This window comes from Chitinophaga sp., assembly GCF_019236475.1.
In the GTDB taxonomy this organism is placed as follows: Bacteria; Bacteroidota; Bacteroidia; order Chitinophagales; family Chitinophagaceae; genus Chitinophaga.
The window spans coordinates 403698-461368 of record NZ_JAFAIX010000003.1 but is presented as its reverse complement, the minus strand read 5'-3'; the positions used below and the strand labels follow the sequence as shown (position 1 = coordinate 461368).

Sequence of the window (57671 nt, the reverse complement as noted above, 5' to 3'; positions counted from 1 at the left end):
CCTGCTGATTTTCCATTGCATGTATTTTCCAGCGCTGCTTATCACAGATTTCAGGGAGACAAGCTTCCGCTGCACCTCCGTATTCACTGGCAAGTATATACGAAAGATACAACACTCACCTGGAACCACTACCGCTACAATATTAGTCGCGACAGCAGCCTACAAATACAAGGTCATGTGGATGCGAATGCTATCTGGTATACTTCAAATCGTATAGCCGGTACTGATAGTCGCCCAATGAAGATTGTGATATACACAGATAAATACCCGCAGGACGCTGGTTTCCTCCTCGCTGGCCTACAAGCGGTACAACAATATACTGGCAGCAATATGCAAGTAAATTCTGTTCGCAATGCGGCAGAAATAGATACCACGGCCAATTGGATCTGCTGGCTATCAGATAATCCTGTGCCATCCATTATAACAGGTGCCCATATACTGAAATACGCTACTGGCAGGGAAGTGGCTACTGATGCTGTTTCGGGAGACATCAAACTCTTTAAACACATTCCTTACACCCAGCAAAATGATAGCGTACTGTATTACGATAGCTACGGGTCTCCCATACTGAGTACTAACGGAAAAGTATACACGCTCTATACACATGTACATCCTGAATGGACAGACCTCCCTTGGAACGGGCGTTTCCCGGAACTGCTCTTGCACGCACTGTTTCCTATGCCTGCCATAGGTATACATGATGTACGGGCGGTGGATGGTGCGCAATTACGGGCGGCCGCTCCGCATACTGGCAAATCCACTCAACCGGTTATTACCACCGATCTTATTGACGCCTGCTGGATAATGTTATTCCTCATCTTTGCGCTGGAAAGAGTTCTGGCCCTGCGCACTAAAAAAGCAATGGCCAATGGATAAGCAAGGAAAACAGCGGATTGAAACGATCAGGGGGAGATGGATCACCCTCCGTATCATGGCGATTGAGCTACAATCCGCCGCCGTGGCCTTATTGGGGTATGTCCTCTGGGGGATCCCAGGTATCTGGGCTGGCTTCGCATACATGGTGATATTCGGCGCCTACTTCCTACGGAAACTACCGAAAACAGCCGACGTTACGGTATGGCTGAATCAGCAGTTCCCCGAATTGGAAGACAGTGCAGGTATATTTCTGAAAGATGCCAATGCCATGAACCTGCTGGAGCAGTTACAAACAGCGAAAATCTCCCCGCGATTACAACTACTGAAACTGCCGCTGTCATTTTATAAATCTATCTGGAATACCTTATTGTTCGCTACCATAGCGATTATCCTCTGTGTCATCATCCAAATTCGTAGAGGTGGTACCATCACTCGTGAACTATCGGAAGCTCCCCACACGATGGTGGAAAAAGTGATCCCAGGTATTCAACGAGTAGCCATTACAATCACACCACCGGCATATACGGGAATGCCTACACGTAGTCAGGTGTCCTATCATATTACAGCAGAAGATAGCGCAGCCGTCCATTGGGAAATACATACGCATGCGGTGCCGAACAACATTTCGCTGTTATTCAGTGATAGCACGGTTTTACGCATGATCCCTGATAGCTCCGGCACTACCTGGCAGGCTACAAAATGCATCACCCATACCGGATTCTACCAGGTGAAAATGGATAGTGTATTGTCTGGCTTTTATCAACTCCAGTTGATCCCAGATCAGCCGCCATTGATTAAAGTGACCAGTCCCGCACCTAATACCACCATTGATTTTGGCCGGATGCCATTGGTGAATATCCATGCCCAGCTCTCAGACGACTATGGCCTGAAATTCGCTACTATTATAGCCACCATTGCCAGTGGGAGCGGAGAAGCCGTGAAATTCCGGGAGCAACAATTTGCTTTTGATCAAGGGCTATCCATTAAACCCAAACAACTAAATGCGACCAGGGCCTTGAACCTGGCGGGATTGGGCATGAAGCCCGGAGATGAACTATATTTTCATATAGCCGTTACCGATACCCGTCAGCAACAAACCCTCTCGGATGTATATATCGTCACATTGCCAGATACAACGGCCTTATTCAGCCTGGATGGAATGGTCAATGCGGTGAATATCAAACCGGAATATTTCCGTAGCCAACGCCAGATCATCCTGGAAACAGAAGCCTTGATACACGACAAGGATAGCCTTGGTATCACCCGTTTCAATAGCAAAAGCAATGAACTGGGTACAGATCAGAAACTACTCCGTTTACGCTATGGCAAATTCCTCGGCGAAGAGTCGGAGTCCAATGTAGGCGACCCTAGGGTAGAAGACCACGATCACGACCATGGAGATCATGAGCATCACACGGATAGTCCTGCTTTCGGCGATGCCGCCAAAATCCTGGATGAGTTTACAGACAAACACGACAACGCGGAAGATGCTACCTTCTTCGATCCCGAAATAAAGAAACAACTGAAAGCGACCCTCACAGAAATGTGGAAGGCGGAATTACAGCTTCGTTTATACAAGCCACAAGAAGCGCTCCCATACGAGTATAAGGCATTGCGCTTGCTAAAAGACCTGCAACAGAAATCCAGGGCCTTTGTGCCTAAAACAGGCACCAAAACGACCCCGCTGAAACCGGAGAAAAGACTAACCGGAGAGCAGGATAAAATCAGTCCTGCTGTCATGAAACAAATAAAGGATTATAACGATCCTGATGCGGTGCTGCGTGTAGCCATTGCCGTGTTAGATGGACACGTGTCTCCCGAACAACTAACCACCGGCAATAATGCAATCGTTTTACGTCAATCATTGGCAAAACTCACCTCTGCTGCTTCTCGTGAACCAGGGAAATATCTAGCTGCCATGGCTGCGTTGCAACGTATCGTGCAAGGACAGTCTAAAAATGCAGACCCAGCTATTGCCCAACAAGGCTTATGGAAACTATTGACGCCAGCAGTAATTCCGCAACCAGCCCAACAACAACCAAGTCAACTGAAAGAATTTTATTTTAGGAATATTAAAAAGACAGCCAACCCATGAGTCAATACCGTACATACATCATTGCCGCTGTAGGCGCTTTGCTGCTACTATGGTTACTCTGGCAGGAATATCGCCGTCCTAACAAGGGCTATCTCATAGGCCGACTGCTAGCGAGTGTACTGGCAGTTGTTAGCCTGGTGATGTTGGGTATTGAGCTGCATCCATCGCAAAGAGAAAAACCACCCGCTACCACAATTCCTAACGCAAACACAACACAAAAACCTGTATTCCTGGCCTGCAACTGGGAACGACACCTAGCTTATTTACAACCGGTCCATATCAGCGGCCGTTACCATAATACAACGGCATCGCCTATACGCCTTGCCCTCACCTTTGCAGGCGAAACGCTGGACAGCACTACTATAGCTGCGAATAAGGATACTACTTTTCATATGCAAACGGTTCCACCATTTTTAGGAGCCGGTTTATTGAAGCTAATAACAACCACTGGTAAAGATACCCTCGCTACCGCTCCTGTCCCGCTAGAAGTGGCCGCTGTACAGCCTTTGCGCATACTCTTTGTGGCAGCTAGTCCTGATGTAGAAAATAGGTTTCTGGCCGACTGGCTCTCTACACAAGGCATGGCCGTGGCAATGCGTAGCCAAGTGGCCGCAAAGCAATACAGTACCCGTTTTGATAACATGAATTCCGTTTCCCTGGATGCGGTAACAGCTCCTTTGCTGGATAAGTTTGACGTGGTAATCGCTGAAAAACAAGCACTGACAGCCACGGAGAAGAATGTGTTGACGGAATATATGCAACACCATGATATCGGAGTGTTATTACAACCGGATAGCAATACCACGGTGAATAAAATCGCGGGAGAAATATTGCTGAAAGATAGTCTGGGTAAGCCTTCAGCGGTCTTATATCACCGTAGCATGGGGAAAGTGCTGGAATGGGGGATTAGTAATACTTACACCTGGCAGCTCAGCGGCGATTCCATGCGTTATCGCCGCTTCTGGAGTACCTTGCTCAGTGCCGCTTCCAGAAGCAAGGAACCTAAAGCGACTATTGCTATTTCACCCGCTTTTGCGGCAGTGAATAATGAGGTCACGCTTATCTTACGCAATACAGGGCCACTGTTGGATTCATTTCTGTTGGCCGGGGAGACACGCTTGCCGCTGGCCCAACATCCTTTACTGCCAGCCGAATGGCGCAGTACCTGGTGGCCTGTGAAAAATGGATGGCATCAACTGAAATATCAAAATATAACAATTAATGAATATATATTCGGGCCCGATGAATGGCCTGAATTACAACGGAAACCTACTGTAGTAGCGGGAAAGAGTCCGGAACAGGAATTAGCCAGTCCAACTGTATGGTGGTGGCTGCTGCCCTTTCTAGCAGCCTGTATTTTTCTCTGGCTGGAAAAGAAATTGTGACCAACGGTTATAAAAAACAGCAAAAAAAAATTAGCTTAGGCGACGATAGAAATATATAGGTTTTTGTATTGCATGAGAATCACACAGATGTACTGATGTGGATGCTACAGATCTGACAACCAACGAAATCTAAATCTAACCAAATCAACAGAACCGCTTGAAACGTAAAGACTTTATCCAGCTCTCTGCCATGGGACTGGGTGCCCTCGCCCTGCCGAAGTTCGCTTTCGGCAATCCTGTTGATCCATCCCGTTTTTTAAACGATGGCATCGATGTAAAAGTTAAGAAACAACTGGCCGATGTAGCGCTAAATGCAGCCAAAGCGAAAGGCGCTACCTATGCGGATGTACGCATAGGCCGCTACCTCAACCAGTTTGTCACTACCCGCGAAACACGCGTGCAGAACATCGCTAACACAGAGTCATTCGGTGTAGGGATACGCGTGATCGCCAACGGTTGCTGGGGTTTTGCAGCTACCAACAACGTGACCAAGGAAGAAGTGGCAAAAGCGGCAGAACGTGCCGTGGCTGTAGCAAAAGCCAATAGTAAGGTAAAAGCAGATCCAGTACAACTCGCTCCCCAACAGGGTTACGGCGAAGTAAGCTGGAAAACGCCTATTGAAATCAATACCTTTACCGTGCCGGTAAAAGATAAGGTAGACCTGCTGCTCTCTGTCAATGATGCTGCCCTCAAAGGAGGCGTGAACTTCGTGAACTCCGCCATACTGGCCATCAATGAACAGAAATACTTCGCATCTACAGATGGTTCCTATATCGATCAAGATATACACCGCCTGTTCCCTACTTTCAATGTGACTAAAATTGATCGCACTAGCGGCAAATTTGAAACCCGTAAATCACTCGGTAATCCTGTTGGAATGGGGTACGAATACCTCTCCGCAAGGCCGGAAGATAAAGTAACGGGCATCATTACACGCTACCGCGATAGATATGATATGCTGGAAGATGTGAGAAATGCAGCGATCGATGTAGAACAAAAACTGAAAGCACCCTCCGTGCAACCAGGTAAATACGATCTGATCCTCGATCCATCTCACCTCTGGCTCACCATCCACGAGTCAGTGGCACACCCTACAGAACTGGACCGCGTACTAGGCTACGAAGCCAACTATGCAGGTACCAGCTTCCTCACGCTGGATAAATGGAAATCCGGCAAATTCAATTTCGGCAGTAAACTGGTCAATGTAGTGGCAGATAAACTGCAACCCGGCTCCCTCGGCGCTGTAGGCTATGACGATGAAGGCGTGCAATGTGGCCAATGGGATCTCATTAAAGATGGTATCCTGGTGAATTATCAGGCGATCCGCGATCAAGCGCATATCATCGGTCTCAAACATTCCCAAGGTTGCTGCTACGCGCAAAGCTGGGCAGATGTTCAGTTCCAGCGTATGCCAAACGTTTCCCTCCAACCAGGAAAAGATCCCCTGAGCGTGGATGATATGATCAAAAATGTAGAAAAAGGTATCTACATCATCGGCGACGGCTCCTTCAGTATCGACCAGCAGCGTTATAACTTCCAGTTCGGCGGACAAGTATTCTACGAAATCAAAAACGGTAAAATTGCCGGTATGCTCAAAGATGTGGCCTACCAAGCAAATACCCAGGAATTCTGGAATAGCTGTAGCGCTATCGCGGATAAACGCGATTACCGACTAGGCGGCGCTTTCAACGATGGTAAAGGACAACCCGGACAATCCAATGCGGTGTCTCATGGTAGTTCTACCACCCGCTTCAATGGCGTAAATGTTATTAACACTGCACGAAAAATCTAACGGACAACAATGGCAATTTTAAATAAAGAAGCAGCGAAAGCACTATTGCAAAAAGTGCTCTCTTTCTCAAAAGCGGATGAATGCGAAGTGAGTCTCCGCGGGGCTGAAGGCGGTAATATCCGCTATGCCCGTAATGCAATTTCAACAGCGGGAGATATCAGTACGCTCACACTCAGCGTTACTTCTTCCTTCGGCAAACGCTCCGGTACCGCTACTATCAACGAGTTCACAGACGAAGCGCTGAAACGCGTTGTACAGCGTGCGGAAGAACTGGCAAAGCTAGCGCCTGAAAACCCAGAATACATGCCGCTGTTAGGCCCATCTGCGTTTAAAGATGCGCCTACTTTCGTAGAGGCAACGGCTAAGATTACGCCAGATGATCGCGCTGATGCGGTGGCGAAAAGTATCAATGTGGCCAAAGAAGCGAAACTGGAAGCAGCAGGATTCATCGAGAACAATACCGGCTTCAACGCGATGATGAATTCTAAAGGTTTGTTTGCGTACGATACGGATACAAATGTGATATTTACCATCACTACCCGTACCGCAAATGGCACAGGCTCTGGTTTTGCGGCGAGAGGCTTCAATGACGTACGCAAACTGGATACCCATGAGGCTACCCGTATTGCTGCCATGAAAGCGAATAGCAGTGCAGAAGCCAAAGCAATAGAACCCGGTAAGTATACTGTTATCCTGGAGCCAGTGGCAGCTACGTATATGCTGGAAAATATGTTCCGCGGACTAGATGCGCGTAATGCGGATGAAGGTCGTAGCTTCATGAGCAAACCCGGTGGTGGCAACCGTATTGGTGAACAATTGATGGATGAGAAAGTAACGATTTATACCGACCCGTATCATCCAGATCTCCCAGCATCCACCTGGAGCCGCGAAGGACTGCCCATCAATAAAACTACTTGGATTGATAAAGGCGTGGTGAAAAACCTGGCCTACTCTCAATATTGGGCGCAGAAAAAAGGCGTGCAGCCAGTGCCAATGCCTACCAATATTATCATGGAAGGCGGCAACGCTTCCCTCGAAGAATTGATTAAATCCACTGAAAAAGGAATCCTCGTTTCCCGCCTCTGGTATATCCGACTGGTAGATGCACAAACCCTGTTGCTCACCGGCCTCACCCGCGACGGAACTTTCTATATCGAAAACGGTAAAATAAAACATCCAATTAAGAATCTACGTTTTAATGAAAGCCCGGTTATCATGCTGAATAATGTGGAAGCATTGGGTAAGACGGAAAGAAGCATCAGTATTGAATCCTACCGGAGTTACCTCATTCCGCCAATGAAGATTCGTGACTTCACCTTCACGTCTTTGTCGGATGCTGTGTAGAAGATGATCGCGCATTCATCGTCATTCACATAAATGTTTACCCATGAAAAGAAGAGATTTTCTACATCTCACAGGCATGGGGATAGGAGCGGGACTGTTATCCCAAATACCCCTCATCGGGAAGGCTATCCCCCTTGAAACCCCCTGGTATTCGGTAGATGTGGCCAAAAAGAAAGAAATGGCCGACATCGCCCTCAATGCCGCGCGCAGTAAAGGCGCCACCTATACGGATGTTCGTATAGGCAGATATCTGAATCAATATGTAATCACCCGGGAAGATAAGGTGGAGAACGTAGTCAATACGGAATCCTACGGTATCGGTATCCGTGTACTGGCCAATGGCTGCTGGGGCTTCTCTAGCACCGATAACCTCACCAGGGATGGGATTGCCCAAGCCGCAGCCCTGGCAGTAGCCATCGCAAAGGAGAATTCCCGTATCATGACTACCCCAGTAGAACTGGCTCCCCAAAAGGGCTACGGGGAAGTAAGCTGGAAAGCGCCCATCCAACGCAATGCGTTCGACGTGCCGCTCAAAGAAAAAGCAGACCTGTTGCTCTCTGTGAATGATGCTGCCATAAAAGGAGGCGCTAACTACGTTGGCTCTTACCTCTTCGTGGTGAATGAACAGAAGTATTTCGCGAGCTCCGACGGTTCTTATATCGATCAAGATATTCACCGTATCTGGCCTACTTTCCGCATTACAAAAATCGATGCCGCCACCGGCAAATTCGAAACCAGAGCGGCCCTCAGCGCGCCAAGAGGTATGGGGTATGAATACCTAATGCCTGATGAGTCTGAGAAAATCCATGGCGTCACTACGTTGTATCGTAACCGTTATGATATGTTGGAAGACGCCCGTCAGGGTGCTGCACAGGTACAACAGAAAATGAAGGCGAAATCCGTTGAGCCAGGAAAATACGACCTGGTACTGGATCCTTCGCATCTCTGGCTCACTATCCACGAATCTGTAGGGCACCCTACTGAACTGGATCGCGTGTTGGGATATGAAGCCAACTTCGCAGGTACCAGCTTCCTGACGCTGGATAAATGGGAATCAAAGAAATTCAATTTCGGCAGCCCTATCGTCAATATCAAAGCAGATAAAAAACAACCGGGCTCCCTCGGCGCGGTTGGTTACGACGATGAAGGAGTAGGCACCCAAGAATGGGACCTCATCAAAGATGGTACACTGGTGAATTACCAGGCTATCCGCGATCAGGCGCATATCATCGGGCTGGATCACTCCCAAGGATGCTGCTACTCTCAAAGCTGGAAGGACGTGCAGTTCCAGCGTATGCCAAATGTTTCCCTGCAGCCAGGCAAACAAAAACTGACGCCTGCAGAGATCATTAAAAACGTGGAAAAAGGCATCTTCATCGTAGGAGATGGCTCATTCTCCATCGATCAGCAACGGTATAATTTCCAGTTTGGTGGCCAAATGTTTTATGAGATTAAGAACGGGCAGATAGTAGGTATGCTGAAAGATGTGGCCTATCAGAGCAATACACAGGAGTTCTGGAATTCCTGCAAAGCCATTGCCGATCAGCGCGACTACCGCCTGGGTGGTTCCTTCTTCGATGGAAAAGGACAACCAGAACAGGTGAGCGCCGTTTCACACGGTTCTGCTACCGCTCGTTTTAATGGAGTAAACGTTATTAACACAGCTAGAAAAATTTAATTATGCCTATTCTTACAAGAGAAGAAGCGCAGGCATTATTGAAAAAAGTGCTTGCCTACTCAAAAGCTGATCAATGCGAAGTAAGTATTTACGGCAGCGATAACGGTAATATCCGCTATGCCCGTAATGCTGTTTCCACTAGTGGAGGTAATACCTTCAGCCAGATGGCGGTAGCTTCGGCCTACGGGAAACGCCAAGGAATTGCTACTATCAATGAATATGATGATGCTTCCTTAGAAAAGGTAGTACGTCGTTCTGAAGAACTAGCGAAACTTGCCCCGGAAAACCCGGAATTCATGCCTTATTTGGGCCCGCAGCAATACGGTCCTTCCGGTACAGGCTTCGTGCAGGAAACGGCCGCTATTGACCCTAAAAAGCGTACAGACATGGTAGCTGCCAGTCTGGATATTTCCCGCCGCAACGACCTCATCGCTGCTGGATTCCTGGAAAATACCACGGCCTACAGCGCAATGATGAATTCCAACGGCCTCTTTGCTTATAATAACAGTACCGGTGGTAAATTCAACGTTACCCTCCGTACGCAAGATGGTACCGGTTCTGGATATGTTAGCAAAGGATTCACGGATGTATCCAAACTGGATGTAAGCGCTGCTACTACCATCGCTGCTAAAAAAGCGGCTGGCTCCAAATCAGCGAAAGCGCTGGAACCGGGAAAATATACGGTGATCCTAGAACCGGCTGCTGCTGCGGTACTGGTGGAGCAAATCTTCTTCAATATGGACGCCCGTAGCGCGGATGAAGGCCGTAGTTTCCTCAGCAAACCCGGTGGTAAAACCAAAGTGGGAGAGAAGCTGGTGGATGACCGTGTGACCATCTACTCTGATCCATGGAATCCTGAACTGCCTACTTCTCCTTATAACGGCGATGGCAGACCACAGGAGAAAATTACCTGGATCGATAAAGGGGTGATCCAAAACGTATATAATACCCGCTATTGGGCAGAAAAACAGAAAGTGAAATCGGTGCCTTCCCCAGACGGCGCTATCATGATCGGTGGCACCAAATCCCTGGAGGAACTGATTAAATCTACAGAAAAAGGTATCCTTGTCACCCGACTCTGGTATATCCGCGAAGTAGATCCACAAACACTCTTGTTTACCGGCCTTACCCGTGACGGAACTTTCTATATCGAAAACGGTGAAATCAAATACCCCATTAAAAACTTCCGCTTTAATGAGAGCCCCATCATCATGCTCAATAACCTGGAAGAAATGGGTATCTCTGAACGTACCGTCAGTGGCGAATCTGGAATCGAATTGCTCCTGCCGCCAATGAAAATTCGAGACTTTACTTTTACCTCCCTTTCAGACGCAGTATAACCGTGTCTCACTAAAAAAGACAAAACGCTAAAAATCTGTTGGCCCTGCCCATCGGGCAGGGCCAACAAAAAAAAGAAAAATAGGGGCGAGACGTCGCAGACGTCTCGCCCCTATTTTTCAAATTCGCTTGCGCAGCAAAAACTATTCTGCCATCATCTCCTCTTCCTCCTTATGCCTCGGCAGATAATACAAATAATAATAAGCTAGTATCAAAATCCCCGATACAAAAGGAATCAAGGCCAAATGCTTAAATGTCATCTCCCCATAAATCACCATAGCATCAAAATGGAAAAACTCACTAATCATCCAGTACGAGTTAGCGCTTATCCATAAGCTGATGGCCACATTATGACATAACTCCGCCACATACTGGCGCGTACGCCAGGCAATCACCAGCGAAATAATCAATGTAGGAAATATCATGGCAATACCCAACGGCTTCCATATCATACACCAGGCAACATCTTTCAACAGCCAGAAAACAATATGCAGGTTTTCCATTTTCCGATAGCGCAGCGGAATGGTATACACAGGAACGGCAGTCCTCTCTTTGATCATGTTGGTTGAATTACAGATTTTAGGCTTAAAGATATTGTTTATCTTCGTTTTTCTGCCAGATCTTATTGCTCATTTCCAATTGATAGTCCTATGACGGCAAACGATTTCTACTGGTCTACCCGCAATACCCGCTTCCATGGCATACAATGGGTGCCTACCACTTTTTCGTATGTCATGATCATCGTACATGGCATCGGCGAACACGTGGGCCGATACGATCATGTGGCTACTTACTTTGCTGAGAAAGGCTATGCGGTCATTGGGATCGATCACTACGGCCATGGCGGCAGCGACGGCCAACGTGGGGCTACCCGTGGTATGGAATTCTGCTTCGACTACCTAGCGGATTTCCTCCAGCATGTACAGACTACTTTCCGTAAGCCTATTGTGATGTATGGACATAGTATGGGAGGAGGCATATTAACTGGATTTTTGTTAAGGAGACAGCCAGATATCGAGGCGGCAGTGATCTCTGCACCGGCGCTGATCGTGGCTCGCAGGCCAGGCGCACTCCTCCGGGGTATCCTGTATCTGGGAGCAGCCCTGTTCCCGGATCTGCGCGTGAGCCAAGGGGTAGATATCCATAAAATATCCCATGATCCAGCACAAGTGGAAAAGTTTAAAGCAGATCCGCTGCGTCATGATAGGATGAGCCTGCGCTTAGCGGCGGATATGGTGCGCAATGGCCGCTGGTGCCTGCGTCATGCGAAAGAACTGAAAGTGCCTGCATTACTGATCCATGGCAGCGCAGATGCATTAACCGCCGTAGAAGGCTCCCGCAAATTCGCGGATAGCGCGCCTCCATCGCTGATTACCTACAAGGAGTGGACGGGCGGCTATCATGAACTTCACAACGAACCCAACAACAAAGACGTCTTGTTTTTTATCAATAAATGGCTCACCCATCATACGGAAATAACAACGGTTGGTTAGCATTGCTAACCAACCGTTAGTTGAAAGCGGTAGAAAATGTTTATGGATTAGTAGACCACATGCCGGCGGACTTAATTACCACTCTACGGTTCAGTTTCAACTGCGATACTACAAATTCTGCCAGATCTTCCGGCTGCATAACCTTTTCAGGATTGCCATCTGTCAATTGCAGTTCCTTCGCCATATCGGTAGCAATGGTGCTAGGCGTTAAGGCACTCACGCGAATATTGTGTTTGCGTACTTCCAGCATCAAGGACTCTGTCATACCTAACAGTCCGAATTTAGATGCGCTGTAAGCGCTGGTCAGCGGTGCGCCCCGTTGTCCGGCAGTGGAAGAAATATTAATGATATCACCGGTTTTTCTTTCAATCATGGAAGGTAAAACGGTGCGGGTAACATAGTACACGCCCATGAGATTCACTTGTATAATCTGTTCCCACTGTGCAGGACTCAAATCCATAAACCCGCCAAATGCAGCAATACCGGCATTGTTGATCAGTATCTCAATGGGGCCTAATTCGGAAGTCAGGCTAGCGATGGCATTTTCCACCTCTTCCAAATTGGCAACATCCGCAGTAGCAGTAGCCGCTTTCACACCAAGATGACGCGCAGCTATGGCTACCTCCTGCAAAGTAGCTTCCGTACGACCCATCAACGCAACGTCTACGCCTTCTGCCGCCAATGCCAATGCTATTGCTCGTCCTATTCCCTTGCCAGCGCCTGTTATCAGGGCTTTCTTTCCTTTTAATGACTCCATAATTGCTAAAATTTAACTGTTTCAGATTTCTCTGGAATGATTGCAATTTACAGATTATCTTCGCTCCAAAACATTAAATTACTGTGTCATGATACGGCTTTCCAATGAAAAACTCACCGTTGATATTGCAGAAAAAGGCGCAGAACTGCAAAGTATCCTACGGAATGATAATAGCCTGGATTATATGTGGAGCGGCGATCCCGCTTTCTGGGGCAAGAAAAGTCCCGTACTGTTCCCAATAGTAGGCGGACTAAAAAACAATACCTATCATTATAACGGCAAAGAATATACGCTAGGTCGCCACGGATTCGCCAGGGATATGTATTTTACTGTGGTGGAACAAGGCCCGGATAGTGTCCTGCTTTCTCTGGTGGCAAATGATGATACCCTGAAAGTATATCCCTTTCATTTTATTTTCAGTATCCGATATGTATTGACAGACACGAAACTCTCTGTTAGCTACCATGTCAAAAATACCGGTGATGAAATCATGTATTTCTCCGTAGGCGCACATCCCGCTTTCAAAGTGCCGATAGCAGAAGGTTCTGCCTTCACTGATTACTACCTTCATTTCAATCAAACGGAAAACGCAGGCAAATTCCCACTCTCCGAGAATGGCCAGATAGAAATGGACCCTGTACCATTTTTGAATAATATACAACGATTGCCATTGGAGAAATCTTTGTTTTATGAAGACGCGCTGGTCTTTAAACACCTCGCCTCCAATCAGATCAGCATTAAGAGCGATCGCACGGGCTACAGCGTTACCGTTCAATTCGACGGTTTTCCTTATATGGGCATCTGGTCCGCAAAAGATGCCGATTTCGTTTGTATAGAGCCATGGTGCGGTATTGCCGACAACATATGCACTACCGGAGAACTCGCAGCAAAAGAAGGCATCAATGCCCTCCATCCAGGCCAATTATTCGATAGATCTTGGTCTGTTACCGTACAATAATGACTACACGAACTTTCCTGGTTGTCGTCCCTGCCCAGCGGGCAGGGACGACGAAAAAGCAAAAACCGGATTTGACCTCGCAGACGTCAAATCCGGTTTTTGATACAGCTTCTTTTTTTATACAAGAAAAAAATTAGAAATTATATCCTGCTTTCAGACCCCAGAAACCATGCGTACCATCCTTAAACCAGGCTTCATATTTCGCTTCCACATCCAAGCCCAGTAAACGGATACCAATACCCGGAGCTACCAGCGCACCTACACCACTGTTGTAATCACCGGTGAAATGTGCGGTACCACCTTCTACTTTCGCATACAACATAGAGAACAACTTGTAACGCAACCCCAATCGAATAGGAATCACATTAGCGGCTGGTACATCCTGCGTAGAACCAGGTGTGGGGCCACTGATCGTCTTACCACCGAAATGCATGAAACTTACAGATCCTACTGCGGTAAGACCCGCCACCAACTTGACATCTGCACCAAGACCAAGACCATAACCAGTATTGTGCGTGTTGCTGAAATCACCAGTTGGAAACCCCGCTTCTACAAAAGGACCAATGCTAAAACGCTTTAACTGAGCCTGCGACGATTGCGTACTTACGCATAATACCAGCAGAATGGCAACCAGTGCCTGAAAGACTTTTTTCATAAGATCTAATTTTCAAAGGATTTGGTTACTATAAATGTAAGGATTCCTTTGAAATTCACAATAATTATGCCTCTTCCAACTCTGCTATTTCCTCCGTATATACTTCACCGAAAGTAGGCTCCGGACCTTGAATCTTCGGTGGAATCAGCTTGTACACCACTGGCGTCACAATCCTCGACAATAAAGTAGAACTGATTAGGCCTCCGATCAATACAATGGCTAATGGAGAGATCAACGGATTGGTGGAAATGGCAATCGGTATTAATCCACCAATCGCGGTGAGAGAGGTGAGTACAATTGGTAAGAATCTTACCTCTCCAGCCTCTCTGATGGCGTCTTCCAGGCTATGCCCCTGCATACGCAACTGGTTGGTGAAATCTACCAACAAAATGGTATTCTTCACTTCAATCCCTGCCAACGCAATCAGTCCTATAATGGCCACGAATGATAAGGAATTCCCTGTTATCCAGAGGGCAATGGCGGCGCCCACAATCCCCAATGGGATGACAGAAAGCACTATCAGCGTGCTTTTGAAGGTTTTGAACTCCAATATCAATACTGCCACAAAGAGAAATACGGTCACAATAATGATAGTCATAAATCCACCGAAGGAATCTTTCCGACTTTCCACTTCTCCACCCATTTCATAGCTGTAGCCAACTGGCAAATGTTGCGCATCCATCTGTTTAATCACGTCATTGATGACTTTATCTGCGAGATAACCCTTCTGCACAAACGCAGTTACTGCTACCATTCTATTCTTCTCTTGGTGGCGAATAGTGAGCGGCCCTGTTTCCATCTCCAGCGAAGCTAACTGCGATAACGGAATCGCAGCACCCTGCGCATTATTGACAAAAAGGTCCCGGAATACATCCAGTGTAGGCTTGCCCGTTTTCTGGCGTGTTAACAGGATATCATAATCGTTATCATTTACGTCATTGTACTTACCCAGGTTGATGCCGCTTACCGCTAATCTGACCGCCCTGTCTATGTTTACCGTTGGAATACCTAACTGTTGGGCTTTCTCCCGGTCTATCTTCACCCGGATATCGGTTTTTAGATTACTCACGGGGTTCTTGATGTAAATGGTGCCAGGCGTTTTCTCCAGCAGCTTTTCTGCATTGGCGGCCAATGTACGTAAGGTATCCAGGTTGTCCCCGAAGATGCGTATTTCTACAGGTGCGGCTACTGGCGGGCCTTGTTCGAAGTTCTTTACTTCAATCTTCGCGCCGGGATAGGGTGTCCACTGTTGACGCAGTTTTTCTATCAGTGCCAACTTTGCAGCAGGACTGGTATGTGGATCCAGTTGCACGAATAATTGGGCATAGTCGCTGTGCTCATTTTCAGGAATCTCATTGTAATAGATACGTGGATTGCCTTTCCCAATATTGCTGGCAACGTATTTCACCGCTTTCTCTTTTTGCAATACCGCTTCCAACTGACGGGCAATACTATCGGTATACGTGAGGTTACTCTGTGGCGGCGCAATTACATTCACTAGGAATTGCGGCTTTTCAGAAGCAGGGAATAAACTGAAACCAATTGCTTTAAATACCACCAAAGAGCCCCCGAAAATCAACAAGGATACAATGATCGTGAGCACAGGGCGATGTAGCGCTTTGTCTAGCAAACGAGCATAGCTGCCATGAATCATACGTTTCAGTGCACGCATGAAAATATTGCCTTCTGGATTTTGATGGTCCTTCAGCAGTTTGCTAGCGAGGAAAGGAATGATAGTGAGAGACACGGCCATGGAAGCCAATACGCTGAAAATTACAGCCAGTGGGAGTCCGCGTATGAAATCGCCTGCGCCTTCCGGCATGAATACAATCGGCATAAATGCTATAATCAAGGTAGCCGTACAGCCTATTACTGCTAACCCTATTTGAGAAGTGGCTTTCAAGGTGGCTTCCATTCTGCTATGTCCGTCTAGCATCCATCGTTCAATGTTTTCAATCACCACAATGCTGTCGTCTACCAGCAATCCCAATGCTACCACCAATCCTACAATACTGAGCTGGTTCAGGTTATATCCAAAGAGTTGTAATAACACAATGCCGATGGATAAAGACAGCGGGATGGAAATCATTACAATAATAGCGGGGCGTTGTCCCAATGGCAGCAAGGTGATGGCCACCAGTAGGATTGCAATCAGAAAATCTTTACCGAGTCCTGCCAGCCTGGAGTTAACCGCATCGGCTTGGTTGAAATACAGTGCCAGATCAATATTAGCAGGTAATGTTTTGCGGAAAGCCTCCACCACAGGTTGAAATGCAAGTTCCGTTTTACTGATATTCTCTCCAGGCTTTTGCGCAGCAGATACCACTACACAGCGATTACCATTAAGTCGCACGAAATATTTCTCATCATCAAATCCATAGTACACATTCGCAATATCTTTCAGGAAGACATTTTTCCCATTGGCGGCAGCAACAATCGTATTACCGATGCCTGCCAGGTCCTGGTAATTGCCGCTGGTTTTGATGTTGAACGCTTTTTCTCCTGCATCAATGCTACCGCCGGGAATATTGGCCATCTCACTTTGAACTGCCTGCATCACTATCCCGATGGGGATATGCAACTGGGCCATCTTATCTAATTGCAATTCTACACGCACCTGTTGGTCGGGCAATCCGTGAATTTTTACATTCTTCAGTGCAGGTACTTTTTCCAGGCTTTCTTGGAATTTTTCTGCGTAGAAACGAAGCTGGTCGCGGGAAGCATTCTCGGAGATCAATGCTGCTTGGAGAACATTTACATCGGAGGGTTCGCTTTTCAATACTTCAATACTGAAGATATCCGCAGGGAGGTCTTTCTTTTTGTTATTGACTTCTCTAACCAGCTCCTGGTACTTTTGCTCCACGTTTGAATTGTACTTGTATTCTACACGAATGGTGGCTACACCGTCGCTGATATTGGTACGTAAGCGTTTGATATTTTCAAGGCTGTATATTTCTTTCTCTAGTGGATTGATCACGAGATCTTCCATATCTTTCGGACTAGTTCCTGGGTAAACCACTACCACAGTGTATTGTGGCGCTTTCATCTCGGGGTCTTCCGAGCGCGGCATATTCATGATAGTACTGATACCCAGCACGATGATCATGATGAATATTACCAGGGTGAACTGGTAATTCTTGACGGCATAATTGGATATTTTCATGAGTGCAGCAATTTATTGGATGATGCGGATAGGAGATTGATCTTTCAGATAGGCGCTACCGGAAACAATCAGTTTGGCTGCATTCCCAATGCCGCCACTGATCAGCACCTGGTCTTTTTCCATACCTGCGATGGTTACCGGCACTTTCTGTGCAGTTTTGTTATCGTTGGTAACAAATACAAACCCACTGCTGCCGTTGCCATCCAGTAAAGCGCCATATGGGATGCGCCAGATACCGGAGGTATCGGCAGCAGCAGTTTGAATAGTACAGCGGCCGAACATCCCTGCAGCAATGGCTGCTGGCTTATTTCCGCTAAGCTGTACATCTAGGATGAAAGTGCCGCTTTGTGGATCTATACCTTCTGATTTGCGTGTAACCGTTCCCGGTAATTGGAGCGATTGCACTTCAATATTTGCTTTATTGCCGGTTTTTACACTGGCCCATTCTTTATCGCTGACGCCTATACGTAAGATCCAATGTGCATTGCGAGCGCCATTGGTTTGCAGCACAGGTGCGCCCGCATTGATGAGCTGTCCTGTATTGGCGAGTTTGTGCAATACATAGCCATCTTGTGTAGCATGAATGGTAGAGTAGGTGAGATTGAAACGGGCGGAAGATAATTGCTGTGCTGCTAGTTCCTGTGCGGTTTTGCTGTTCTGCAATTGTTCCAGTGTAGCCACGCTATCGTTGTACAAATTCTGTGTACGATGGAAATCCCGCTGTGCCTTCTCATAGGCCAGGGTGGCCTGTTGTACCTGTGCATTGATTTCTGTCAGGTTCAAAGTAGCGAGCAGTTGACCTTTATGTACAGCATCGCCTTCTTTTACATAAATATTATTGATGATGCCACCTGTTTTGAAAGAGAGATATACCTCATCATCCGTGGTAAATTGTCCGGATGCATGGATGGTTTGTGCGCCCTGATGTTGTTCCAGCGTGATGGTTTTTACGGGGATGATGCCAGTACTGTCTGTTTTAGCAGGCTGCTTTTTGCTACCACAGGAGGCTAATACAACAGTGAAAGCTATGAAGATGGGAAGACGTTTCATGGTAATCAGATTTTATTTGTTGATATCAATGTTGTAAGATGCCTGTGCTCTTTCTACGGCTGCAAAAGCTGTTTGAACGCCGGCTTGTGTCACCGCAATCTGCAGCCTGGCTTGTGTCAACTGGTTCTGCGCATCCAGTAGTTCGAGGTAAAGGAGCTGTCCTTCCTTGTAAACCTTCAGTTGATCGCGATAATAGCGCTCTGCAAAATCAAGTTGTGTGGTAGCAGCGTTGAAATTGCGTATAGCCGTGGCGTAATTGTTACGCGCTTGCTGTAATTGGAGCTGCAGTTGATCTACCGTCTGTGACGCGGCCATCCGGATGGCTGCTACATTGGTTTCTGCCTGTCGGATGCGATACTTGCTTTTATGAAAAGTAAAGAGGCTCCATTCTAAGTTTACCCCGAACATATAATAGCGAGAGCTATTATCGAACGTGATGGGAGCGCCCTGAGAGCCAAGATCCAGGAATGTGCTCAGTTTAGGAATAATGTAGGCACGCTGTAGTTTTGTGTTCAACTCATATGCGCTGATAGCATGCTTGTATTGTTGTAATTCTTCCCGACTATTAACATCGCCATATGCGAGGGCGCCGGCGGCAGGCTGGGAGAGCAACCCGCTGTCAAGTGTAATGCTGTCTCTCAAATCCCTATTCAACAAAAAATTGAAATAGGCTTTTGCATTCTCCCGGGCATTTTCTGCCTGATTGATAGACGCATCTGTTTTTTCTTTCTCCGTTTTGGAGCGGTACAGCGCTGTATTGTTGCGCACCCCATTGCGGACCATACTCTCGTTGATGCGGATGTTTTCATTGATGAGTGCTAATGCGCTGTTGTATATAGCCACTGCCTGAACCGTCTGATAATACTGGAAATAAGCGGTTTTTATATCCTGCACCAACTGCCGTTTGTAGACATTCACTGCTGCCTGTTGTTGACTAATCTGTTCCTTTTTGATTTGCTGATTGTAATAGATTTCCGCATTAATCAATGGCATACTGGTTCGCACTTTCGTATCCAGGAAATTATCAGGGTTAAGCTGGAATTTCGCATTTTCCATCATGGGAAAATGACTGCCAGTAAGCTGGTTCAAAGAGCCATAAACAGGATTTAGGATATCCCCCAATGGAAAATCGATGGTACGCCCACCTTGGGATTTTACATAGCTGGCGAGAAAGGTAACATCTGGACCAAATAGGCTTTTAGCTTCTTTCAATGCATAGAGGGCTTTGTCCAGTTGAATATGCTGCTCTTGCAGGCCTTTGTTGCTGTTGAATGCCTGCTGGATGTAATCATCGAGCACGGTCTGTTGGGCGGATGCCGCTATGCTACTCGCTATCAGCCCAATTAACAATGCTCCTTTTGTGAAGAATGTGAACATAATAAACAGTGTTTATTACTAGTGTTAAAAAAAATAGCGCATGGCTATTACTATTATCGATGTTGATATACTGAACGATGTTCAATTCGCCTGTTAAAAAAAAGCCCGAAGGCTTTTTACTATGATTTAGGCTTTGATAGTTTCTACATAATGTTTAACACAGGATCGTACAAATGCAGGCAATGCTAAAACGTCCAGTTGCGCGATTTTAATACGACAGCGGAGATTCAGACTAATGAACCCATGTATAAAGGCCCATATGCTCAAAGTAGCTGTCATCGGGTCAGGAAAACGAACCAGCTTTTTCTCTACACATTCGGTCATGATATCTCTCAGATAACTGAAGGCTTCCAGACCATTCTTCCACTCTTCATCTTCTTCCACGGTATTCATGGGCGCCTTAATGATGAACATCAGGTCATACAGCTCTTGATATTCCTGTGAAAAGTCGAAATAGGCCAAAGCCAGTTGCTCCAAGCGTTCTAGTACGTCCGCAGCAGTGACTTTCGCTTTGAAATACGCAGCCAGTTTGCCAAAAGCCTCCGCCTGTACATCATAAAGCAATTCATCCTTATCTTTGTAGTAAAGGTAAATCGTAGCGGGACTGTATTCTATCTTGTCAGCAATATTCCGGATGGAGACTTTCTCATATCCCTCCGCAACAAACATGTCAATTGCTGCATCTACAATACGACGCCGCATCTCTGCCTTCTCTCTCTCTTTACGTTCTGTAATGCCCATTGAAAAAGTTTACACTGCAAAGATAATGAACGGTGTTTATTTATTCCAAATAAATTTTCAGAAATTTTTGAAAACGTTGAATTTCAGGGAGATGCGATCTGCTCTGCCCGCAATGTCTTAAATGGCAAAGGCGCAATGGGGAATGTTTTATATCCCATTGCGCCTTTGTTATGATAGCTTTTAAAGTCTATTCTACAACAATTTCATCACAGCAAATAGCTGGTAATTTATTCCCCGCTTCCCTCCAGGAAGGAATAGCTGGCAGGGATTGCCCAGTAACGCGTATATACCTGGCCGTACCACTCACCGGAAACTGGTAATGCATAATCTGAGCGGTATAATCCTCCTGCGGAGTAGGAATCGCTTTTACGCCCACTTCTTTATAGCTACTACCATCTGTAGATACTTCAATATGGATCTTCGCTGGCAAGTACACATTATGCCGGGGATCTTGTAGGAAGTTCAAACTGATTTGTTTGATAGCTTTGCTACTGCCCATATCCACCGTTGCTACCAAGTCTTTGCCATACGTGAATAACCAGTTATAACTGAAATCAGTATTGCCGAAAAGTCCGTCTGTCAGTGTTTTTTCTTTCATGGGACTGTATTCTGGCGTATAAGGATTAGCCAGTTTTACAGGCGCTCTAAATGCGAGTCCGCCGATCCATTTCCTATTAAACTCCTTATTCCATTCCTGTAGATATTCATCCGGCGTCTGACCTCCTTCTGAGAGCTCTTTCGCAACGGCCATCTTACAAAGATTGGTAAATCGTTGCACACGAGCAGGCCATTTCGGATTTACCGAGTAGTCGTTGCCGTTAGCCACCAAATAACCATATTTCTCTGTGCCAAATGCCCGCGATTGCTGTAATACAGTATACTCCATTGGCAACCTCGCTTTCATCACTCTACGCAGCAATACAGAGTCATTCTCTGCGGCAGCTTCGGCTTTGTCCAGCAAGGCGGAATATTGATCTATCAGGGCAGGAGAGAGGTAGTCTTTTGCACTGTAGATAGGATTGCCGTAAATATCCAGTACTGCATGTGTTTGCGCCACAGCGGTAGCCAACGCTTTTACATACTGTTGCATATAAGGCGCGGCGCCCTTGTAATAGCTCTTCATGAAATCTTCTGTCACTGCTGCTGCATCTGCATGCGGATTCCAAAGCAGTGCAGCTTGCAGATAACTGTTGTATTCTGCTGCATCGCCGAAGGTATCGCCACTGCCTTGTGCAAAGACGCCTTTTACATGATGTGCCGCGAAATAACGCATATTGGCGGCTACATTACTATAATCGGGAAATGGACAGAGATAATTGGTAAACTGTGTGGTATAATCCCAGATAAATAAATTACTGGTACTATGTTCCCAGTCTTGTAAATTTTTCCGGAACGCTGCTGCGGAAGGTGCTGTTTCCAAAGGTGTCTGTCGATAGGCGTCGATGGTACTGAGCATCACGTATACATTACCCGCAGGTTTTGTTTTGGTAGGCGCCTTACTCGTATGGGCGTACGCGAGCGTGGTAAAACGCTGGTCCGGAAACTGTGCGGCCACTCTGTTTACAAAGCGAACCAAGGTACCGGCAGGACTTCCTTCTTCTTCATCCACCTTCTTACACTGCGGACAAGTACATGCACCCGGACCATCCATGGGAGAGATCGACCAGTACATAGCATCCGGGTTATCTGCAATCGCTTTTTTGAAATAGGCAACCGTGAGTTTGAAAACATCTTCATTCGTTAAACATAACTGCATTGGTTGCCTACTGCCACTCACCATAGAATAGTATTCCGGGTGACTGGCAAAATAGGTTTTAGGAGGAATAATCTTGAAGAAGGAATGCCCCCATAATCCCCACAAATCCTCGAAATGATGTAATCCATGCCAGTCCAGGTATTCCGGGTCTGTAGAAGCCGGATAAAAGCTTTCCCGATAAATAAATACTGGCTCCTGCAAATCCTTCATGTTTCCAGGAATGCGGATATTCTTGCTGGAAGGGATAAATTTCTGTAAACCAGACATTTTCCGGCAGTGCAGGTAAGTATCCAGGAAGTGATAAGCACCATAGACTACCCCTTTCCCGTATCCACCCCGCACATACACTGAATTATCAGCAGTGCCAGTAAAGAAACCGTCGTCCTTAATTTTTTCCGGACCAGTAGTAGCATTCGTATTTCCTACATAGATGGCCAGTTTGCCTTTATAACCGGTTTCGGTCATGATGGGCAGCCGGGCGCCAGAAATCTGTTGGATATAATCCTGTAAGATACTGGCTGCTTTACTTTCCGCTTTGGTAGGTGTTGCCGGCGTTACAATGGTATACTGACTTCGGCCTCCGGAAACGAGTGAAATATCACCGTCTGTATGGCTACAACCGGTGCCTACCCACATCAGTATGCTGAGCAATATACTATTCATTGTTCTGGTCATTGTTTGGTCTGTTAAAATTTACGCATCAGCACGAAGTACAAATCATACTGGTTGTAGTAAGTCTGATCTGTTACTTTTGAATTGATCCAGGTACCGTATAATCCCAATGTGGTGCGATATTTCAATACCGTTTGGTAGCCCACTGCTACACTGCGGGTGAGTAAACCTGCCAACTGAGGATAATTGATCAATCGGCTTTTATCATCCGGAGATGTTCCCAATCCGCCAATCAGCGATAAGAAATTCTGATGGTTCCGATCGGTATAATATCTAGTAGTCAGGTTAAAGGCTGTCCAGGTATGTGGTTCATCCCGAATAACATACCCACGCAGGTTCACCCAGAAATCTCCGAATGGTTTAGCGATGGATGCAACTGCTGAATAGTTATTGGTACTATCTACTTTCAAATATCGCGCACCAATTTCTGCTTCAATCGCATGCGGGAAGGTGTAGAACAAGGAATAAGCAGCCCTGAATTTAGGAAATACATTATCGCTAGCGAAGGTTACCAGGCCATAGCTATAGGCCTTCTTGGTGTGAACCCAATATACCTCCGCTTCTCCCTGTAAACCATTCCCATTCTGGCGTCCGGCGTAATCCGCCCTCAATGCATACGAACCACCTCTCTTCAAAAACCGACGATATTCCACTGTAGCAATGTTATACCTGTTGGAAGTGTAATCAAAGGTGGAATTCAGGTAGTACAATCCAAACTGATTACGCATTGTTTTGCTGTTCAGCAGATCGTAATAATCCTTATTAGCAGGAGTAGGATACTTTTTCGCCAGCGTATCAGCCGCGGCTGCCGCTGCGGTGTAATCCTTTTTGTTTTCCAGTGTTACGGCACGCTTCAGCAGGAAATTCTCATTTTCTGGATACGTATATAATGCCTGGTTAGTATAATACAGGGCACTATCATATCGCTGCTGGCCATTCAGCAGGTTAATGATATTTTGTAATGCCAGTGAATCTTTACCATTCACCTCCAGCACTTGCTGGAATGCAGTAATGGCGCTATCTGGCTGCTGTCTGCGCTGGAAATCGCTTCCCGCCGACATGAGGGCTGTCGTATAGGCGTTACGGTATTTTACCGTGTATGGATAACGTGCCATCAACGCAGCACTAACATCTGCAGCTTCGCGGTAACGACCTGCATCCTGCAATGCGCCTGCTCTTTTAAGCAGCAAGTCTTTATCTGCTGGATAGTACGCAAGTGCTTTATCTGTGTAATAAAGGGCGCTGTCTGGTCGGCCAGTACCACTCTGCATATTGATCATATAATCTAATGCCTCGCGGTTATCGGGCTGTACTGCCAGCACTTCTTGCAAATGTTCTTTTGCCTGATCAAACTCTTCCGCCTTCATGAGATTGCGAGCGGCGCTCAGTTGAAGATCTACCAGGGAACCTTTCAGGCTTTCATTTTTTGGATGATTGGCGGTAAGAGTAGCCAGTATTTTCGCAGCTCCTGCATAGTTACCCATGGATTCCAGAATAGTGGCTTTCTTCAGCAGAAAGTTCTGATTGGATGGATAGTAGGAGAGGGCTTCGTCTGCCACTTTTAAAGCGGCCCTGTTATCTTTAATTTTAATATAAGTGTTGATGGCGAGTCCTAGTAAAGTCGTGTCTCTCGGACTAATCTGCAAACCCTGATGGAAAGACGCCAAAGCCAAGTCATACTGTTCATCTTGGGCATATTGTCTGCCAGCACCGGCTTCCAGGTTCACCAGTCTTTCACGCAGATCTGCGGTAGGCGCACGTTGCAGGAGCAGTTCTCCGATTGCAGCGGCTGCGCTGTATTTATGATCTGCTTCCAGGATATCCATTTTCAGACGCAGTAAGCGAATGTCATTAGGAGAGGATCGCAGGCCGCGATTGATCCATGCCAGCGCTTCTTGATAGGCGCCTCTGGCCATGCTGTAACCGATTACTTTATCCTGTGCTTCTTTGTTACCTGGATTTTTTTCTAACACGGAAACATAGAGCGAATAAGGATCCGTTTTAGTATAGTAGGCCGCAGCTTCCATACGCAGGGAGGTTTCCAGGCTACGGGCTTTGGCATCGTTAGGATATTTACGGTAGATCTCTTGCAGTACGCTTAAGGCATCTGCATATTGATGCATTTCCTGGAGAATGCCCATTTTACGCATTAGCAGGTCGTAGTTGCCAGGCTGGCTTGCCAACCCTGTGTTGACAGACTCCAGTGCAGAAGCCAGGTTGCCGCTTTGTAATTGTGCACCTACGCTTGCTTCACGGGCTTCTTTGTTTTTTGGGTCGACAACCAGTACTTTAGCGAAGCTCTTGCGCGCCATTTCATGGTTGCCATTCTTCTGCTGATAATAACCAGTATAAATATAGTGATCTATATAAGCCTGACGGGTGGCGGAATCTTCTGGGAATTTGTCCATTACATTCTCTGCGAGCGCATCACCGCGGTATTGCTTGTGCTGTGCATCTAGAATAGACAGTTTCTTCAGAAGAAATTCCTTGCTGTTAGGGAAATTTATCAGCGCGTCATCTACATAGCATTCTGCTTCATCATACTTTCCTGCGCTCATTTCCGTATTGATGCCATAGTAATAAGCATCCTTGTATTTTGGATTCTTCTGCAACACCCGCTTGGTATATTTCCTGGAAAGGTCATACTGTTTGGTGAGCATATAAAGGCGCGCCAGCAGCAGTTCCGAGTCGATATAGTCCGATTGTGCATCAAGGGCCTTATAGGCGAGTTCAATCGCCTTATCATAATGTTGCAGGTTAGTTTCCTTTACTGCTTCCGTGTAATACGTTTCCGCATTACTTTTCCGCTGTTTCAATATCTGTCCCTGTGCTTCCATCGCAAAGCATAACAGCACTACTGGAATTACATATTTATAAGACATTGTCATTAAATTCGTTGTTTTAAGTTGTTTTTTTCGGCATGAAGCCCTGGCGTTGCATATTCCCCCATGTTGTTTTCTTTCCAATCAGGAAGTAGAAATATCCCCGCAGCGCAAAGAATACAATGAGAGGATGATATAATATCGGTTCTACCAAAGCCATCAATGCAAGTCCTATTACTTCCTTAGCAGTTCTGTAATAGGGGTAGGTCAACTGATCCCAAGTGATTGCCAGCGTGGTAATCATGATGGAATAGATATAGATGAATACCAGCAATATCCTGGCATATTCCCAGTTTACCTGATCGGTAATGATGAGATATATGTAAAAGATAATGCCTATTGCTTCAATGATTGGCGCCAGGAATTCGAAGAGCAAATTGTATGGGAGTACAATCATGCCCAGGCGTTTATATCTGGGGTTGAATATTTGTTTGCGATGTAGGGTCATAATCTCTGCCAGACCGCGTCCCCAGCGGGTGCGTTGTCTGCTGAAGACTCTCATATTCGGAGGTCCTTCTGTCCAGCATTGGGTGGTAGGAATATAACGGATAGAATATTTCAGATTATTATCCAGCATATAACCACACATACGGGTAACGATATCCATATCTTCCGCAAAGGATTGATGATCGTACCCACCGGCTTTGATGGCTACTTCCTTATCGAATAATCCTAATCCGCCGGAAACGTTTGGAACAGCATTGATCATACTCCAGCCCATTTTCCCCAATACATAGGAACGGATATACTCCATTTCCTGGAACCTGGGAAGGTAGCGGGATGGCGGTCTTTCCCGCACCATCACTCCTTCGTCCACTTCGCTGGAGTTCACAATACGCAAGGTGGCGCCAGAGGCGATTACACGCATACTGTCTTCCTCCACATGGATGTAGCCGCATTCCGGACAAGGGTCGCCTACTTCTTTGATTTGCTTTAGTTGTTCGGTCATGAAAGGATGTATCATACGGAGGAGGGTATCCTTTTCCAGGATACAGTCTACGTCTGTACAGAGGAAGTAAGGGAAGGCAGCCGCATTGATCCCGGCATTGGAGGCATCCGCCTTACTTTTACCATTGACCTTATCGATGACCAACAGCTTGTCATAGGCGATGTTGGTAGATTTCAAGATCCTTTTCACCGGGCGGGTGATAATTCTCTCATTATATGCGAAGTCTATTTCAATCAGTTCAAACTCATTGATCAGCTTTTCCAAGGTATCATCCGTACTACCATCGTTGATGATGATCACCTCAAACTTGGTATAGTTGAGGGTTAGCAGGGAACGGACATTGGATATGATAGTTACGCCTTCATTATAGGCGGGTGCGATCACGGATATCCCTGGTGTTAAGGGAGAATCCAGCAGCAAAGAGTAGTCGGTGAAGCGGCTGCGCTTCTTGAACAGCCGTACGCCGATATTACTCAGGATCGCAAGTGCTGCGTACACGAGTATCATGGCAAGGCCATATACGAAAACGATATTTTGAAAAATTACTCCGACCATTGTTTAATATTTGGTAATTAGGCCTTGGCGGCTGCCTTCTGGAAGCCCTGACGTTGCATATTTCCCCAAGTACTACGTTTCCCAGTTAAGAAATAGAAATATCCTTTTAAGGAAAAAATAGTAATCAGTGGATGATAGAACAGGAACTCCAGGAACGGCATCATACACAAGGACAATACTTCTCTGACTGTTTTATAATAACGGAAACTCAACTGATCCCATAATATTGCCATGGTAGAGATCATCACTGCATAAGTATATACGAATATGAGCAGCATGATCGCGTAAGGCCAGTTGATATATCCGGATACTGCCAGGATAATATAGACGATGATCCCTGAGAGTTCTATTAAAGGAGCCAGTACCTCAAAGAAGAAATTATAGGGAAATACAACCATACCGAAACGGCCATAGCGGGGGCGCAGAAACACATGGAAATGTGCCTTGATAAGCTGTGCCAATCCACGGGCCCAACGGGTGCGCTGCCTACCAAAGATCTGCAAAGTAGCAGGTCCTTCTGTCCAGCAGAGCGTACGGGGAATATAGCGTACAGCATAATCTATTCTATTGTCTTTACAGAAGATGCACATCCTCGTCAGTAACTCCATATCTTCCCCAAATGAGCTGTGGTCATAGCCGCCACTTTTAATGGCGATCTCTTTATCAAACAATCCGAGTCCACCGGATACATTTGGAACACAATTCAAATAGGTCCATCCCATTTTACCCAGTACGAAGGAGCGGATATATTCCACTTCCTGGAAACGGGGCAGAAATTTTCTAGGAGGACGCATGCGGGTCATTACGCCTTCATCAAATTCACTAGAGTTAGCAATACGAAGGGTGGCGCCAATGGCGATCAATCTTCTCTTTCCTTCTTGGAGTACAGGTTTGATCAGTTCCAACAAGGTATCCTTGTGGAGTACACAATCCACGTCTGTACAAAGGAAATAATTGAAGGAAGCGATGTTGATACCTGCATTGGTAGCATCCGCCTTACTCTTGCCATTTACTTTGTCGATCACCACAAGATTGGAGTAGGCCAGATCTCGGGATTTAAATATCTGTCGGACTGGTTGCGTCCTGATTTTTTCATTATAAGCAAAATCCACTGCCACCATATCAAACTCCTGGATCAGTTGTTCCAGGGTATTATCCGTGCTACCATCGTTGATGATAACAATTTCGAAGCGCGGATAATTGACGGTTAAGAGGGATCTTACGTTGGCGATAATTGTCAGACCTTCATTATAAGCGGGTGCCAGGATGGTAATACCTGGCGCCATAGGAGAACCAGCCAATACATCCAGTTGTTTCTGGGTGGTACGACTCAGGTATCTCCGGATGGCCACCAGTGAAAGGATGGCCAACAAGGCGTATACGAGGATTAAAGTTAACCCATATACGAAAATAGCAGACTCATAGAACCGAAGTATGACGTCGGTGATGGTATCCATTAATACTTAATTAGGGGGTTCATACAGTGTTTTAAAATCAACAGGTCCTGGCCGCTGGTAGTTGCGAGCAGTTCCTCCAGTACTTCACGGGCTTTTCCGCTGTTTCTTGCGATGGAGCGGGCCGCCGCTTTACGTAAATCGAATTCTGTAGCATGCAGGAATTCATTGCGTAAGAAGTCCACATATTTTCCGCTGTTGATACGGCCAAGGGCTTTCAGAATTTCTACCTGGCAAAACAGTGGTTGTGTGGTATATAGTTGCGCAAATTTATCTTCCGCTTCTTTAATTCTCAGTTTACCCAAAGCATTGATCGCATCGCCACGGAGATAGTGATCTCTGTTGTCCAGCAGTTTGATGATAGCTGGAACAGCGGCAATTTGGTTGTAATGTACTACCAGCTTCAAACAGAAAGAGACCACACTCTTATTGGAAGAATAGGTGATCCACCTGGCGAAGTTAGGAATGGAGATATCCTCTGTAGTGGTAATGATACGGAAGAGTTCCACCTGGTCCCAAGGGAGTAGGGGATCTGTTACCGAATCAAAGAATTTAAAAGGCTCGTTTTTACTGAGTTTGATGTAGGCTTGTCTGGCGGCAGCTCTCAACTCACGGTTACGACTATTGGCCAATGGTAGCAAGGTAACGTCTGAAATAGGCAGTTCAAGACTGACATACTCCGAAAGGGCGCGTACCTTGTGATCCCATCTTGGGGATTTCAACTTGCGTGCTGCATCTTTGTCCAAATCCAGTTGTAAGTAAAGGTTGCGGAGTAAAGCGCCGGAATTACCTTTTACATTGCTGCGGAAGTGAATAATGCGTTCTGTGAGCGCCGTTCTTGCCCAGCGTTTCTGCAAGGGCAATTGTTCAAATGCCATAGTGGGGATGTCAATCTTAGACGGATGTACATCTTGGGGAATATCAGGATTAGCCAATATTTCATTGATCAATAGATCATCTATCTTGGGCATTAGCTTCTGCAACTGTTTGGCCCTTCTGTGCGAACGGTATCGAGAACGTAAGATAACCAGGTAGGCAGTCACTGTAGCAGAAACTGCAATTACAATAAACACCATGGCTATCTGAATAGCCAATGGCGCATTTGTATAAAAATACCTGATCTCTTGCCAGATATCGGAAATAGTTGTGTTCAATTTTCTGAATTTACTTCTTCATTAATAAGCGCTTTACGCGAATTATCAGTTCTGCAGGAATGATCGGCTTTTTAAGGAAGTCGTCCACCCCCAGTTTAAAGCCCTCCATAATCATATCCTCATTCCCTGCATTGGATACAATGATTACAGGAATGGGATTTTCTCTGTCATGGCTTTTCACCTTGCTTAGAATCTCAAAACCGTTTGCGTAGGGCATCATGATGTCTGTAATGATCAGATCATACTGGTAATTGTTCTCCTCCAGCATTTGCATAGCTTCTTTACCGTTCACGGCAATATCTACCTGATATTCCGGTTCAGGCAAGATGCGAGCAATAATCTTTGGCATTACTTCATCATCCTCTACTAACAATATTTTACTCATTGTGGCTTTTTTAACCGGAGATAACAAAAGATATATATCCTTGTTCACTTCCGGTAGTTCAGAATTGGATTACTATTCGGTAGGCTCCTTCAGGGGATAGTGAATGGTTAAAATTGGTTTTCTAACAAAAATGACTAAACAGGGTCTTCACAATAAAGAAAATGATAAAACTTATTATTTATATATACGTTAATATATACGATCAAGAGCTGACTATTGTTTCACTGACAAACCGCCTATTTCTCAGGGGGAGTTAAACACACATGGTATATCCGTTGAATATGAGCAACTTTTGATATTTTTTTCAAAATTATAGAATAATCCTGAATTGCCTATCTTTCTACCCAGAAATTATTCATTTTATATAGCGAAGATTGTTAATATGAAGATCTCACTGGTAAACAGATTATACATCGGTTTCGTACTGGTAGTGGTTTTGGTAGTACTCGGCGGATATCTCACCCTGAGATCATTCCAGCAACAAAAAGCGGAATCCCGCTGGGTACAACATACCTACAAAGTGCTCAACCAAGTGGAACGCGTGAACCGCCTTGTGCTGGACATGGCCGCCTCTCGCCGTGGCTTCAGAAGTACCTTCGAGAAAAGATTTCTTTCGCCCTACGAGGTTGACCTCCCTAAAATTGGCCCCGCGATAACTGTACTTCGTACGCTCGTTTCCGATAGTCCGACGGAAGAGCGAATGATCGATACCCTGGAAAACAATATCAACGAAGTGCTTAGTTTCTGGAATGCCAATGATCATCGCATCTGGAAACAGACCTTCGAAGAAAATGCCCAGATAACAGATCAGGAAGTAAACCTCCTGAATGATATCCGGTCTATCATCATCGTCATACGAAATGAAGAACAAAGACTACTCATCTCCCGCGAAGCGGAAAATGAAAGCTCCGCCACCAAGTCAAAGAGCATCCTCATTTTAAATAACATTTTTATCCTCGCTGTCGGATTCGTATTAATCAGGATCACTTACCGGGAGTTTAAAAGAAGACAACTAGTACAGCAATCACTGAATCACAAATTACAGGAGGTCGTTGAACTCAATAATCAGGCCAATCAGCGAAACTGGAAGCTCGTAGGGTTGGATCAACTCAATACCAACCTACAAGGAATCATAGATGTAAAGCAGCTAGCAGAGAAGTGTTTGAAGGAATTAGTCACCTACGGTCAGTTTGCCGCTGGAGCATTTTATACACTGGATGAGAAAAATCATCAACTACGTTTAGCCGCTGCCGTTGCCATGCCTTCGAATACGCCCAACAGCCTCTCCATAGGAGAAGGCCTACTGGGACAAACTGCCCTGGAAAAGGAAATCCGTGTCTATTCTGATTTGCCGGAAGACTACTGGAAGATCCAATCTGCTTCGGGTTCAGGGAATCCGAAACAGCTTTTGTTGATCCCGCTTCGTATGGATAGCGAACTAACAGGTATCATTGAACTGGCTTCTTTCAAGGAAGTTGCCACGGTACAGTTAGAACTCCTGCAAACCCAAGCCAGCGATATCGCGGTGGCACTCAATGCTGCGATGAGCAGGGAAAAAGTATTGGAACTGCTCCAACAGGTGCAGGAACAAAGAGAAGTACTGTTAAATCAACAAGAAGAATTACGCCAGTCCAATGATGAGTTGAGTCGCCAATCAGAGGTGCTCCAGGCTTCCGAAGAGGAATTACGCGTGCAGGAAGAGGAACTCCGACAGGTGAACGCGGAAATGTTGGTGAAAAATAAAGCCCTGGAAGTGGCCAGGGAAGCCCTTGCGGCAAAAGCCACAGAACTGGAAGCCAGCAGCCGATATAAATCTGATTTCCTCGCGAATATGTCGCACGAACTGAGAACTCCCTTGAACAGTGTGCTCATTCTCGCAAAAATGCTGGAGGAAAATAAAGACCAGAACCTCACCCGCCGCCAAATAGAATACGCTGGTATCATTCATAAATCGGGCTCCGATCTCTTGCGCCTCATCAATGATATCTTGGACCTTTCCAAAATTGAGGCGGGAAAAGTAGACTTACATATTGAAGACGCGCCAGTAGCTGGTATTCAGCAGGATGTATTCGATTTATTCAATTATGTAGCGCAACAGAAAAATATCCGCTTCATCGAGAAAATAGGACTGGATGTACCAACGGTCATACGGACGGATCGTCAACGACTGGAACAAGTGATTCGTAATCTACTCTCCAATGCGTTTAAATTCACGCCGGAGAAAGGTACGGTTAGTATCATATGGGAAATGGAAGGCGAAAATATTCGTGTAACCGTTACCGATACTGGTATGGGTATTCCGGAAGATAAACAACAACTGATCTTCGAAGCATTCCAACAAGCGGATGGCTCTACCAGTCGTAGATTCGGCGGTACGGGCCTGGGATTGTCTATCTCCCGCCAGATTATGTTGTTACTACAAGGCCAAATCCACCTAGACACCAGTACGGAAGAAGGCAGCAGTTTCTCCATTACCTTCCCACCTAATATTGATATTTCCCTGCCTGCCAGGAAAGCTATTCGTACGTTCACCCCTTCTACGGCTCCGGTAATGCCGGCTGTAATGCCAGAAGATGATCGGGGGAATATTGCGCATAATGATAAGCTGATCCTGATTATTGAAGATGAAGCCTGGTTTGCGGATACACTCCGCGATGTGGCCCGCAGGAAGGGATTCAAGACTATTCTCGCCCATAATGGCCAGGATGGACTCATACTGGCAAGGCAGTATAAACCGGTAGCTATCATATTGGATATGAATCTCCCAGTGATTGATGGCGAAAGCATCCTCAAAATTATTCGTAGCACGGAGGAACTCAATGATACCCTGGTACATGTTGTCTCCGCGGCTGAAATTTCTGCCAATACCGCTAGTAACATCAACGGATATACGCAGAAACCACTACAACAACCTGACCTAGACCAGATATTCCTGGATATCAGCCAGCAATTACACTCCCGACTGAAAAAAGTATTGCTCATAGCGGAAGGGAAGCTGGCACAAGACCCAGATATCCGATTCAAAACAGAGCAACGCAATATGGAAACCTGGTACGACCAGGTGGCTTCTGTGGAAGATGCCAAAGAATACCTGGCTGCCAGCAAATATGATGGCGTTATCATAGAACTAGGCCATGATATGGAACATTCCATGGTGGGCCTGCAACAGCTTGCTGAATTAACCGCCCACAGTGCCACACCGGTCATTGCCTACCTGGATAAAGATATCAGCATGGCGGAAGAAGCCCAGTTGAAAAAATATGCCGCGGCTATCGTGAGAAGCTCGGCACTGGCCACAGACCGACTCCTAGATGAATTGGAACTGTTCCTCTATAAACTGGAAAAAGTAGAACCAGGGAAATTGGAAACCATGAAGGGTATCCAGGATATGGAAAATATCATGGACGGAAAAATTATCCTGCTGGTAGATGACGATATGCGCAATGTATTCTCCATCAGTGCGTTGCTGGAAAGCCAGGGCGTACACGTATTAGCGGCCGCAGACGGTCAGGAAGCGATAGATATGCTCGATGAACATCCTGATACCGATCTTGTTTTAATGGATATTATGATGCCCGGCATGAACGGTTATGATGCGATGATTAATATTCGTAAGGACAAACGTTTTTCCCAATTGCCTATCATTGCGCTGACAGCCAAAGCGATGGCGGAAGACAGACAAAAAACAATAGAGGCGGGCGCTTCTGATTATATCACCAAACCGGTAGACGGGATCAAACTGCTTTCATTAATCCGCGTATGGTTGTCTTAACAATTTTATGGTAGAAGAGATCAGTAATACAGAACTCCAGGAGTTAATATTCATTATCCAGCACCAGTACGGCTACGATTTCAGCGATTATGCGCAAGCTTCCCTGAAACGCCGCTTTATCCGGTTCATGGGGCATGCTCAGTTGGAAAAACTGGCAGAACTGAAATTGCAGTTGCAGACAGATCCAGATTTTTTTAAAAAAATGGTGGAATATATCACCGTAAACGTAACAGAAATGTTCCGTGACCCGCAGTTTTATCAACTGCTACGAGATGATGTGTTACCCCGATTAGCCACCTATCCCATCATTAAAATATGGCATGCCGGATGCGCAACGGGAGAAGAGGTCTACTCCATGGCAATTATGTTACAAGAAGCCGGTTTGCTGGAAAGAAGTCGTATATACGCCACCGATATGAATGCAGCCAACTTAGAGAAGGCCAATACTGGGATTGTTCCGCTACGATGGATGAAAGACTATACCCATAATTATATCCAATCAGGAGGGCTCCACGATTTTTCCGACTATTACACCGCACGATACGATAGTGCTATCATCAACCCGGCATTACGTCGGAATATCATTTTCTTTCAACATAATCTGGTCACAGATCACGTATTTAATGAGTTTCAGCTTATCTGCTGCAGGAATGTATTTATTTACTTCAACCGGACACTACAGGAAAGAGTTGTAACACTTTTTTATGATAGCTTGGCCCCAAGAGGATATCTTGCACTTGGTATGAAAGAATCATTGTTATTTAGCAAAGAGAGAAAGAAATTTGAGGTAGTAAACGGTCCGAATAAAATTTTTAGACGTAAATATTAGTTCTTGCATTCATCAACCAGATTTGATATTATCGCAATTGGCGGATCTGCTGGAAGCTTGTCCGTAGTAGCGCGACTGCTGAAAGCATTGCCTGGGGAGATGGACACCCCGGTGGTGCTCATCATGCACCGACTGAAGAACGTCAGTAGTGAGTTAAATCGGTTACTGGCTTTTGGCCGGCCCATCCAGGAGCCGGAAGATAAGGAACGGATGAAGGCAGGACATATTTACTTGGCGCCTCAGAACTATCACCTGCTCTTGGAAGCGGATGGCACTTTTTCGTTGGATTATTCAGAGCTCGTGCATTATAGTAGACCGGCCATTGATGAAAGCTTTTACAGTATTGCAGATGCATACGGAAAACGGGCCTTGGGAATATTACTGAGTGGCGCCAATGCTGATGGCGCAGAAGGACTGGCACGAATTGTGAAGAATGGCGGCGCCGGAATCGTGCAAGACCCAATGGAAGCGGAGTTTAGAATAATGCCGCAGGCAGCCATAGACATGTCTGCCGATATCAAAATCATGAAAACGGATGAAATCATTAGTTTCATCAAAGATCAATACCATACCAAGTAAATCGAGAATGAAATGACGGAACCTTCCAAAAAAATTACCATCTTACTCGTGGATGATAAGCAGGAAAACCTGCTGTCGCTGGAAGACATGCTACAAGCCCCCGACAGGATATTCCTCAAAGCCTCATCCGGAAATGAGGCGCTGAAAATGGCCCTGAAACACAACGATATCGGTCTTATTATGCTGGATGTTCAAATGGGAGATATGGATGGCTATGAAGTGGCGCGTCTCCTTAAAACAAATCCCCGTACTAAGGACATTTCCATCATCTTTGTGACGGCTATCAACAAAGAGGAGCAGTACGTTTTGAAAGGCTTTAAAGAGGGAGCGGTGGACTATCTATCCAAACCCCTGGACGTGGATATTACCCGCGCCAAAGTGAATGTATTTGAAAAGTTATACTGCTATCAGAATGAACTGAAAGTAGCCCTCCAGGAAAAAGAGAAAATCAACAAACAGTTGGAACGCTTCATGTACGTGGTGGCCCACGACCTGAAGTCCCCGCTCAACGGGGCAATCGGCCTATTGACGCTCATCAGCGAAGATGAAAGAATCAAAAAAGAGCCAGACCTGAATGAGTACATGGACATTGTTCTGAATGCCACGAATCACCTTACGGGTATGATTACCAGCGTGCTAGACTATACCCTGAAAAATGATGAGGCTGCTCCTAAAGAAATAGTAGATGTACAACAGTTGCTACAACAATTAACGCTTTTGCTGTTCCTGCCTAAAAATGTGCAAGTCCAATATGATACAGCACTACCTACGCTGTTTACCAATAAATTAAAGCTGCAACAGGTATTTCAGAACTTGATCGCCAATGCTATCAAACACAACGATAAGGAAAAGGTGGTCATTAATATTGGTGGTCAGGACTCTTCAGCCAGGGAAGACTTCTACGAATTTTATGTGGAGGACAACGGACCTGGGATTGCCTCTCGTGATACAGATAGGATTTTCAAACTGTTTGAGAAAGGGGATGGCGGTACAGGCAGTGGGATCGGCCTGAATATTTTTAAAATGTTGGTAGAAGAGCAGGGCGGAAAGGTTTGGGTAGACTCGAAACCCGGTGAGGGCAGCCGTTTCTACTTTCAATGGAGTAGGAACTAACCCTACTTTTTCTCAAAAATCCATAATCTACCACTTACTTGTTGGTTCAACACCGGCAGGCAGGTGACGTAATAGGTCATCTCTTCCGGTGATGCAAATCTCCATTCCCAGAAGGTAATGCTATTTTGTTGGGAAGAAAACAGTCGCATAGCTTCCTGGTATATTTCTGCCGCATTGGTGGTTTTGCTGCGTAGTTGCATCATGGCATCTGATAAGATGGCTGGCAACTGTTCGCCAGGGCCGGAAAGGTGCAGCAACTCGGCGGCAGGTTGGTTTACCCAGCCGGAAAAGCCGTCGTTGTTGATGAAAATAAGTGCATGCGGGATGGTATGCATGATGGCAGAATACCTAGAGGCCACTTTCTGAAAATGGCTATGCTGCAAGGAATAGGTAAGGATTTCCTTTAAGCGGAGCCGGATGGTTTCCACGCATTCTTGGAAAGAATGATTAAAGATCATGGGTTCACTCCAGCCCATTAAAATCACACTGGTAGTAGGTTCTGTTGCCAGTGGGATGATAATGGCGGAGGAGAAGGCCTGCAATATATCTTTCAGCGCATGATCTGCAGTAGGAATAGATTGCCAGTAAATTGTCTTGAAACCGTTGCTGTACAGTAGTTTCTTGATAGGTTCCGGATCGAGTATCATGTCGTCCAGGTAAACAGGAGAGGCATTCTTCACCCTGGCGGTAGATTCGTCTTCAAATTCTACTTGCAGCGTAATATTCGTTTGAAATAATGTTTTCAGCAGGTTAATGCTGAAGGTCAGAAAGGAGGAAATATGTTTGTCCTTGTCCCATCTGCTTGTCTGATTAATAAAACTGAGCGCTTTACTTTCCCAACTAGTCACACTTATAGGTTGAAGGATGAAAAAATCTATAAAAAAGAGTGCATGCCGCTGATAACTTCCTCTGGTGCGCTTATTTGCGGGAAATGCCCGGTAGCGTTCACTTTAACCCTTGTGCTGTAAGGGATATTGCTTTCCAGGTATTCGCTGACTACTGCCGGAACGGCAATATCTTCAGCGGTTTGTAGTATCAGTACGGGAATATTTACATCTTTTAATACTTGTCTGTGATCCAGTTGGAATATAGACCTAGCCACTGCTACGGCGATATCCGCACGGATGGTTTGCAATGAGGCGGCAAAAGCGGCGGATAATTCCGGCCGGTTCGGCTGGTTCATTACAAGGGTGGAAAATCCGGCTGCCCATGCATGGAAATTACTCTCCATCGCATCGTACAGGCCATTCAGCGCTGGCTGATCGAACCCGCCGATATAATTTTTCGATGGGTCGTCCAGGTAACGGGGACTGGAACCAATCATCACCAGGCGTTCAAAAATACCTGGATGACGTAGGCTGGTCAGTAAGCCGATCATCCCAGTCACACTATGCCCTACATAGGTGATACCTTTCAAATCCAGTGCGGCAATCATTTCTGCCAGATCTGTCACATAGCCGTCTATGGTGGCATAACGATGGAAACTGAAAGCATTGATATCTGACTTTCCTCCGCCCACATTATCATACAAAACGATTTTGTAATCGTTTGCAAAAGCAGGGATAATATGTTGGAAGGAGGTCTGATCAAGACCAAATCCATGACCAAAAATCAGTGTCTGTGGGGATTCTAGGTTTCCAACGATATGTATATTATGCTTCTGGAAAATATCCATCATGATTATTTTACAGGGTATCGGTTTTTCTCAAAAATCAAATATAAATAATAAACACTTACCTTGCGCCCGAAAAAAAACCGCGCCTGTTGCAGCAGACACGGTCAAATGGACCATACAATTTCTTGTATGCATTTAGTTAACACTAAAATCAGTCTAATATACATTTTTTTATTGTAGAACGAAACCGTTGAACAGAAAGATGGCATTTATTTTCGACATGAACGGTACCATGATCAACGACATGGAGTATCACCTGGAGGGGTGGTATAATAAGCTAAATGAACTGGGAGCCGGCCTCAGTAGGGAAGAAGTAAGGTCACATATGTATGGTAAAAATGAGGAACTACTGGAGAGAATCTTCGGGAAAGGCCATTTTACCGCGGAACAAATGGCTACCTATGCCCGTCAAAAAGAAGAAATTTACCAGGCGGCTTTCCGGCCACACCTGCAACTGATAGCTGGGTTGCCGGTATTCCTGGAAAAAGCTGCTGTTAACCACATTCCCATGGCACTCGGTACGGCTGCGGATAAATTCAATGTGGACTATGTACTGGATAACCTGAACATCCGTCATTATTTCCCGGTTATTATCGGCGCGGAAGATGTAAGTTCCAGTAAGCCTAACCCGGAAGTATTCCTGAAAGCAGCAACAGCACTGGGCGTAGCACCGGAAACCTGCATTGTGTTTGAAGATGCGCCTAAAGGGGTAGAAGCGGCCGCCAATGCGGGTATGAAGGCAGTGGTGATCACTACCATGCATACCCGTAGCGAATTTGATCAATATGATAATATTATTGCATTCATCGAGGATTATAATGATCCGGTGCTGCCATCACTTTTTAAATAATTAGCCGAGGCTGTATCAAAAAGTAAGCAAAGGGATTGACGTCGCAGACGTCAATCCCTTTGCAAATGTGAAAAACAAGACGCTTTTATTTTCGGGATATCCGGAAACATTCCAAAATTTTACTGAAGATCTCCGTATTTTCATATACTCCTCTGAAAAGCTGAGAATTGGGCCCGTATGCGAATACCATAACGGGAATGCCTGTATGATCATTGGTGGCGAAATGTCCGCGCAACCAGCCCTGGCTGATATCTCCATCCATTAAGGCCAGTCCGCTAGTTTCGTGATCAGCAGTGACGATAATAGTGGTTTGTTTGTCTTTATCTGCAAAAGCCATGGCTTCTCCAATTGCATCATCAAAATCTAGCATTTCCCGCACCAGGTAATCTAGGTTGTTGAAATGGCCGCCATGGTCGATGCGAGAGCCTTCTACCATCAAGAAAAAGCCTTTGCCGCTGGCGTTCAGTTGCTGTAATGCCTTTTTCAAAGATTGCTTCAGGTAATCTCCACGGCCCTGTTGCATGGAGTTCACTACTTTATTGCTCAATATCACCAAGGTACGGTTGCCAGTAGTAGGGTTCCACTTCGCGGCATCGGTGATGAGAATACCTTGGGTAGCCAGTGTGTCTCGCCATCTCGCAGTGGTTTCCTGTTCTAACTCTTCTTTTCCTCCGCCAATTGCCAGCGATAGCTTGCTGTCGGCCAGTTGATGAAACAGGGTGCGACTACTATCTCTATCCGCGGTATGTCCGTAAAAAGCGGCAGGCGTAGCGCCTGTAATCTCTTCGGTTACCAGCACGCCGCTCCGAATGCCAGCAGGAGCCAGGATTTCCGGCAGTACAGGAATGGAAACATATGTATTGTCCATGCCTATTTCCCGGTTATTTGTTTTTTTGCCGCTGCCCATGGCAGTACCACCAGCGGCGCTGTCGGTATGGTAGTTATCGGAGGATTGGGTTTTGGAAAGTCCCAGTTGTTTCATCCGAAATATATTCAGATCCCCTTTGTTGGCGGTATAGCCGGCATACATCTGTGCCAACCCCGTACCATCGCCGATGAAGAGGATGACATTTTTCGATTTGATATTGGTCGCATCGCTGGCATAAGTGGGCGTGTAAACAGGATGTATAGGGAGACTGCCAGTCGTCGTGGCGGAAACATTCCTTATAACATCGGAGAAGGCAGCCGGGTGATCGGTACCAATCATATCTACTCCCAGATCCATCAGTTTGTACCAGGCGCTCCTGGTATCTGGCGCGCCCCAGAAGCGGAAAGCGAAGCCCCTGGCGTGTGTACTATCGATAATCTGTTTTACGGCTTTTAAATCCTCTGGTGTGAGGGTGCCTTTCCCATTCCATTTGGAATACTTTTCGAAATCCGTGCTGAGCATGGCTATACGAGCACGCATCTCTGCGGGATAGGTACTATCCGGACGCCCGTCGAAGAAGAACATAGGATCGTATTGCTGCCATTCGCTTACGGGTGGCAGGTTGCCGGAAAGCACAATGCGAACGGCTTTCGGATTAACAGACCGGTCAAAATACTGGCGGTAAGGCAGTAATTGCTGCTGCAAAGCCTTGAGGGTAGGGGCGGCGGCAGTTTTAACATCTATCAATAATTGCAAAGGCGTACCGTCCGTATAGGCCTGACCGTTATTCAGTTCAAACTGGCGTAAAACCGGTTGCAGGTACATGCTGCGAAAGGTGCGGACCGTTTGAATATCCTTGGTATCATGGGCTACATACAATTCTCCGTCTTTCAAATGAATATCTGCTTCGATAGAGCCGAATTGGAGAGACGCGGCTGCGTAGAACGGCGTACTGCGTTCGTAGTCGTTGTGAGAATGTGCTTGCGCCATCGTATAAGTTTTCGTTTGTGCATATACGTTAGCTGCTAGTAGGAAGGCGGGTAGGAAGAAAAGTCGTTTCAATGGAAATGATTGTTAAAGAAAGACCCCTTACCGAAGACTGGCAAGGGGTCCGGTTTAGAAATACAAATCAGTTGTTACCAGCCTTGGTTCTGTTGGATTTTACCGCCACTCGCATCGATTTCGCGTTGTGGTACAGGCCAAACGTTGTGAACAGCCGGATTGAAATTACGAGCAGGCCAAATTACTTTGGTAGGATCGTAACCATGTAAAGGTTTAGCATAAGCAGCTTGCGCATCGCCCCATCTTACCAGGTCGCGGTGACGGTCGGCCCATTCGCCAGCCAGTTCCATTCTTCTTTCATGTTTCAGATTGGTCATGGTAGCGCCAGTGATAGGCGCCAGTCCTGCACGTTGGCGGATCAAATTGATCTCTGCATCTGCGTTCTTACCTTGCATCAGTTTCGCTTCTGCTTTGATCAAAATCACTTCTGCATAACGTAACAGTGGTGGATTTAAAGCTGTCGTAGGGTGGTCACCGTTAGGGCTCAGGTAAGTACCCACTGGATTGGCATAACCAAATGGTTCCATGTACTTACGGAACTGGTAGCCACTGTTACTGTTGGTAGAACTATAAGTTCTGGTATCGCCGAAATATTTGAACTGATCGCCTGGTTGCAGGATAGTAGCGGCTTTGCGAAGGTCGCCTGGTTCGTATTCGTCCACCAGCTCTCTCGTAGGCATGTAATAGCCCCAGCCATTGTATTTACCCCAACCTGTCAGTTCCAGCATTACGCCTGGGAGGATACTTCCCCAGCCGCTGGTACCAGCAGCAGTGCTGTATGCAGACCAGATATATTCAGATGTCCAGTTATTGGCGATGGTGAATACATCCGCGAAATTAGGCAACAGCGCATGTTTGCCACTTAAAATTACAGAATCAGCGTAGCTTTCTGCATTCGCATAATCTTTTTTGTAGAGATATGTTTTTGCCAGATAAGCCAGTGCCGCGGTTCTGTGCGCGTGGCCATAATCTGCCGGTTTATAAGTATCAAAGTTCGGCAGCAGGGAGGCAGCACGTTTCAGATCAGTAATAATGGAATCGTAATTGACGTTCACATTAGCCGCTCTTGGTACTACCGCACCTGGCGTTGGGCTGTATTTGCTGACAATAGGAACACCCGCTTGATCATTTCCATAGTTATATGCCAGTTGATAATACATCAATCCGCTCAGGAAGTAAGCTTCTCCAAGATAGCGTCTTTTCAGATCATCGTTCATCTTGATATTAGGAACGTTCCGCAGTACGTCGTTGGCACGTTTGATAACGATGTAACGCAGCGACCACTGGCCATCCGTATAACTACCACCAATAAACGAAGAGTTAAAGTTTTTGATGTTTTCCGCTTCCGGTTTACCACGACCTACCACCATATCATCGCTGGCGTCAATGAACCAGAAACAGCCACGTCCATAGAAGTTTTCATCATCAAATTGTTCGTACATGGCATTTACGCCACTGGTAGCATCCTGTGAAGTCTGCCAGAAGTTTCCGAGCGACGGAGAACCTTCCGGTACTACGTCCAGCTTTTTGTTGCAGGCAGTGAAGCTAAGTCCTGCCAGTATGGAGAAAGCGTATATTGTCTTTTTCATAAAAATGTCCGGTTAGTATTAGAAATTCAGGTTCAGACCAGCGATAAATCCTCTTGCTTGTGGATAACGGCCCAGGTCAATACCGTAGGTATCCGTACCAACTTCTGGATCCATACCCGTGTATTTGGTAATAGTGAGCAAGTTGTTACCGGTAACGAATACACGTAATTTGTTGATATGGTAACGTCCTGTCAGTTTATCAGGCAGGGTGTAACCCAGTGTAACGTTCTTTACGCGCATGTAGGAACCATCTTCCAGGTACCAATCGGAGGTAGTTCCGAAGTTACCGTTAGGATCAGAGATAGATACTCTTGGAATGTTGGTATTAGTGTTGGTTGGTGTCCAGGCGTTTTTAACATCTGCCAGCAGGTTATAACCCTGACCAGTCACCAATGGTGCTAGGCCAGTGTATTTAAGCGCGTTGAAGATTTTGTTGCCATGAACGCCTTGTACGAAGATGTTGATATCAAAACCTTTGTAGCTACCGTTGAAGGAGAAGCCATAGGTGAATTTAGGGAATGGCGTACCCATGAACTGGCGATCAGAGTTGTTGATTTTACCATCATTGTTGGCGTCAATGAACTTCAGATCTCCTGGTTTTGCATTCGGCTGAATTTTAGTAGTAACGCCGGTTTTAGGATCTGTCCAGGTATAGTTATCAATTTCTTGTTGTGACTGGAAGATGCCTGCTGTTTTCACCAGGTAGTAGGAATACAGTGGTTGTCCTTCTTCGATGCGAATAGGCGTGATGGAGCTACGGATATTGATATTGGAAGTATTGAGTACTCTATCTCCGAGGCCCAGGCTTACCAGTTTATTGTTGACAGTAGCGAGGTTTGCGCTTATGCTGTACTGGAATTCGCTGCCTTGTTTGCTGTTGAAAGTAAGACCCAGTTCGATACCCTTGTCGCGTACATCACCCACGTTCATCCAAGTACCGTTTGGAACGCCATCTGTACTTAATGGTGGTTTCTGACGCAGCATTTTGATGGTATTCTTGATGTAGTAATCTGCTACGAGGTAAATCCTGTTGTCCAGTAAGCCCAGATCCAGACCGAGATTGGTTTGTTTGGACTCAGCCCAGGTAAGATTGGGGTTTGCCAGTGCGGTTTCAGCATATCCATTTCCAACAGTTGGCGTAGCGCCACCATAGGTAGTAGTTTTACCTAATAACGGATTTACCGCACCTGCAGGCAATGAAGCGAGGTTACCAAGTAAACCATTGCTGGCTCTAAGTTTCAGGTAAGAAAGGATTTTATCAGAGATATTATCCTTGATGAAATTTTCGTTGGTCAGTACCCATCCTGCGGAAACAGAATAGTAGTTCTGGTAACGGTTCTGCGGAGCTACCAAGCTGGAACCATCACGTCTGCCCACTAAAGAGAACAGGTATTTCGCTTTATAGTCATAGTTCAGACGAGCAAAGAAAGACTCGAGTGCTGATTTATCTTTTCCACCTAGGAAGCCATTAGGATCAACCGCGGCACCATTTTGTGGGTAACGGTAAGCTGGCCTTTCATCGTTGAAGTTATTGACCAACAGGCTGAAGTAATCGCGACGGTATTGCTGGAAGCTATAACCACCTACCACATTGACATGATGTCCTTGCAGTTGTTTATCATAGGTAAGCGTTTGCTCTGCCAGTACATCGTTAGAATTGCTGTTGGAGAGATAGAGATTGTTGAAGTCAAAAATCTTACCTATTTCCAGGATACGGGAGTTAAAGGTTTTGGTATTATCAAACACCTTATTGATAGCCAGGTTGGATCTGAAAGTCAGGTTAGCAGGGAGCTTTACTTCCACGTAAGGGTTGATCAGGAGGAAGCTCTTTGGATTTTTGCTATCCAGACGTTGCAGATAAGCCACTGGGTTGATTACGTCGCCGTAAGCGCCTGCAAATTTCACAGGAAGGCCGCTGAAGGAGCCATCAGGCTGATAAGGGCTTACGCTTGGCGTATAGTATAAAGCGGTGAGAATAGCGCCAGTATAAGCACTGGTGGTATTAGCGCCGTTACCATTGGAAAATGCATAGGAGAGGTTTTCACCTACTTTCAGCCATGGAGCAACCTGGTGCTCAGTGTTCAGGCGGAAATTATATCTTTCATTGAAAGTGTTTAACAGGATACCTTCCTGTTTGCGATAACCAAAGCCCATGAAGTATTTGGATTTATCGTTACCTCCATTCAGATCAACATTGTATTCCTGCAATTGAGCGGTACGGGTGATTGCATCCATCCAGTCAGTGCGGGTGATATTACCATCGGGATTTTGGGTTGGATCGTAGGCCGGGTTGCGCGTTTTACCAGCGTTATCATACGCTTGGTTCATTACATTGTTGAACTCTGCTGCATTCAGGACTTTCATGGTTTTGTAAACCTTTTGTACCCCGAATTTGGCATCTGCGTTCACGCTCATTCTGCCGGATTTACCTTTCTTGGTAGTAATCAGGATAACACCTCCGGAAGCTCTAGCACCATAGATAGCGGCGGACGCATCTTTCAGTACGGTAATAGACTCGATATCTGCCGGGTTGATTAAACCATTATAGATAGAACCATCTACTACATACAGTGGGTTTTCACCGTTGATACCGCCTGTACCGCGGATATATACTTTAGGAGGAGAGGTGGGGTCGCCGCCTTGGTTCTGTACTACTACGCCTGGTGCTTTACCTTGCATGGCTTCTTCCACACTATTTACAGAGCGGGAGTTCAGTTTGTCCAGTTTTACATCGGTGATAGCAGAGGATATTTTAGTACGACTCTGAGAACCATAACCAACTACGAGTACCTGTCCGAGTTCGCGGCTGTTGGTAGCCATTACAACTTGGAGTGGAGCGCCGTTGTAGGCTACTTCTGTTGTTTTATAACCCACCATGCTCACTGTCAGGATTACTTCTCCCGCTGTGGTAGCATTGATAGCGAAACGTCCGGTAGCGTCAGTGATGGCGCCTTTGCTGGTACCTTTCACCAATACTACAGCGCCTGGCAGCGGACCGTTGGCGTCAGTAACCGTACCAGTTATCTTTTTCTCCTGTTGCAGGGAGTTGTCGGCACTAGCTTGTCCGGCAGGAAAGATAACAATCGTCTGCTGACGCTCTTCATATTTCAGACCAGTGCTATTCAGTAGGTCTGCGAGAATAGCGGCTACCGTTTCATTCTTCCAGGAATGTGGTGCTACCTGAACAGTGGATAAAGCGCGTTGGTCATAAGAAATCCTGACACCCGCCTTCTTTTCCAAAGAGGCAATAGCTTGTGTAAGCGTGCCGTTTTTCACTTCCATACCTGGCACTACATGCTGTAATGCCTGGCTGAATGCCGAAAAGCTTTCTGTGAAAGGGATGGCGGCCAGCAATAGCATTAGCACAGGCTTTACCCTTTTGGGATGTTTGAGGTGGTGACGCAATGATGGTTGCATAGTGTTTGTATTAAAATATGAATTGTCTGTTCGTTATTGAATCGTATAATTTTTATGATCTGTAGTATGGAAATGCAGTTTTGGTGAGATGCTGATTTTGGAGATGATATCCAATTTGTCCTGCAGCGTCATCGCTTTGCTGAAATTGATGTTTAGGCGACAGCGGGATATATCTGTCTGGCTATGAAACTGAATACCATAGTAGTTTTCCAGTTCCCATAACACCTGTTGCAGGGACACGTCGCTGAGAATAATTTCTCCGGTGGTCCAACTGCTGATGCTAGTACTATCTGTTTTACTAAAGATGGCTTTCTCTGGTGTGATAATCAGTTGTTCCGTAGCATGGAGCACGCCCAATACTTGTTTGTTTTCAGATACTTGTACTTTACCGGTAGCCACGGCCACTCTAGCTGGCTGCCCAGCTATACTGGTAATAGAGAAGGCAGTACCGAGTACGTCTACACGTAGTTGGCCCGCTTCCACGAGGAAAGGACGGCGACTATCCTGGTGTACATCGAAATAGGCTTGTCCGTGTACTTTCACAGAGCGGTTTTGGTGATTGAAGCTGCTAGCATATTCCAGGGTACTGGCAGCGTTTAGCCATACCTGTGATCCATCGGGGAGTTGTACTTTTTTTACTTCTTTTAATCCGGTGCTGATTTTTGTCCAGGCTACCACACCTGTTTTGCGGGATGCTTGCTGATACCACCAGCAGGAGAAGGCCAGTACGGGCAGTACTACCGCTGCTGCTGCCCAGCGTTTCCATTTATATAATGGTTTTACATTACCGGTATGAATATGTTTCAGCAATGCCTGTTTAACAGATTCCTGCATCTCTGGTGGAAGTGCTGCTGCTGGCGCGGCGGCGTGCATCTTATCCATCCAGGCCATGAGTAATACTACTTCTTCCACGCTGCATTTGCCGGCTCTATATTTGGCGATTAGCTGATATATTGCATTTCTTTCCAATGATAAATCGATTTAGCTTCTCTCTTTAAAATGCTTGTTATACTGATATGTCACACGACACGAAGCGGATAACTATTGCGACTGTCGGCTTAACAATTTGGTAATACTGGGATAGGGAAGGATAGGACAAAAAGGTATCCGGCTCTTACCGGTGGGTAAGGGCATTGGCAATGTGCAGTGGCTGTCTCCCTACAACAGGAAAGAGGCGATAGAGCCTTTCAACATCACTTTCAATCTTTTGTTAGCGGTATTTAATTGGTTACGTACCGTTTGCTCAGAGGCGCCTAGGGCAGCCGCAATTTCCGCGACACTACGGTATTCGAATTTGCTCATATAAAATACTTGCCGAATCTTTGGCGGTAGTTGGTTCAGATGTTGCATCAGTTCTTCATACATCTGTTTATAATACAGTTGGTCAGTACTATTGGAGGTATGCTCTTGCAGCAATTGGGCAAAGCTGTGTTCATGTCTGCTACGAATATCTTCTTTGCGTAAAGCATTCAGGATACGGAGGCGCAAGAGAAATAACAAGAAGGCTTTGATTTCTTGTGGTACTGGTAATGCTTCCCTTTTCTCCCATAGTTCGAGGAAGAAGTTCTGCAATACATCCTTAGCCATAGCATCGTCGTGCAGGATGCTACAGGCATAATGCATCAACATATTCCAGTGTTCCTGAAAAATATGCTCAAATGCAATGGTATCGCCCTTCTGAAATCGTTCCCACATCAGTGTTTCTGGCATACTGTCCTTAAAAGGTGATAATAAATACAATAAGTTGGATGTGCAGGGCCAAAGGTAACATGTCTCTTATCTTGTGAGGGATGTCACTGGTTTATCTTTGTGTTAATTGTTCCTGGAATCAGCAGTCCACCGTTTAGCTCCTGTAGTAAATGCAAGCCTGCTGGCCATTCTCCAAGTCCTGAATTAGCATTGATATGACCTGCTGCTCCCAGATTGACAAAGCGGCTACCCCAGGAGGCGGCGAAATAAGTGGCCCTGTCTAGTGAACAATATTCATCGTTCGTACTTCCCACCAAAATACTTTTAAAAGGTAATCTCGTATGGGGAACTGGTTCAAAGCCGGCGGCGGTTTTAGGGAAATGGGGGCCATTGGGGTCCGCTGGAGCTACTAGCAAGGCGCCTGCAATACTCCGCTTGGTTTGCTGTGCCCAATGGGCTACTGCCAGGCAAGCAAGACTGTGCGCCGCAATGACAACACCAGGACCAGCAGCGGCTACCTCCCGTTCTATATGCATGACCCAAGCGGTACACACGGGCGAGTCCCAGGAGGCTTGCTCTATTCTCTTAGTGCCGGGAATAAACTGTTCCCACAATGTTTGCCAGTGGCTAGGACCGGAACTACCCAGGCCTGGCGCGGTCAGGACCTTAATCTCCATAGTCAGATATGCTGGTTTGTTATGAAAGATAATAAAAAACACAATCAATTTTATTCCGAAATGTCCCTATGCGCCGTTTTCGTGTTTTCAACAAAATATAGTCAATTTCCTTCCGAAATGTCCCTATGCGCCGTTTTCGTGTTTTCAACAAAATATAATCAATTTCCTTCCGAAATGTCCCAATACGCCGTTTTCGTGTTTTCAACAAAATATAATCAATTTCCTTCCGAAATGTCCCTATGCGCCGACAGGCGCATAGGGACTAAGAAGAATCTCCACTATTAAAGTAAATGTCTTTAAAAAAGAAACCTGCCCATTACTAGGGCAGGTTCACGTGGTGGAATTTTAAAATGAAAAAGAGTTTAAAGAAATTGATCTGGGTCAGAAGGCCCTGATCGTTTTTGCTATTCCATTATATGTTATTAGTTCATTAGTTATTGGCAAATCCGGCGAGGACGGATGTTGTGGATCTATGAAAATGATCCTGAAATACCGTTGCTCCAACATACCTGGGAAACTGCCTTCCCTGGCGCCGATCCGCAAGGTTTTACTGGCTTCCTCCCATTTAAATCCAATCCTGCTGTAAGCCTCACGCTCATAACCATAGTTAATATTTTCATCTTCATACAAGTCAAAAGATGCATCCTGACCAGTGTATACGTAAATGTTCAATGTATCCGGTTTCTTCTCTGAGGTATACTGCAATACGGGCCCCATAGGCAGAATACTACCTGCCTTTACATAGAGTGGCATCCGCGATAGGGGAGCGGTAGCGGTGATATATCCAGCCTGCTGATACTTCCCTGTATAGAAGTCATACCAGCCATTTCCTTTGGGCAGGTATAAACGCCTATTCCTGGCTTTGTAGACAGTAACAGGATTCACGAGCAAGGCGTCTCCAAACATAAACTGGTCGCTGATTTTGAAAACCGTACTATCGTCCCCGTAATCCATTGGTAAACCGCGCATGATGGTATAATCCCGATGATATACATTGCCTGCAAGGGAATAGATATAAGGCAACAGGCGATAACGCAATCGATCATAATACAACATGGAATTATATTCCTCACTGCCTTCTGGCGCTATATTAAATAGCTCTCGATATGGATACTGTCCGTGTGAACGGAAGAGCGGACAAAAAGCCCCATATTGGAACCAGCGGGTATTCAGCTCCCTCCATTCTTGTAAAGCCGTCCCCACAGGATGCGGGCGATCATATTTATCTTCCACGAAAAATCCGCCGATATCTGTGGTCCAATAAGGTAGTCCAGACATGCTATAGTTCAGTCCGGCCGGTATCTGCCGGGCCATTTCATCGAAGGTGGCAGCTATATCTCCACTCCAAGAAGCGGCCGCATATCGCTGAATGCCTGCATAGGCGGAGCGGGAAAGGATGAATACACGTTGATCGGGTTTCACACTGCGTTGGCCTTCATATACGCCACGGGCATGCTCCAATGAATAGGCATTGAAATACTGCGCTGCAGGCCCAATAGCAGTTGGGTCCATCAGTTTTTTGCGGGTATCCATATTAGCATTGCTGAGGATGTCTGGCTCTGTGGCATCTAACCACCACGCATCTACGCCTTTGCTGAATAACTGCTCATTCATTAACTGCCAGAAGCGTTTGCGGGCATCGGGATTAAAAGCGTCGTAGAAAGTGGATACATAGCCTTTCCCAATCCAATCGCGCTGACGATGGCGGATATTCTGTTGGTATAACCAGTGATACTGATCGAATAATTGGTAGGTAGGAATGCCTTCGTAAAACTTAGGCCATACGGAGATCATGAACTGTGTATGATAATCGTCGTGCAAACGTTGTATCATACCTGCTGCATCTGGAAATCGTTTCGTATCAAATTCCTGACTTCCCCATGCATTTTCTTTCCAGTAGCTCCAGTCCAGGACAATATTATCCAGTGGAATCTGTTTTTGGCGAAAAGCGGCCACTGTAGAGATGATCTCTGCTTGTGTTTTATATCTTTCCCGGCTCTGCCAGAAGCCTAATGCCCATTGCGGCAGCATAGTAGCTTTACCAGTAACTTGACGGTATCCACTAATTACTTCGTCCATGCTATTGCCAACTATGAAATAATAATCTAGTTTTTCTCCTGCCTCAGCGGTAAATATGGCTTTGTTGTTATAGGCTGCAGGGGTAGGAGAGAGCAGGTGAATAGATAAAAAGGATTGCGCGGTTTCCGGGATCCATTCCACTTTAACGGGGACGGCTATATCCTTTTTCATGGGCAGCTTAAACTGCGAGGGGCCTGGATTCCAGCTTTCCCGCCATTTATCCAATATTAGTTTGCCATTCATCCAGATTTTCAAATACCCGGACGACTGTACGAAAAATTTATAGTCGCCATTTTGGTCGCCGCTCATGGTGCCCTCCCAGGTAATTTTCCCTTTAGCGAGGGGAAACTGTGGAGGCAACTGAGGTAGATCTTCCAGGAACGCATAGTTAATGGTGCTGTCTATCTTTCTCAACAGCACTTTGCCGCTGGATCTATCCGCATAGGTGGCGCTTAATCCGCCTGCATGGCCATCGGCAGAAACGAGATGCAAAGCATTCAGGTCTTGTTTGGTCCTGGGATCGCCGAATTTGGTAATAGAATAGTTATCCCAGAGGATACCGTATTTATCGGTAGATAGCAGAAATGGAATAGCTGCAATGGAATTATATTGGGTGAGATCAACGTCTTCCCCGTAATAGTTCATCAATCCGGTTTGATGTTGGCCCAGGCCATAGAGTCCGGCCTGTGGATTGACCTGGAAGATCTGCTGAATATTATACAACTGTTTACCGTTAATATTTACCGACTTGAACTGTCGGCCACCATCCAGGTTTTCAGACAAAATGATTTTCCCAGACGGATATCGGTATACAATCTGGCCGGTAGTTTTATGGATATCTACCCTTAATGATTTGGTTTTCAGCGTATATACTTCACTGTTATCGCTGTAATCCCAGGGAATCGTTTGCGTGCTGGCGGCGATGGCCATCAAGCTAGGCGTGCTACTGATTGCTTCATCAGGAGTGGCCGTGACATGAATAATTTTCTCATTGACAACCTGTAATCTTATCTGCGAGGTACCGTGACTGGCATTTTTATCCAGTTTAATGAGTAGGCCGTCGCTTAGTTTCTCCACCTCTCCGGCATGGCACCAGGAAGTGAAGCATGTTAATAAAACAATCGGAATGGTCCTTTTTATCATAATACGTGGAATTTTTAGCGTGGCCTGCGCTGCATTTCGATGGGAACAAAAATAGAAAGGGTAGATCAGATCAAGGGGTAGGATCTGTTACATATTAGGGGTTAAAATGTTGAGCGAGGAAGTATAGATAAGTGGGTGTTAAGGGGTTGATATGATGAGATGCCAGCCACCATGGCGGATTTGCTCACTCTTAGCTACATAGGAGGGGTGCATTAAAAACATAATCAAAATTCTCCCCGCCACTCCAGGCACCGCCAAATTGTGCGCCTATGGCAAAACCGAATCAACTCCTCCGCACCACTCTTATCCGCCGTATTGTGCGCCTATGGCAAAACCGAATCAATTCCTCCAGGTCACTATTCTCCGCACCATATTGTGCGCCTATGCTAAAACCGAATCAATTCCTACTCGCCACTATTCTCCGCGCCCTATTTCGCGCCTATGGCAAAACCAAATTCATTCCTCCCAAAAGTTTACAAACGCCATTCACCCCCGCCTATCTCAAAAAACAATCAATTCCCCTTTCCAACTGTTCCAAGGCGCCGACAGGCGCCTTGGAACGAATAAAAAACCTCCACTATTAAAGTAAAATCCTTTAAAAAAATAAATCTGCTAATACTTGACAATAGGTTTAGCATATGCTACATTTGTACTACGCTTGGATTATCAGGCCACCATCCCCTCTAAACCAGATACATCATATTTTCAATATAAAGAGTTTATGGACCTGAGTGCCATAACGTGGAATTTTAGCAATAAAGGTCGAATTCTTTCGACCTTTCCTATTTTAAACCCAATAGCATTATAATTTCTCAGAAATAATCACTAGTTTTTTGCCCAATTTGAAAAATTATTATGCCACGTTATTCTCTTTTATGCCGCGGAATCCTGTCTGTTTTACTGACAGGCATGCTTAGTCCTGTGTTCGCGCAAAGCACTCCTGCAAAGGATGTCCGGGTAACCCTGGATTATTGGTACAATCATGAATTTAAGAAAGACAAAGCGGGGAATACCATCCGTTGGCACTATACCTGGGAAGAACAGGAAAATGGTGGATTTTCCATCTGGGGCCATATCTTCGATTCCCTAGGTGTAAAAAGGGATACCTTGGCGGCTGCACCCACTGCCACCAATCTGAAAAACACAGACGTCTATATCATTGTAGATCCTGATACAGAGCTGGAATCACCATCTCCCAATTATATGAATAGCAAGGATGCAGATGTGATTTATAACTGGGTGAAAGCCGGTGGGGTACTGGTTTTGATGGAAAATGATTCCCTGAATGCAGAATTTACGCATTTCAACAAATTGTCAGAGAAATTCGGTATTCATTTCAATGGCGATAGTCGCAACCGCGTACAGGGCCGTAATTATGAGCAAGGCGCCTTGATAATCCCTGCTAATCATGAGATTTTCCCGAATGTTAAAAAAGTATATATTAAGGAATTGTCTACCATGAACGTGAAAGCGCCAGCCAGAGCTGTTTATAAAGATGGTAACTATGTGATAATGGCAGTGTCCAAAGTGGGCAAGGGTACTGTTTTCGCAGTAGGAGATCCTTGGTTTTATAATGAATACACCGATGGAAAACGCCTGACGCCGGATTATCAGAATTATGGCGCAGCGGCAGACCTGTCTGCCTGGCTGATTAAACAGGTGAAGAAAAAGAAATAATTATTCTCCTAGATGTAGAAACTGGAGATTTCTCCTGATACCTGCATATTTACTGCGTTTCAGGGGAGAATGACGGAAGATGGCCTTGAATGCTTCTTCCGTCATTTCCTCCCAATCGTTGGTAGAAAAATCAAGAATAGCGGGAATCGGCTTGAATGCCGCTTCCTTATTGGCTTTTGCAAAGCGATTCCAGGGACATACATCCTGGCAGGTATCGCAGCCAAACATCCAATTATCAAAGGAACCTTTCATCTTTTCCGGGATCAATTGGTCTTTCAGCTCAATGGTGAAGTAGGAGATACAACGACTCCCATCTACCACTCCCGGCGCTACTAACGCGCCTGTTGGGCATGCGTCTAGGCAGCGGGTACAAGTACCGCAGAAATCACCCACCGGCCCATCATATTCCAGTGGAATATCCGTAATCAGCGTAGCAATGAAAAAGAAAGACCCAGATTGCTTGTTGATAATATTACCATTTTTGCCAATCCATCCCAGACCGCTCTTCCGCGCCCAGCTACGTTCCAATACGGGCGCAGAGTCCACAAATCCTCGGCCCTGTACCTGCCCGATACGTTCCTGCATACGTGCCAGCATCTCTTTCAAACGAGCCCGAATAACCTCATGGTAATCCTGCCCGTACGCATACTTGGAAACTTTGGGAGCGTCTTCCCGCTGGCGTTCGGCAGGAAAATAGTTGTATAAAAGTGTGATGACAGACTTGGCGCCATCTACCAGTTTACGGGGATCAATACGCTTATCAAAGTGATTCTCCATGTAATGCATGGAGCCATGCATACCCTTGTTCAGCCACTGCTCTAGCCTACGTGCATCATCATCCAGTTGCACTGCCGCTGATATGCCGCAGTAGTCAAATCCCAGTTCCTGGGCAAGTTCTTTTATGAATCGGGTATGTTCCACGCCGCAAAATTACAACAAGTACATGGGAATACCCGGAGAGGGGAGGCATAGAAAATAATATCTTTACCCGAAATTAATCAAGCCCTGTATCTGTAACATTATGCGCTATAATTCTGTCGTGCTGGCATTATTTACCCTGACCAGCTGTTTGTTCTCTACTGTTCTGCATGCCCAGGACGGTGCTAAAATGAAATTCGGTAAAATCTCCAAGGAAGAGTTTAGTCTCAGCTCCGCAAAGGACACCGGTGCTCACGCCATCATTATCTCCGAAATTGGTAGCTCTGCTTATGAAACCAATGGATCATCATTGCAATTGGTCTATAAGGTACATAAGCGCTTTAAAATCGTGGATAAAGCTGGATATGACTATGCCAACGTCACTATCAACCTTTTAAAAGGAGATCGTGAGCAGGAAGAAGTCAGCAAGTTAAAAGCCAGTGCCTATAACCTGGAGAATGGAGAAATAAAAGAAACCAAGCTGGAAAGTAAGGATATATACACCGAACAAACCAGCAAAAATATTGTCACCAAGAAATTTGCTATCCCAGGTGTAAAAGAAGGGACCATCATCGAATACAGTTATACACAGACTTCTCCTTTCGGAAGCAGCCCGGCCCCTTGGACTTTCCAACATGACGTACCTACGCTTTGGAGTGAATACACCGTGTCTGTACCGGATTTCTTCAGATTTGTTCAAATGGGTACTGGTTTTGAACCGTATACGGAGAAAACCAAGAACTACAGTCATACTACATTCAGCTTCCGCTATGAGCCAAACGGCCCTACTGGCCAGTCTTACAATACCACGCTAAGCAGTGAGATTACCCACTTCCGCTGGGCGGTGAAAGATCTGCCAGCTATGCGGGACGAGCCATTCATTACGACTACGAAGAACTATGTCAACAGGATTGAATTCCAGTTGGCTTCCTATCAAATAGGCGAGATCACAAAAGAGGTAAAAAATACTTGGCCTAAGTTGATGGAAGATTTGAATAAAGACGAAGACTTCGGCGCTGCAATGGGTAAAAACGGCAACTTCATGGATAACCTCACTGATGATCTTATCAAAGGCGCCACCACAGACCAGGAAAAAGCATCGAGAATATTCAACTGGGTAAAAACAAATGTTATTTGTAATGATGACCGTGGGATCTGGACTTCACAGCGTTTAAAAACCACGCTTACCAGCAAGAAAGGGGGCGTTTCGGATATCAACCTCCTCCTGGTAGGGCTCCTGCGTCGTGCTAAGCTCGATGCATTCCCGATTATCCTCAGTACTAGAGATCATGGCTATGTTTCCTATTATCCGCTATTATCCCGCTTTAACTACGTGGTAGCGGGTGTAAGATTGGATGATAATATGGTTACCCTCGATGCCACTGATCCGTTACTTGGGTTTGGTAAATTGATGCCAGCCTGCTACAATGGCGATGCTAGAATCGTTGATGAAATGGGAACGAACATCGCCCTTTCTGCGGATTCTCTCCAGGAAGCGGAAATGACCAGCGTTAGCTTCGATAAATTCGAAAAAGGTGTATTCCATGGCCAGTTGCAACAACGTCCAACCTATCTGCAATCCTATAAAATCCGCAAAGAAATTCAAAGTAAAAAGAAAGAAGGATTCTTTGAAAGAATCAACAAGTCATACAATGGAGATCTGGAAGTAAGTAACGGACATATAGATGATCTGGATAGCCTCAATGGTCCAATCATGGTGACCTATGATTTCAAAATGAAAGGAGGAGAAGATGAGGAGGTGATTTATGTGAATCCAATTGTGGGTAGTGCTTATAAGGAGAATATCTTCAAAGCCGCAGAACGTAGATTCCCTGTGGAAATGAATGCAGTGTATGATGAAATGTATTCTATGAACTTCCAGGTGCCAGAAGGCTATGTGGTAGATGAATTGCCTAAATCCGCTATTGTGAAATTCAATGATACCGAAGGCATATTCCAATACCTGATACAGCAACAAGAGGATCGTATACAGATGCGTTGCCGTATCCAACTGAAGAAAGCCACCTTCGATCCGGAAGATTATCCTTCCCTGCGTGATTTCTTCGGTATGATTGTTAAAAAACAGGCAGAACAAATAGTGCTGAAAAAGAAAAAAGCATAACCTTGAAAAGTCTTAAATTATTATCTTTTCTGCTCTGCTGCTGGCAGCTCCCACTGCTCGCTGCAGAGCCTTTTTATCCTGCATCTGCTATTCCCGAAGGACTGAAGAAGAATGCGCATAGCATCATGCGGCTGAACGAAACCACCTTTCGCGTAATCGATGGTAAAGAGATCAGGGCGGTACAACACCAGGTGATCACTATCCTCGACAGAGAGGCCGATCAGCGCAGCAGCCTGATGGAACCATATGATAAGCAGATGGAAATCCGCAGTATCTCCGGCGCCTATTACGATGATAAAGGTAATCAGGTGAAGAAGCTCCGCCAGAGCGATATCCGGGATGTGGCCGCTGGTGGTGATGCCCAGTTGATCTCTGATGGTAGGTATAAATTACATGAATTCACGGGTTTCGGATATCCGTATACGATAGAGTATACCGTGGAATATAAACTGAATAGTGCCTACTTCCTGCGCACATTCCAACCACAGGAATTAGGAACGGAAGCAGTGGAGAAAGCAGTCCTGAATGTGACAATGCCCGCCGACCTGCAATTGCGGTTTAAAATGTTGCAAACACCAGTACAACCAGTAATCGCAGATGCGAAAGAAGGAAAAAATTACACCTGGACTTTCTCCAACATTCCAGCCATAAAGAAGGAAGCATTGGCCGTGCCGATGTTGAATAGAGTGCCATTTGTATTGTTGGCTGCCAGTGAATTTGACTATGGTGCATTCCATGGCAAATCAGGCTCTTGGCAAGAACTGGGTAACTTCTTTTATCGCCTTAACGCGGGTAGAGATGGACTACCAGATAATATGAAGACGAAAGTGCATCAACTCACGGATAACCTTTCTACCGAACAAGAAAAAATCAGTGCCTTATATTCCTATCTACAGAGTAACTTCCGTTATATCAGTATACAATTGGGCATTGGCGGATTTCAGACCATCGATGCGCAAACTACTGCCAAAACAGGATATGGCGACTGTAAAGGTCTCTCCAATATGATGTGTGCAATGCTGAGAGAAGCAGGCATACCTGCAAATATGGTACTGGTACAAGGTGGAGACGAACCGCGTATGTTCCCGGAAGATTTTGCAGCC

General features: G+C 45.8%; 41 protein-coding genes (2 of these 41 cut by a window edge). 18 read left to right on the top strand and 23 right to left on the bottom strand.

From position 1 onward, the window contains the following. From JO154_RS04060 to JO154_RS04030, 7 genes are all read left to right on the top strand, one after another. Window positions 1–876, top strand: partial view of a BatA domain-containing protein gene (locus JO154_RS04060; protein WP_291942047.1) — the 3' portion only. 453 nt of this gene lie to the left of the window's left edge; only the last 876 of its 1329 coding nucleotides appear in the window; its start codon lies off the left edge, out of view; the stop codon is at window positions 874–876. Next, the gene (locus tag JO154_RS04055; RefSeq protein ID WP_291942045.1) at window positions 869–2971 is read left to right on the top strand and encodes a DUF4175 family protein; all 2103 of its coding nucleotides are present in this window, start codon (window positions 869–871) and stop codon (window positions 2969–2971) included. The genes JO154_RS04060 and JO154_RS04055 overlap by 8 nt, the downstream gene beginning before the upstream one ends. Further along, entirely contained in the window at window positions 2968–4356 is a 1389-nt protein-coding gene (locus tag JO154_RS04050) for a hypothetical protein (RefSeq protein WP_291942042.1), read from the top strand. Before JO154_RS04055 ends, JO154_RS04050 begins: the two co-directional genes overlap by 4 nt. Before the next feature lie 157 nt (window positions 4357–4513). Continuing rightward, entirely contained in the window at window positions 4514–6148 is a 1635-nt protein-coding gene (locus JO154_RS04045; protein WP_291942040.1) for a TldD/PmbA family protein, read from the top strand. Between the two features lie 9 nt (window positions 6149–6157). After that, window positions 6158–7492, top strand: a complete 1335-nt coding sequence (locus JO154_RS04040; RefSeq protein ID WP_291942038.1) for a TldD/PmbA family protein — start codon at window positions 6158–6160, stop codon at window positions 7490–7492. Between the two features lie 43 nt (window positions 7493–7535). Then, the gene (locus JO154_RS04035) at window positions 7536–9170 is read left to right on the top strand and encodes a TldD/PmbA family protein (RefSeq protein ID WP_291942036.1); all 1635 of its coding nucleotides are present in this window, start codon (window positions 7536–7538) and stop codon (window positions 9168–9170) included. A gap of 2 nt (window positions 9171–9172) precedes the next feature. After that, on the top strand, window positions 9173–10510 hold the full coding sequence (locus JO154_RS04030) for a metallopeptidase TldD-related protein (RefSeq protein ID WP_291942034.1): 1338 nt from the start codon (window positions 9173–9175) through the stop codon (window positions 10508–10510). A gap of 141 nt (window positions 10511–10651) precedes the next feature. Here JO154_RS04030 and JO154_RS04025 read toward each other — a convergent pair whose 3' ends face one another. Next, window positions 10652–11068 (bottom strand): hypothetical protein, encoded by a 417-nt coding sequence (locus JO154_RS04025; RefSeq protein WP_291942032.1) that lies wholly within the window; start codon window positions 11066–11068, stop codon window positions 10652–10654. 90 nt (window positions 11069–11158) lie between these two features. On the opposite strand from JO154_RS04025, the gene JO154_RS04020 reads away from it, so the two are divergent. Beyond that, the gene (locus JO154_RS04020) at window positions 11159–12001 is read left to right on the top strand and encodes an alpha/beta hydrolase (protein ID WP_291942029.1); all 843 of its coding nucleotides are present in this window, start codon (window positions 11159–11161) and stop codon (window positions 11999–12001) included. Between the two features lie 40 nt (window positions 12002–12041). Here the strand turns inward: JO154_RS04020 and JO154_RS04015 are convergent, their stop codons facing one another. Then, the gene (locus JO154_RS04015) at window positions 12042–12758 is read right to left on the bottom strand and encodes a 3-ketoacyl-ACP reductase (protein ID WP_291942027.1); all 717 of its coding nucleotides are present in this window, start codon (window positions 12756–12758) and stop codon (window positions 12042–12044) included. 88 nt (window positions 12759–12846) lie between these two features. Between JO154_RS04015 and JO154_RS04010 the strand changes: the two genes are divergently transcribed. Then, window positions 12847–13716, top strand: a complete 870-nt coding sequence (locus JO154_RS04010; RefSeq protein ID WP_291942024.1) for an aldose 1-epimerase family protein — start codon at window positions 12847–12849, stop codon at window positions 13714–13716. Between the two features lie 133 nt (window positions 13717–13849). Here the strand turns inward: JO154_RS04010 and JO154_RS04005 are convergent, their stop codons facing one another. The 11 genes from JO154_RS04005 to JO154_RS03955 all read right to left on the bottom strand — a co-directional run bounded on the left by JO154_RS04005 (window position 13850) and on the right by JO154_RS03955 (window position 30509). After that, entirely contained in the window at window positions 13850–14371 is a 522-nt protein-coding gene (locus tag JO154_RS04005; RefSeq protein ID WP_291942022.1) for a hypothetical protein, read from the bottom strand. Between the two features lie 64 nt (window positions 14372–14435). Further along, window positions 14436–17534, bottom strand: coding sequence for an efflux RND transporter permease subunit (locus tag JO154_RS04000; RefSeq protein ID WP_291942020.1), 3099 nt, complete (start codon window positions 17532–17534; stop codon window positions 14436–14438). Between the two features lie 12 nt (window positions 17535–17546). Next, the gene (locus JO154_RS03995; RefSeq protein ID WP_291942018.1) at window positions 17547–18584 is read right to left on the bottom strand and encodes an efflux RND transporter periplasmic adaptor subunit; all 1038 of its coding nucleotides are present in this window, start codon (window positions 18582–18584) and stop codon (window positions 17547–17549) included. 12 nt (window positions 18585–18596) lie between these two features. Next, a complete protein-coding gene (locus JO154_RS03990; RefSeq protein ID WP_291942016.1) occupies window positions 18597–19961 on the bottom strand; it encodes a TolC family protein in 1365 nt (454 codons plus the stop codon). Window positions 19962–20087: 126 nt separating this feature from the next. Further along, a complete protein-coding gene (locus JO154_RS03985; protein WP_291942015.1) occupies window positions 20088–20702 on the bottom strand; it encodes a TetR/AcrR family transcriptional regulator in 615 nt (204 codons plus the stop codon). A 187-nt stretch (window positions 20703–20889) separates the two neighbouring features. After that, window positions 20890–23133 carry a DUF4838 domain-containing protein gene (locus JO154_RS03980; RefSeq protein WP_291942013.1) on the bottom strand — a complete coding sequence of 748 codons (2244 nt, stop codon included), beginning with the start codon at window positions 23131–23133 and terminating at the stop codon, window positions 20890–20892. 11 nt (window positions 23134–23144) lie between these two features. Beyond that, window positions 23145–26012 carry a tetratricopeptide repeat protein gene (locus tag JO154_RS03975; protein WP_291942011.1) on the bottom strand — a complete coding sequence of 956 codons (2868 nt, stop codon included), beginning with the start codon at window positions 26010–26012 and terminating at the stop codon, window positions 23145–23147. A gap of 19 nt (window positions 26013–26031) precedes the next feature. After that, the gene (locus tag JO154_RS03970) at window positions 26032–27516 is read right to left on the bottom strand and encodes a glycosyltransferase (protein ID WP_291942009.1); all 1485 of its coding nucleotides are present in this window, start codon (window positions 27514–27516) and stop codon (window positions 26032–26034) included. Between the two features lie 17 nt (window positions 27517–27533). Then, complete coding sequence (locus tag JO154_RS03965) at window positions 27534–28973, bottom strand: glycosyltransferase (protein ID WP_291942007.1); 1440 nt, start codon at window positions 28971–28973, stop codon at window positions 27534–27536. Further along, entirely contained in the window at window positions 28973–30124 is a 1152-nt protein-coding gene (locus JO154_RS03960) for a HEAT repeat domain-containing protein (RefSeq protein WP_291942005.1), read from the bottom strand. Before JO154_RS03960 ends, JO154_RS03965 begins: the two co-directional genes overlap by 1 nt. Before the next feature lie 10 nt (window positions 30125–30134). Further along, entirely contained in the window at window positions 30135–30509 is a 375-nt protein-coding gene (locus JO154_RS03955; RefSeq protein ID WP_291942003.1) for a response regulator transcription factor, read from the bottom strand. A gap of 382 nt (window positions 30510–30891) precedes the next feature. Between JO154_RS03955 and JO154_RS03950 the strand changes: the two genes are divergently transcribed. From JO154_RS03950 to JO154_RS03935, 4 genes are read left to right on the top strand one after another with little or no spacing between them, the layout of a single operon-like run. Continuing rightward, the gene (locus tag JO154_RS03950) at window positions 30892–34281 is read left to right on the top strand and encodes a response regulator (RefSeq protein ID WP_291942002.1); all 3390 of its coding nucleotides are present in this window, start codon (window positions 30892–30894) and stop codon (window positions 34279–34281) included. A gap of 7 nt (window positions 34282–34288) precedes the next feature. Beyond that, the gene (locus JO154_RS03945; RefSeq protein WP_291942000.1) at window positions 34289–35110 is read left to right on the top strand and encodes a protein-glutamate O-methyltransferase CheR; all 822 of its coding nucleotides are present in this window, start codon (window positions 34289–34291) and stop codon (window positions 35108–35110) included. Between the two features lie 3 nt (window positions 35111–35113). Continuing rightward, window positions 35114–35689, top strand: a complete 576-nt coding sequence (locus JO154_RS03940; protein ID WP_291941998.1) for a chemotaxis protein CheB — start codon at window positions 35114–35116, stop codon at window positions 35687–35689. A gap of 12 nt (window positions 35690–35701) precedes the next feature. Further along, window positions 35702–36802, top strand: coding sequence for a hybrid sensor histidine kinase/response regulator (locus JO154_RS03935; protein ID WP_291941997.1), 1101 nt, complete (start codon window positions 35702–35704; stop codon window positions 36800–36802). Window positions 36803–36804: 2 nt separating this feature from the next. Here the strand turns inward: JO154_RS03935 and JO154_RS03930 are convergent, their stop codons facing one another. Together JO154_RS03930 and JO154_RS03925 are read right to left on the bottom strand one after the other, a co-directional pair. Then, window positions 36805–37650: a hypothetical protein gene (locus tag JO154_RS03930; RefSeq protein ID WP_291941995.1), complete on the bottom strand. Its 846-nt coding sequence runs from the start codon at window positions 37648–37650 to the stop codon at window positions 36805–36807. 26 nt (window positions 37651–37676) lie between these two features. Next, on the bottom strand, window positions 37677–38480 hold the full coding sequence (locus JO154_RS03925; RefSeq protein WP_291941993.1) for an alpha/beta hydrolase: 804 nt from the start codon (window positions 38478–38480) through the stop codon (window positions 37677–37679). 199 nt (window positions 38481–38679) lie between these two features. On the opposite strand from JO154_RS03925, the gene JO154_RS03920 reads away from it, so the two are divergent. Further along, entirely contained in the window at window positions 38680–39327 is a 648-nt protein-coding gene (locus JO154_RS03920) for an HAD family phosphatase (RefSeq protein ID WP_291941991.1), read from the top strand. 85 nt (window positions 39328–39412) lie between these two features. Here the strand turns inward: JO154_RS03920 and JO154_RS03915 are convergent, their stop codons facing one another. The 7 genes from JO154_RS03915 to JO154_RS03885 form a co-directional block, all read right to left on the bottom strand. Further along, window positions 39413–41257 carry an alkaline phosphatase gene (locus tag JO154_RS03915; RefSeq protein WP_291941990.1) on the bottom strand — a complete coding sequence of 615 codons (1845 nt, stop codon included), beginning with the start codon at window positions 41255–41257 and terminating at the stop codon, window positions 39413–39415. A 74-nt stretch (window positions 41258–41331) separates the two neighbouring features. Then, window positions 41332–42846 (bottom strand): RagB/SusD family nutrient uptake outer membrane protein, encoded by a 1515-nt coding sequence (locus JO154_RS03910; protein WP_291941988.1) that lies wholly within the window; start codon window positions 42844–42846, stop codon window positions 41332–41334. Between the two features lie 18 nt (window positions 42847–42864). Continuing rightward, entirely contained in the window at window positions 42865–46263 is a 3399-nt protein-coding gene (locus JO154_RS03905; RefSeq protein WP_291941987.1) for a TonB-dependent receptor, read from the bottom strand. Window positions 46264–46296: 33 nt separating this feature from the next. Then, entirely contained in the window at window positions 46297–47232 is a 936-nt protein-coding gene (locus JO154_RS03900; protein WP_291941985.1) for a FecR family protein, read from the bottom strand. Between the two features lie 189 nt (window positions 47233–47421). Then, the gene (locus JO154_RS03895; RefSeq protein WP_291941983.1) at window positions 47422–47973 is read right to left on the bottom strand and encodes an RNA polymerase sigma factor; all 552 of its coding nucleotides are present in this window, start codon (window positions 47971–47973) and stop codon (window positions 47422–47424) included. 83 nt (window positions 47974–48056) lie between these two features. Continuing rightward, window positions 48057–48629 carry an alpha/beta hydrolase gene (locus JO154_RS03890; RefSeq protein WP_291941981.1) on the bottom strand — a complete coding sequence of 191 codons (573 nt, stop codon included), beginning with the start codon at window positions 48627–48629 and terminating at the stop codon, window positions 48057–48059. A gap of 381 nt (window positions 48630–49010) precedes the next feature. Continuing rightward, a complete protein-coding gene (locus JO154_RS03885; protein ID WP_291941978.1) occupies window positions 49011–51851 on the bottom strand; it encodes a TIM-barrel domain-containing protein in 2841 nt (946 codons plus the stop codon). 269 nt (window positions 51852–52120) lie between these two features. On the opposite strand from JO154_RS03885, the gene JO154_RS03880 reads away from it, so the two are divergent. Beyond that, window positions 52121–52435, top strand: coding sequence for a hypothetical protein (locus JO154_RS03880; RefSeq protein WP_291941976.1), 315 nt, complete (start codon window positions 52121–52123; stop codon window positions 52433–52435). Between the two features lie 325 nt (window positions 52436–52760). Beyond that, window positions 52761–53528 (top strand): hypothetical protein, encoded by a 768-nt coding sequence (locus JO154_RS03875; RefSeq protein ID WP_291941974.1) that lies wholly within the window; start codon window positions 52761–52763, stop codon window positions 53526–53528. On the opposite strand, the gene queG is transcribed toward JO154_RS03875, so the two are convergent. After that, window positions 53529–54449: a tRNA epoxyqueuosine(34) reductase QueG gene (gene queG / locus JO154_RS03870; RefSeq protein WP_291941972.1), complete on the bottom strand. Its 921-nt coding sequence runs from the start codon at window positions 54447–54449 to the stop codon at window positions 53529–53531. It lies immediately after the preceding gene. A gap of 100 nt (window positions 54450–54549) precedes the next feature. Here queG and JO154_RS03865 point away from each other — a divergent pair, with 100 nt between their 5' ends. Further along, window positions 54550–56568, top strand: coding sequence for a DUF3857 domain-containing protein (locus JO154_RS03865; RefSeq protein WP_291941971.1), 2019 nt, complete (start codon window positions 54550–54552; stop codon window positions 56566–56568). Window positions 56569–56570: 2 nt separating this feature from the next. After that, window positions 56571–57671, top strand: partial view of a DUF3857 domain-containing protein gene (locus tag JO154_RS03860; RefSeq protein WP_291941970.1) — the 5' portion only. 810 nt of this gene lie beyond the right edge of the window; the window shows 1101 of its 1911 coding nt (coding positions 1–1101); its start codon is at window positions 56571–56573; the stop codon falls past the right edge of the window.

What these genes read in the sequence shown, in the direction of transcription:
- JO154_RS03895 (WP_291941983.1), bottom strand. Translation starts at nt 47,973, where the DNA reads ATGCCAGAAACACTGATGTGGGAACGATTTCAGAAGGGCGATACCATT.
- JO154_RS03910 (WP_291941988.1), bottom strand. Translation starts at nt 42,846, where the DNA reads ATGAAAAAGACAATATACGCTTTCTCCATACTGGCAGGACTTAGCTTC.
- JO154_RS03955 (WP_291942003.1), bottom strand. Translation starts at nt 30,509, where the DNA reads ATGAGTAAAATATTGTTAGTAGAGGATGATGAAGTAATGCCAAAGATT.
- JO154_RS03945 (WP_291942000.1), top strand. Translation starts at nt 34,289, where the DNA reads ATGGTAGAAGAGATCAGTAATACAGAACTCCAGGAGTTAATATTCATT.
- JO154_RS04025 (WP_291942032.1), bottom strand. Translation starts at nt 11,068, where the DNA reads ATGATCAAAGAGAGGACTGCCGTTCCTGTGTATACCATTCCGCTGCGC.
- JO154_RS03970 (WP_291942009.1), bottom strand. Translation starts at nt 27,516, where the DNA reads ATGGTCGGAGTAATTTTTCAAAATATCGTTTTCGTATATGGCCTTGCC.
- JO154_RS03880 (WP_291941976.1), top strand. Translation starts at nt 52,121, where the DNA reads ATGGCAAAACCGAATCAACTCCTCCGCACCACTCTTATCCGCCGTATT.
- JO154_RS04055 (WP_291942045.1), top strand. Translation starts at nt 869, where the DNA reads ATGGATAAGCAAGGAAAACAGCGGATTGAAACGATCAGGGGGAGATGG.
- JO154_RS04000 (WP_291942020.1), bottom strand. Translation starts at nt 17,534, where the DNA reads ATGAAAATATCCAATTATGCCGTCAAGAATTACCAGTTCACCCTGGTA.
- JO154_RS03985 (WP_291942015.1), bottom strand. Translation starts at nt 20,702, where the DNA reads ATGGGCATTACAGAACGTAAAGAGAGAGAGAAGGCAGAGATGCGGCGT.
- JO154_RS03965 (WP_291942007.1), bottom strand. Translation starts at nt 28,973, where the DNA reads ATGGATACCATCACCGACGTCATACTTCGGTTCTATGAGTCTGCTATT.
- JO154_RS04005 (WP_291942022.1), bottom strand. Translation starts at nt 14,371, where the DNA reads ATGAAAAAAGTCTTTCAGGCACTGGTTGCCATTCTGCTGGTATTATGC.
- JO154_RS04030 (WP_291942034.1), top strand. Translation starts at nt 9,173, where the DNA reads ATGCCTATTCTTACAAGAGAAGAAGCGCAGGCATTATTGAAAAAAGTG.
- JO154_RS04010 (WP_291942024.1), top strand. Translation starts at nt 12,847, where the DNA reads ATGATACGGCTTTCCAATGAAAAACTCACCGTTGATATTGCAGAAAAA.
- JO154_RS03905 (WP_291941987.1), bottom strand. Translation starts at nt 46,263, where the DNA reads ATGCAACCATCATTGCGTCACCACCTCAAACATCCCAAAAGGGTAAAG.
- JO154_RS03980 (WP_291942013.1), bottom strand. Translation starts at nt 23,133, where the DNA reads ATGACCAGAACAATGAATAGTATATTGCTCAGCATACTGATGTGGGTA.
- JO154_RS03975 (WP_291942011.1), bottom strand. Translation starts at nt 26,012, where the DNA reads ATGTCTTATAAATATGTAATTCCAGTAGTGCTGTTATGCTTTGCGATG.
- JO154_RS04015 (WP_291942027.1), bottom strand. Translation starts at nt 12,758, where the DNA reads ATGGAGTCATTAAAAGGAAAGAAAGCCCTGATAACAGGCGCTGGCAAG.
- JO154_RS03935 (WP_291941997.1), top strand. Translation starts at nt 35,702, where the DNA reads ATGACGGAACCTTCCAAAAAAATTACCATCTTACTCGTGGATGATAAG.
- JO154_RS03925 (WP_291941993.1), bottom strand. Translation starts at nt 38,480, where the DNA reads ATGATGGATATTTTCCAGAAGCATAATATACATATCGTTGGAAACCTA.
- JO154_RS03995 (WP_291942018.1), bottom strand. Translation starts at nt 18,584, where the DNA reads ATGAAACGTCTTCCCATCTTCATAGCTTTCACTGTTGTATTAGCCTCC.
- JO154_RS03865 (WP_291941971.1), top strand. Translation starts at nt 54,550, where the DNA reads ATGCGCTATAATTCTGTCGTGCTGGCATTATTTACCCTGACCAGCTGT.
- JO154_RS03890 (WP_291941981.1), bottom strand. Translation starts at nt 48,629, where the DNA reads ATGGAGATTAAGGTCCTGACCGCGCCAGGCCTGGGTAGTTCCGGTCCT.
- JO154_RS04040 (WP_291942038.1), top strand. Translation starts at nt 6,158, where the DNA reads ATGGCAATTTTAAATAAAGAAGCAGCGAAAGCACTATTGCAAAAAGTG.
- JO154_RS03875 (WP_291941974.1), top strand. Translation starts at nt 52,761, where the DNA reads ATGCTTAGTCCTGTGTTCGCGCAAAGCACTCCTGCAAAGGATGTCCGG.
- JO154_RS03920 (WP_291941991.1), top strand. Translation starts at nt 38,680, where the DNA reads ATGGCATTTATTTTCGACATGAACGGTACCATGATCAACGACATGGAG.
- JO154_RS03950 (WP_291942002.1), top strand. Translation starts at nt 30,892, where the DNA reads ATGAAGATCTCACTGGTAAACAGATTATACATCGGTTTCGTACTGGTA.
- JO154_RS04020 (WP_291942029.1), top strand. Translation starts at nt 11,159, where the DNA reads ATGACGGCAAACGATTTCTACTGGTCTACCCGCAATACCCGCTTCCAT.
- JO154_RS03990 (WP_291942016.1), bottom strand. Translation starts at nt 19,961, where the DNA reads ATGTTCACATTCTTCACAAAAGGAGCATTGTTAATTGGGCTGATAGCG.
- JO154_RS03885 (WP_291941978.1), bottom strand. Translation starts at nt 51,851, where the DNA reads ATGATAAAAAGGACCATTCCGATTGTTTTATTAACATGCTTCACTTCC.
- JO154_RS04035 (WP_291942036.1), top strand. Translation starts at nt 7,536, where the DNA reads ATGAAAAGAAGAGATTTTCTACATCTCACAGGCATGGGGATAGGAGCG.
- JO154_RS04050 (WP_291942042.1), top strand. Translation starts at nt 2,968, where the DNA reads ATGAGTCAATACCGTACATACATCATTGCCGCTGTAGGCGCTTTGCTG.